Consider the following 45,522-nt stretch of genomic DNA (forward strand, 5'->3'; position numbering starts at 1 on the left):
GTCGGGACTTGCTTCGCAAGGCTAAATGAATGTGGGATGCCCTGTTCGCAGGCCCGATTTGCGAACAAAATGCCGGCTGTCAAAAAACCTTCTCCTGTTTGGCGTTATGATGGTTTGGTGCGCTTGACACCCGGTAGCGAACCCCTTATCCAGCGCCCCAACGACGAACACGGCTGACACGTGCTCGTCAATGCGCGGGTGTAGCTCAGTTGGTTAGAGTGCCGGCCTGTCACGCCGGAGGTCGCGGGTTCGAGCCCCGTCACTCGCGCCATTTCCCTCAAGGATCATGATCCTTGGCTCCAGGGAAATGCCGACATGAATTGTCAAAGTTCTCTTCAGAAATAGTGTGCCGAAGCAGCCCTGCAGACCGCGAACGAGTTGGTCGTTGCGAATCTGCTTGCGCAATCGCCCACAAAGCGCTCGATTCATGCCGCAGGCAGCCAGATTGCAGTATGCTGCCGGAATGGCATGGAGGACGTAATGTCAATTGCACCGAACATTTCCACGCGCACGATATTCACGCTGATTTGCCTGGGCGGCGCGACGACGGCCGCCTCTATCCTTTTTCCCGCCGCCGCGTCGGCGGACCGGCTGCAGCGATGCGCGCGCGAGGGCGAGATCTGCCGCCTGCCCTATCCAGCCGAGGTCGTCTACGGCGCCAAGGGCCGCACGACCTCGCGTTACATCGAGCGCAACGCGATACCCTGTTCGAACCGCGTTTTCGGCGATCCTGCGCCAGGCAAGGAAAAGTTCTGCTTCATCGTGAAGCGCGACCGCGAGGAGTCGAACGACGATTACGATGAGCCTCGGCGCGAGAAGTGGGCGGTCTGCGCCGAGGAAGGCGAATTCTGTGATTTCTATGGCCGCAAGGTGGTCAGGTATGGCGCCCACGGCCGGTTCACGCAGGACGTGTTCCGCAATGGCGTCCAATGCGACAACGATGCATTCGGCGATCCCGCTCCGGGTCAGGGAAAGCGCTGCTACGTCAGGCAGTAGCTTCGCAACGCTCATCGAACATGAGACTCCGGAAGCCGGAACGGTCTGGCCTCCGGGGTACCCTGCGAGTTCCGGGCAATTGCTCAGCCCTTGGCCAGCAGCGCCTCGACCTCCTGCAATGTCGGCATCGACGGTGCTGTGCCTGGACGGGTCACGGAAATGCCGGCAACGGCACAGGCGAAGCGCACCGCCTCCAGCGGCTCCACGCCGCGCGAAAGTGCTGCGGCCAAGCCGCCATTAAAGGCGTCCCCCGCGCCGGTGGTCTCGACGACAGGGCCGGCACTGATGGCTGGAACATGCTCGGACCGATCCTTCGCGTGCAGCAGCGCCCCCTTGTCGCCGAGCGTGACGATGACCGTGCCGACACCCTTTTCAAGCAGCTTGTCCGCGGCGGCGCGCGCTTCATTGACCGAGGAGACTTGCAGTCCGGTCAATTCCTCCGTCTCTGTTTCGTTCGGCGTGAGATAGTCGCAGAGTGTGTAGATGCGGTCGGGAAGCTTTGCCGCCGGTGCCGGATTGAGAATGGTCGTCACCCCGGCCCCGCGCGCGATCTCAAGCGCCCGTATCGCGGCATCGATCGGCTGTTCGAGCTGCGTCACGAAAACACCGGCACCACGGATCAGGTCGACATTGGCTTCGATATCCTCAGGCGTGATCAGCATGGCAGCGCCGGGACTGACGATGATGGCGTTGTTGCCGCTTCCCTCCTCGACGAAGATGTAGGCGGCACCGGTATAGCTGTCCGGCGTATCTATGGCGGCGCTCTTCACGCCGGCATCGTTCCAGGTCCGCCTGGCCATGTCGGCGAAGGCATCGACACCGAGCCTGGTCAGGAATGTGACGTCCGCCCCGAGCTTGCCGGCGGCCACCGCCTGGTTCGACCCCTTGCCGCCTGGCCCCAGCTTGAAGGAATTGCCGAGGATCGTTTCGCCCATGCGTGGCTGGCGCTGCGCCCTGTAAGCCGTATCGGCAACAAAGACACCGAGGATAACAACCGGCTTGCCCGAGGCCATGCCGCTACTCCGCATCCGGCGGCACGACGCCCTTGCGGAAGGCAAAGCAGCCGTAGAAGCGGCGTTCGCCGGTCTGGATGACGCAATAAGCCTGCTTGGCGCGCTCATAGAAGGCGTAACGCTCGACCGGCACCATCGGCCAGGACTTGCCCTCGGCGGCGTCGATCTCCTTCTGCACTTCCTTCTGCACGGCTGGGATCTCGTCCGGCTTACCGACGATCTCCATGCGGGCGGCCGAATCATCGACGAAGGTGTCCAGCGGGTATAGCGACAGCACGGCCTTCACCACCCGCGCCGCAGAGGCATCGATGCGCAGCACTCGACCGAGCGCCGTCCGACGCGCTACCGAATCGGAGGGAAAGTTGGTGTCGGCGATGATCAGGTCATCGCCATGTCCCATCGCCCGCAATGCTTGGAGCACGTCGGCATTGAGCAATGGATCGATCCCTTTGAGCATGATGGTCCTCGTGAAGTGCGTTTGAGATCAGAGACGCTTGCCGGTCTCGGCGTCGAACAGATGGAGATGGTCGAGCCTTGGCCGAAGCTTCAGCGTGTCGCCCGGCTTGAAGTCATGGCGCTCGCGAAACAGCGCCACCATCTCGCCGTCGCCGAAACGCAGGAAGACCAGGGTTTCCGAGCCGGTCGGCTCGACCACCGAAATCTTGGCCGGCACGCCATCGGGGTGGATCTCAAGATGTTCGGGGCGCACGCCATAGACGACGGAGCGCCCCTCCTCGACGGCGTTGTTCGGAGCAACCGGGAACAGCGTTCCGGCAATGTCGACGCCGCCCTTGCGCCCGGTGCCCTTGAGCAGGTTCATCGAAGGCGAGCCGATGAAACCGGCGACGAAAAGGTTCGCCGGCCGGTCGAAAAGCTCCAGCGGCGCGCCGACCTGTTCGATGCGGCCGTCGCGCATGACGACGATCTTGTCGGCCATCGTCATGGCTTCGATCTGGTCGTGGGTGACATAGATGGTGGTGGTCTTCAGCCGCTGGTGCAATTCCTTGATCTCGGTGCGCATCTGCACGCGCAGCTTGGCGTCGAGGTTCGAAAGCGGCTCGTCGAACAGGAATACCTGCGGATTGCGCACAATGGCGCGCCCCATGGCGACGCGCTGACGCTGGCCGCCGGAAAGCTGGCGCGGATAGCGCTTCAGATAGGGGCTGAGGTCGAGGATGTCTGCGGCGCGCTTGACCCGCTCGGCAACCACGGCCGGATCGGTCTTGCGCAGCTTGAGGGCAAAAGCCATGTTCTGCTCGACCGTCTTGTGCGGGTAAAGCGCATAGTTCTGGAACACCATGGCGATGTCGCGCTTTGCGGGCGGCAGGTGATTGACGACGCGGTCGCCGATGGCGATCGTGCCGCCGGAGACAGTCTCCAGCCCCGCCACCATCCTGAGCAGCGTGGACTTGCCGCAACCGGACGGGCCGACAAGCACGACGAACTGACCATCGGCAATGTCGACGCTGACTTCGTGCAGAACCTTGACGGTTCCAAACGCCTTGGCCACATTGCTGATCGCGACTTGAGCCATCGTTCCCCCATCGGCTCCACTGGCCGTAGGCGCAGAAGCTAACCAACGCGACCGGTCAGGGCAAGTCGGTCTCTTATAAACAAAAACCGTTCTCGTTGACACGGCGTTTGGTTGCGAGAATAGTGACGAGCGCCGATCCGAAACGCTGGTACTCTACCCGAAAAACGGAACGCGAAGCGACGCAGGTTGGGGTCCTACGTTTCGCTTCTGAACAAAGCCAGCGCCCGGCGCGATCGGCACTTCGATTCACGACTAATGTTCTGGGAGGAATAGTCCATGCGAGTAGGTCTTTACGACAAACTGGTCCGTGCCGGCGCTACAAGGCGCGAGATATTGAAGGGCGCGGCCTCGATGGCCGCGATCGCGGCCGCATCCGGCGCCGGACTTGGCGCGCTGACGCGCCCGGCTGCCGCCGCAAGCGAACTGCGCTCGAAAATCCTGCAGATCCCCGGGGTTGGCAAAGGTCAGCCGACCGACGCCGACTTCCAGAAGGTTGGCGAGCTTTGCCTCGAGGCGACCAAGGCCAATGTCAAGGAAGGCGAGTTCGCCGGTGTCGAGCTCACCTTCATGGGTCTCAACAACCAGAACCTGCACAATGTGCTGTTTCGTGGTTTCCTGAAGCCATGGGAGACCTATACCGGCGCCAAGATCAGCTGGATCGACCTGGCGCAGGCCGACTACAACGCCCGCCTGCAGCAGTCGATCGCCACCGGCACCGTCGATTTCGACATCATCGAGATGGGCGCCCCGTTCGAGGGCGACGTCTGCGGCAAGGGCCTGACTTCGGAGATGCCCGACTGGGTCAAGAAGCAGATCGACTTCGACGATCTCGTCAACTACCTCAAGCCGCCCGTTGGCACCTGGGATGGCAAGCAGTACCGGGTCACCATCGACGGCGACGCGCACAACTTCAACTACCGCACCGACGTGTTTGCAGACGCCGATCTCGCCAAGCAGTGGAAGGATGGCGGGGCGACTAGCGAATGGGGCGTACCGAAGACCTGGCAAGAGGTTCAGGCCGTGACCAAGTTCCTGAAGGGCAAGAAGTTCAAGGGCCAGGATGTCTACGGCTATCTCGACGCGCCCAAGCCCTGGGGCGGTTTCGGCTTCTATTTCCTGGGCAGCCGTGCCAGCGCCTACGCCAAGCATCCCGATGACAAGGCCTGGCTGTTCGACGCCGACACGATGAAGCCACGCGTCAATAATCCGGCTTGGGTACGGGCAATCCAGGATGTCATCGACGCCCTGCCGTCGGAGCCCGCCGACCAGATCAATGCCGACCCGAACACCACCGCCTTCCAGCAGTTCTTGGCCGGCACCGGCTCGATGATCCCCTGGTGGGGCGATGTCGGCTCGAACGTCAAGACCAATGATAGCTCGGTCATCGGCGATGTCACCGGCTTCTCGATCCTGCCGGGCTCCGACGATGTCTATAACTCCAAGACCGGCAAGTGGGAGAAGCTCGCCAGCGGCCCGAACTATGCGCCGAACTGCGCCTATCTCGGCTGGGGCGTCTATGTCATGGCCCGTGTCGATGCGGACGAGAAAAAGAAGAAGGCTGCATGGTCGGCGGCCGCCCATCTCGGCGGCAAGGACCTGTCGATCTGGACGGCGATGTATCCGTCGGGCTTCCAGCCCTATCGCAACTCCCATTTCGACATTCCCGAATGGGTGGCGGCCGGCTACGACGAGGCTTTCATCACCTCCTATCTCAAGTCGGAAGGCGACAGCTACAACCACCCCAACGCGGCGATCGAGCCGCGCATCCCCGGCATCTTCCAGTACTACAGCGCCGCCGAGGATATCCTGGCCAACACTTTCGCCGGCAAGATGAAGGCGCAGGAAGGCGCCGATGCCATCGCGGCCGCCTGGGAGAAGCTGACCGACCAGATCGGCCGCGACAAGCAGGTCAAGCTCTACAAGGCCTCGCTCGGCATGTAAGCTGCCTTTGAACCGTGGTCCGGCGGCAACGCCGGACCACAGCCTTCCCTTCCAAACGGGCGAGATTTGTGGCTGACCAGACTTCGACCGCGACCGGGTGGCCGGCAGACGCCGCCTCCTATGATCTGATCCCGCCAGGGCGCAGGCGTTTGGGCTGGGCGCTGATGGCGCTTGCCACGCTCGGCCTGCTGGCAACGATCGTGCTGCAGATCCTCTACAAGACCGAGGTCGATACGATCGGCTTCGAGACATGGCGGCCCGTGGTCTACGCCTATGTGCTGTGGGGTGTGGCGATCGGCATCGGCCAGGTTCTGACACGCGGCGAGGACGGCCAGCGCGCGCTCTTCCTGCTGCCGGCCCTTTTGTTCACCATTGCGATGGTGATCTTCCCGACCCTGTTCGGCTTCTACATCGCACTCACCGACTGGAATCTCAGTTCGTTCAGCGGCCGCAGGTTCAACGGGCTCGACAATTTCTGGCAGATGCTCGCCGACCCGTACTACCGCAACGCCCTGGTCAACATGGTGCTCTATGTGCTGGCGGTGCTGGTCGAATATGTGATCGCGTTCGGCCTGGCGCTGCTGCTCAACGCGCAGATCCGCGCCCGAAAATTCTTCCGGGTGGTGTTCCTGATGCCGCTGATGCTGTCACCGGTCGCCGTGTCCTGGATGATCGGCAAGTCGCTGATGGAATACCGCTTTGGACCAGCAGCCACGCTGGCGCGCCATCTCGGCTGGGAAGACCCGGCTTTCTTCTCGAACCCGATCACCGCCCGCATCTCGATCATGCTGCTGGACGCCTGGACCTTCATTCCGTTCATGATGATCATGCTGCTGGCGGGATTGCAGGCGATGTCGCGCGAGGTGCTGGAGGCGGCACGTGTCGATGGCGCCACGGCCTGGCAGACCTTCTGGCAGGTCACTTTCCCGCTGATGCTGCCGGTGTCGGTGACGGCGGTGATTCTGCGCATCATCTTCAAGCTGAAGCTTGCCGACATCATCATCACGGTCACCTCGGGCGGTCCGGGCGGCGCCACCGACTCGGTGTCGAGCTTCATCTACCGCGAATACCGCGACCGCTCGAATGTCGGCTACGGGACCATGCTGGCGATGGCCTATCTGGTCATCATCGTGGTGTTCGTGACCTGGCTGTTGAAGTTCGCCAGCCGTTTCGTGCGCAATGTGAATTAGGGCAAGATGAGCGTCCAGACCACAGACTACGTCGCCTCCGAAATCCGCTCGCCGGCGAGCTTCGTCGCCAGCCGCGTCTTCATCTATGGCGCGCTCGCCTGCTGGGGCTTTATCTGCCTGTTTCCGATCTACTGGACCATCACCACCTCGTTCAAAACGGCGGTGGACGTCACCCAGGGCCACCTGATCCCGTTTGTCGACTTCCAGCCGGATTGGAAAGGGTGGCGATCGCTTGGCCTGTCGCCGGACTCGATCTTCCAGACTTCGACCGTGCGCGACGAATTCCTCAAGCGTTTCATGAATTCGGTCATCACCTCGGTCGGCGCGTCGAGCCTGGCGATCATCATCGGCAGCCTCGCTGCCTATGGCCTGACCCGCTATCGCTACCATTTCGCCTGGTTCAAGAACGAGGATATCTCGTTCTTCTTCCTGTCGCAGTTGATCCTGCCGCCGGTGGTGCTGGCCCTACCCTTCCTGGTGCTCTACCGCGAAGTCGGGCTGCTCGATACGCGCATCGGGTTGATCCTGCTCTACACGCTGATGGTGCTGCCGATCGTCATCTGGATCATGCGTGACCAGTTCAATTCCATCCCCGTCGAGCTGGAGGAAGCAGCCCTCGTCGACGGCCTGTCGATCTGGGGCGCCTTTTTCCGCATCGTCATGCCGATCGCGCTGCCGGGCATGGTCGCAGCCTTCATCCTGGCAATGGTGCTGTGCTGGAACGAGTATTTCTTCGCCGCCCTTTTGACATCGACGGACGCCAAGACGATCCCGGTCATGGTCGCCAGTCAAACGGGGTCGCAAGGTATCAACTGGTGGTCGATGGCTGCTCTGGCCACCGCGGCGATCGCGCCGCTTGCGGTCATCGGCATCGCGCTGGAACGTTACCTGATCATGGGCATGACGGCTGGTGCGGTGAAGTAACCGGGCGCCTCTTCCTTCTCTCCGCTGGGGAGAAGGAAAGGTCGGGCTAGGCCTTCAGGATCGTGCGCAGATGATCCATGATCATGGCGACGCCCTGCTGTCCGAGTTCTGCCGAAGCATCCGCCGCGCTCGCCGTATACCAGCTTTTGTTGTCCGCGAAGTGCGCGGCATCCACCGCTTCCGGGCATAGCGCCAGCATCAGCGATGTCTCACCGATGCCGGCATGGTCGAACGGGTATTTGCCGTTCATTGCGACCGGCATCAGGGGATGCACCTGTACCCAGTTGAAGAAATTTTCGCCCGCGGCATGTCCGGCATAGTAGTCGGCCATCGTCTCGGAACCCCACCAGCCTTCGCCGCGCTGCTTCTCGAGGAAGCGGAAGATCGCCTGTCTGCCGGCGGTCTTGAAAGCGAGATCGGTCGGCATGCCGGCGGAGAAATTCTCGGTCTGGTGATGAATGATGGCGTGGATGTTGCGAAAGCCGATGCGCAGCAGGCTGTAGAACAGCTCTTCGCCGAACGGCGCCAGTTGATTGCCGCCGACCTGAACGGAGCCGCTGCCTTCAGGCGGTGCGACAGCATAGCTCGCCGCCCCGTAATAGAAGGGCGGCAGGATGACGATGTCGCTCTCTTTTTCGAACAGTTCCAGCGTCTTGATGACGGCCAGCGTGTCCATGCCGACGGCCATGTGCTCGCCATGGTATTCCAGCACGCCGAGCGGCAGCGCGACCGGCCAATTCTGCGCGATCGCCTTGCGGATCTGGTGCGGCAGCATCAGTTCATAGCGCATGGTCTATTCCATGTTGGTATGACGGGCGCGCATGGCTTCCGGCAACGCCGCGGTCAATTCCCTCAGTTTCAGCACCATGATCTCGAACAGCAGGAACAACGCGCCCTCGAATACGGAGCCCATCGGCAGCACCGACGTCTTTTGCGGCCCCTGGTCGTCGGCCATGGTCTGCGCCGGGATCAGCAGCGTCAAATCGGCTAGCGCTACAGCGCTGCCGCCCGCCTGGGCGGTCAGGAGCAGGACGGTTGCGCCGGCCTCGCGCGCAATGCGCATCAGGGTGAGTACAGTCGAAGTTTCGCCAGGCCCGGAACTGACAAGCAAAACATCGCCCTGCCCTACAGGCGGCGTGGTCATGTCGCCGACGACCGAAACCGGCAGGCCCAGATGATAGAGCCGCATGGCGAAGCCCTTCACCTGCAAGGCCTCGCGGCCGCAGCCATAGACGACGATCTGTCTGGCATCCGCCAGCATCCCGCAAGCGGCGTCGATCCGATCGCGGTCGACGCGCGCCAGCACCGCGCCAAGCTCGTCGAGCGCGGTCCTGAACATCTGCGAGCCGGAGTTGCTCATGGCCGCGCCACCAGCGTGCCAGTAGTCGAAGATGATTGGCAATTTCCGATCATGCTCTTCCCCGGAACAGCTTGATTTCGTTCATGCTAGCAACCGCGAAAATGCGTGTCCAACGCTCAGCGGTGCTTTTGCCGAGCCACGAGCATGATAGTGTCATGTTAGACAAATCAATCCGGGAAAATTTCAAGACATGAAGACACGGCATTTCGACCGCATCGGCAATGGCGGCATCGCCTTTACGGAGCTGGGCTTCGGCACGGCTCCGCTCGGCAATCTTTACCGCGCCGTCTCCGACGAGGACGCCAATGCGACGCTGGAGGCCGCCTGGGCGACTGGCTGCCGCTACTATGACACAGCACCTCTCTATGGGCTCGGCCTGTCGGAAACGCGCCTCAACCCGTTCCTGCGCTCCAGGAAGCGCGACGACTATGTGCTGTCGAGCAAGGTCGGCCGCATCATGCGCGCCTGCCCGCCGGAGGAGCGCACGGGCATCGGCAAGTTCTTCGACACGCCGTCGCGCAAGGAGGTCTACGACTACAGCTATGACGGCGTCATGCGCTCGTTCGAGGCCTCGCTGGAGCGGCTTGGCGTCGACCGCATCGACATCCTGTTCGTGCACGATGTCGACATCTTCACCCATGGCAGCAAAGAGGCGTCCGACCAGCGCATCGATGAGTTCATGCGCTCGGGCTATTATGGCCTGCTTGCCTTGCGCGACCAAGGCGTCATCAAGGCGTTCGGCGGCGGCATCAACGAGTGGCAGGTGGCCCAGACGCTGGCCGAGCGCGGCGATTTCGACCTGTTCCTGCTTGCCGGTCGCTACACGCTGCTGGAACAGGAGGCGCTGACATCGTTCCTGCCGCTTTGCCAGAAACGCGGCATCGGCATCGTTCTCGGCGGCCCCTACAATTCCGGCATCCTGGCGACCGGACCGAAGCCCGGCGCCTACTACAACTATTCCGAAGCGCCGCAGGATGTGCTCGACCGCGTGACGCGCATCGAGGCCGTCTGCAAACGCCATGATATCAGGCTGATCGAGGCCGCCCTGCAGTTCCCGCTGTTGCACCCGTCGGTGGTTTCGGTCATCCCCGGCGGCCAGAGGCCTGAAGAAGTCGAGAGCAACCGGTCGCTGCTGGACGCGAAACTCCCTGCAGCGCTCTGGGCCGATCTCAAGAAGGAAGGCCTGATGCGCGCCGACGCCCCGACCGTTTGAGGAGCTTCCGATCCGATCGATACGAGTCCAAAAATGAAAAGCCGAGCAAGCCCGGCTTTTCTGGTTTTTCGAAAATTAAATGCGCTTAGTTGACGGCGTCCTTGAGGCCCTTGCCGGCCGAGAACTTCGGCACGGTGCGCGCCGGGATCTGCACTTCGGCACCGGTCTGGGGGTTGCGGCCGGTGGATGCAGCGCGCTTTGACACGGTGAAATTGCCAAAGCCGACAAGCCGGACATCGCCGCCCTTCTTCAGTTCGCCGGAGATGACAGAAAACACTGCATCGACCGCCGACTGCGCGTCACCCTTCGAAATGCTCGCGGCGTCGGCGACAGCGGACACCAGTTCGTTCTTGTTCATAAAAATTCCCTTCCATGAGAACACCGGAACTTACGACTCATCCGGCAGGAAACGGACTTTAGAAAGAAGCGTTGCCGCAACCAAGTCGAAAAGGCAGGAAAAAAGCGGAAAAAGCCCGGAATTCCGGGGTTTTTCACATGAAAAAGCCGGGCGCGAGGCCCGGCTTTCTGTTTGTGCGCTGCAACTTTAGAAAAAACTAATGCGCAAGCGACTTTCCGGCATCGTCGGCACTGTCGGTCGTGGCCGGAGGATTGACCGGCTCGACCCATTCGATCGGCTCCGGCATCCGAACCAGCGCGTGGCGCAACACCTCACCGACGCGTGAGACTGGAATGATTTCCATGCCGTTCTTCACGTTGTCCGGAATCTCCGCCAGATCCTTGGCATTGTCTTCCGGGATCAGCACCTTCTTGATGCCGCCGCGCAGCGCGGCGAGCAACTTCTCCTTGAGGCCGCCGATCGGCAAGATGCGGCCGCGAAGCGTTATCTCGCCAGTCATCGCCACATCGGCCCGAACCGGAATACCCGTCAGCACCGACACAATGGCCGTAGCCATGGCCGCGCCCGCGGACGGGCCGTCCTTCGGCGTTGCGCCTTCCGGCAAGTGCACGTGGATGTCGCGCTTGTCGAACAGCGGCGGCTCGATGCCGAAATCGATGGCGCGCGAGCGGACATAGGAGGCCGCCGCCGAAATCGATTCCTTCATCACGTCGCGCAGATTGCCGGTCACCGTCATGCGGCCCTTGCCGGGCATCATGACACCTTCGACCGTCAGCAACTCGCCGCCGACCTCTGTCCAGGCAAGACCGGTGACGACACCGACCTGATCGTCGGCCTCGACCTGGCCGAAGCGGTAGCGCTGAACACCGAGATAGTCGGCGAGGTTCGCCGCCGTGATGCTCACCGTCTTCTTCTTCGTCTTCAGGATCTCGGTCACCGCCTTGCGCCCGAGCTTCATCAGCTCGCGCTCCAGGCTTCTGACGCCCGCTTCACGGGTGTAGGTCTGGATGATGGCGCGGATCGCGTCCTCACCGACGGAGAACTCCTTCGGCTGCAGCGCGTGATCGCGGATCACCTTCGGCATCAGGTGCCGCTTGGCAATCTCGATCTTCTCGTCCTCGGTGTAGCCGGCGATACGGATGATCTCCATGCGGTCCATCAGGGGCGCAGGGATGTTCAGCGTGTTGGCCGTCGTCACGAACATCACGCTCGACAGGTCGTATTCGACCTCGAGGTAATGATCCATGAACGTCGAGTTCTGTTCGGGATCGAGCACCTCGAGCAGGGCCGACGACGGATCGCCACGGAAGTCCTGGCCCATCTTGTCGATCTCGTCGAGCAGGAAGAGCGGGTTGGACTTCTTTGCCTTCTTCATCGACTGGATGACCTTGCCGGGCATCGAGCCGATATAGGTGCGCCGGTGACCACGGATCTCGGCTTCGTCACGCACGCCGCCGAGCGCCATGCGGATGAACTCGCGACCGGTTGCCTTGGCGATCGACTTGCCGAGCGAGGTCTTGCCGACACCGGGAGGGCCGACGAGGCACAGGATCGGCCCCTTCAGCTTCTTCTGGCGGCTTTGCACGGCAAGGTACTCGACGATGCGGTCCTTGACCTTGTCGAGGCCGAAGTGATCGGTGTCGAGGACGTTCTGCGCGTAGGCCAGGTCCTGCTTGACCTTGGAGTTCTTGCCCCACGGGATCGACAGCAGCCAATCGAGATAGTTGCGCACGACCGTCGATTCAGCCGACATCGGCGACATCGTCCTGAGCTTCTTCAATTCGGCTTCCGCCTTTTCGCGAGCCTCCTTGGAGAGCTTGGTTTTCTTGATGCGCGCCTCGATCTCGGCGGCCTCATCGCGGCCGTCCTCGCCTTCGCCGAGCTCCTTCTGAATCGCCTTCATCTGCTCGTTGAGGTAGTATTCGCGCTGCGTCTTCTCCATCTGGCGCTTGACGCGCGAGCGGATGCGCTTCTCCACCTGCAGGACGGAGATTTCGGCTTCCATGAAGCCCATCGCCTTTTCCAGCCGCTCCTTGACGGAAAGCGTGGCCAGCATTTCCTGCTTTTCAGGGATCTTGATGGCGAGATGCGAGGCAACCGTGTCGGCGAGCTTGGAATAGTCGTCGATCTGGCTGGCGGCACCCACCACTTCGGGCGAGATCTTCTTGTTCAGCTTGACGTAGTTCTCGAAGTCGGTGACGACCGAGCGGGCCAGGGCCTCGACTTCGACCTCTTCCTCTTCCGGCTCGACCAGCGCCGCGGCCTTGGCCTCGTGGAAGTCGGGACGGTCGGTGAAGGAGACGATTTTCGCACGCGAAGCGCCCTCGACCAGAACCTTGACGGTGCCGTCGGGCAGCTTCAGCAATTGCAGCACATTGGCGAGCGTGCCGATGTCGAAGATCGCATCGGGCTCGGGATCGTCATCGGCGGCATTCATCTGGGTGGCAAGCAGGATCTGCTTTTCCTGACCCATCACCTCTTCCAGCGCCTTGATCGACTTTTCACGCCCGACGAAGAGCGGAACGATCATGTGCGGGAACACCACGATGTCGCGCAGCGGGAGGACTGCGAAGACGCCGTCGCTGGGAGCCTTGGATATTTTGGCCATTGTCCAACCTTTCATGTCGCGGCCACCATCAGGCCAACCGCGAATCTCATATTAACGACCGGGGATCGTTCCGCCTACCACCGTTTATGACGGGAGTTTTACAGCACAGAAATCGGGCACCTCGGCCTTCTCGTGTTAGGTGGAGGCAGGCGGGCCAAAGATCAAGAGTTAACATGGTCCGCAATCCATTCCATCGCGAAGGTGTGCCGGTTCCTCACAGCAAAACGGCGCCGCATGGGCGCCGTTCCACAAAAATATAGGGCCAAGTGCCATATCAGGCGCTGACATTGCCCTTCTTTTCCTTCTGTTCGGAATAGATGTAGAGCGGCCGGGCGCTGCCGGTCACCACCTCTTCCGAAATCACCACCTCGCGCACGCCTTCGAGCGCGGGCAGTTCGAACATCGTGTCGAGCAGGATCGCTTCCATGATCGAACGCAGGCCGCGCGCGCCGGTCTTGCGCTCAATGGCGCGCTTGGCGATCGCCGAAAGCGCGTTCTCGTGGAAGGTCAGGTCGACATTTTCCATCTCGAACAGGCGCTGATACTGCTTGACCAGCGCGTTCTTCGGCTCGGTCAGGATCTGGATCAATGCCGGCTCGTCGAGATCTTCGAGCGTCGCCAGGACCGGCAGACGACCGACGAATTCCGGAATGAGGCCGAATTTCAACAGATCCTCGGGCTCGACCAGGCGGAAAACGTCACCAGTGCGGCGATCCTCCGGCGACGCGACGATGGCGCCGAAACCGATCGAGGTTTTCCTGCCACGGTCCGAGATGATCTTGTCCAGCCCGGCGAAGGCGCCGCCGCAGATGAACAGGATGTTGGCGGTGTCGACTTGCAGGAATTCCTGCTGCGGGTGCTTGCGGCCGCCCTGCGGCGGCACGGAGGCGACCGTGCCTTCCATGATCTTGAGCAGCGCCTGCTGCACGCCCTCGCCCGACACGTCGCGGGTGATCGACGGATTGTCGGACTTGCGCGAAATCTTGTCGATTTCGTCGATGTAGACGATGCCGCGCTGGGCGCGCTCGACATTGTAGTCGGCCGACTGCAACAGCTTCAGGATGATGTTCTCGACGTCCTCGCCGACGTAACCGGCCTCGGTCAGCGTCGTGGCGTCCGCCATGGTGAAGGGCACGTCGATGATGCGGGCCAGCGTCTGTGCGAGCAGCGTCTTGCCGCAGCCGGTCGGGCCGATGAGCAGGATGTTGGACTTGGCCAGCTCGACGTCGTTGTTCTTGCCGGCATGCGCCAGGCGCTTGTAGTGGTTGTGGACCGCCACCGACAGCACGCGCTTGGCGTAGGGCTGGCCGATGACGTAGTCGTCGAGAACCTTGAGGATCTCCTGCGGGGTCGGCACGCCCTCGCGCGACTTCACCATCGAGGTCTTGTTCTCCTCGCGGATGATGTCCATGCACAGCTCGACGCACTCGTCGCAGATGAACACCGTTGGGCCGGCGATCAGCTTGCGCACCTCGTGCTGGCTTTTGCCGCAAAACGAGCAATAGAGCGTGTTCTTGGAATCACCGCTGTTGTTGCCGACCTTGCTCATTTTCATGTCCTTTCATGGCCGCCCGCCGATGGTCTGGCTGAAAGGGCGCATACTCTATTTATCGCGGGAATCCGCCGCCGCCAGTCTTCCGGCTCCCGCAACGTATTCCGTGTGGCAATGATTCGCAGCTTCCCCACGCAAAGCTAAGCCGTCGAAAATCAACATAGCCTTAACGTAGGCAATCCCGACCTCCGAGGGAACAGCCAATTGTGGCCGAAATGACGCAAGACGGGCCAAAAGCGCGTGATGGTGCCATCCAACTGCCAACTAGCCTTTATGCCAACGCCCCCTCGGCAGCCTCGCGCGACGAAATGACCTTGTCGATCAGGCCGAAATCCTTGGCCTCGTCGGCGGTCATGAAATGGTCGCGGTCGAGCGTCTTCTCGATCTCGTCATAGCTCTTGCCGGTGTGCTTGACATAGACCTCGTTGAGACGACGCTTCAGTTTGATGATGTCCTGGGCGTGACGCTCGATATCGGATGCCTGGCCCTGGAAGCCGCCGGACGGCTGGTGAACCATGATGCGGGCGTTCGGCGTCGCGAAACGCATGTCCTTGTGACCTGCGGTCAGCAGCAGCGAGCCCATCGAGGCCGCCTGGCCGATGCACAGCGTCGACACGGCCGGCTTGATGAACTGCATGGTGTCGTAGATCGCCATGCCCGAGGTGACGACGCCACCCGGCGAATTGATGTAGAGGTTGATTTCCTTCTTCGGGTTCTCAGCTTCCAGGAACAGGAGCTGCGCGCAGACCAGCGTCGCCATGCCGTCCTCGACCGGACCGGTGATGAAAATGATGCGCTCCTTGAGGAGGCGCGAGAAAATGTCGTAGGCCCGCTCGCCGCGATTGGTCTGTTCGACCACCATCGGAACGAGGTTCATGTAGGTTTCGACGGGATTCTTCATCAGTTATCTCTTGTCTCGCGGTGGGATTCCGGCGCCGGACAGGCTGGCAGCTCGGGCAGAATCGGTTCTGGATCGTCAAGATGTAAATAGGATGCCGGCTCATCCTTGTGCAAGGCCGACCCGTCCTAGCCATCTGGGTAAGTCGAATCAAGCTTCCGGGCAAGGATTAGCAGCAGCTGATGCCACACCGACCCGAAATACCGAGCCGGCCCCCGCCAGGTAGCAGTTTCTTAACCTCGTCACTTAACGAAATGCGCCGAAACCGCTTTTCTCCGCAACGGCCTCCCCTACAATTCAACGTTGAACTTGCGGCTTTGTTTTTATGCATGTCGTTGCCCCAAAACCGAGGTTCACTTTTGGGCGCCATGCACCATGCAATAGAGTTCAAACGGGGGAGTGTCATGTCAGGGAAAACCGCATGCTTCGCCATTGCCGGGCTGACCCTGCTCGGCTCGATTTCGCAAACGGCGGCAGGCGGCCGCGCCGTCGAATGCTACGAGCCCGTCCGCACACCGGCCGTTTACGACACCGTCTACGAAGACATCATGGTCAGCCCTCCCGGCCAGCAGATCGTCGACTATGATCCGCCGATCTATGGCACCCGCGAGCGTGTGGTGATGACTGTTCCGGCACAAGTTCAATATGAAGTGGTCCCGGCAATCACCCGGACCATCTACCGCACCGTCAGGGTCGATGGCGGCGGCTACTCCTGGGAATGGCGCGTCATCCATGGCCGCCGGGTGCTGTGCAAGGTCTGGCACAAGGCACGCTACGAACGCGTCGCCGAGACGGTGGTGATCCAGCCCGAGCGAACGCGGCGCGTCGTCGTTCCGGCGCAATATGACAGCATCGCCGAGGAGGTGCTGGTGCGGCCCGAGCAAAGGCGCGTCATCGATATTCCCGGCGCCTACCAGACCGTCCCGCGGCGCGTGCTGGTGCGTGAAGGGTCATCGGGGTGGCGCCGCGTGCATATACCGAGGCATTGCCGGGACTGAGCCTAGGCCACCTCGGCCCGCAGCCAAGCTTTCAGGCTGGTGACATCGCCGTCGCCGACAGCTTTCCCAACACGGCGCCCGACGGCGGCGCCAAATTTGTAGCCGTGGCCCGAGCACGCGGAGACGACCAGGCACTTGCCTGTCTCATGCGCCAAGAATTTCTCGTCTGACGTGAAGGTGTAGGCGCAGGTAACCACTTCGGTCACCTTGTACTCCTCGATCCGGGCGATCGGCGGCGAAAACAGGTTGCGGATCGCCTCGCCCTCGCCCGGCACCGGCTCGCGATTCCAGTCGGCGTCGCTGGTCGGCACCTTGTGCAGGCCTGAGCCGAATTTCATGCCGGCGCCGCGGGTGGGCGGGATCATGTAGCCGTCGGTCTTGCCGCCGACATCGAGAATGACGGGCGCCGCCTCCCAGGCCGCCTTGAGGTCGGCGGGGGGTTCGACATAGGCGAGCGCGGTGCGAAAGGTCTTCAATTCGCCGCCGAGTTCGGGGAATAGCTTCAGCACCCAGGCGCCGGCGGCAACGACGATGCGGTCTGCCTGCATCGTCTCGCCGCTTTCCAGCACGATATGGCCGGCCTCGGCATCGATCTCCGTCACCTTGCTGTGCTCGTAGACGTTGGCTCCGTTGGCGCGCAGCCAGTTGGCGAGCCCCGCCGCTATTCCGCGGCAATGCAGCGCGCCGCCTTCCCTGGAGAAATAGGCATAGCGGAACGAGCCGGCCTCAAGGAACGGCCAGCGCTTCACGGCAGCGTCCGGCTCCAGCAGTTCGAAAGGGAAATTCCCCTCTTCCAGGCCCTCGCGGTATTCCTCGGCCTCATCGCCGGGTTCGCGCGAAACGCAGACGAATCCGCGCGCGTCGAGGTGGTTCTCGCCGAGATCGGCCCACATCTCGTCCCAGGCCTCATAGGCTTCGGTGATCAGCCGCCCATAGCCGGTTCCAGCGCGGTAGGCGCGGCGGATGATACGGTGATGGTCGCCCGATGCCGCCAGCGGATTGGGAATCGTCCCCTGCTCGACGATCGACACGGCGTGGCCCGCCTTGACCAGCGACCACGCCGTGGAGAGACCGGCGATACCCGCGCCGACAACGATCACATTCATCCGTTCAGACTTTCCGCAACCCTATGGCTGGCTCAATGCATCGGGCTGTCGGACGCAACATACGGTCTGGAACCGGGCTGGCAAGCCGCGCTATGGGTCTGGCATGACCAAATCGACGCTCCCGTATCTGGCCTTTGATCCAGCCGCTCGCCGGCTCAGGCTCGACCCGCGCGAACCGGCTTTCTTCCTGAACCCGTACGAGGCCTATGGCTTCCTGCACGACGCGTCGAATGCATTTTTCTGGGAAGAGTTCGGCTTCTGGTGTTTTGGCGGCTTTGGCGATGTCAACAGACTGCTGCGCGACCGCCGTTTCGGCCGCCAGAACCCGGCCGGCATCCCAGACAGCCGTGGTGTCGGCCAAGACAGGACCCATCTCAAGGCATTTGACGGCATCGAAGCCAACTCGATGCTGGAACTGGAGCCGCCGGTGCACACGCGGCTGCGGACATTGGTCAACCGTGCCTTCGTCTCGCGTCAGGTCGAACGGTTGCGGCCGCGTGTCGAGGCACTCGCCAACGAATTGATCGATCGTTTCGAACCTGGCAAGGCCGTTGACCTCCTGCCGGCCTTCGCCTCCCCGCTGCCGATCACCATCATCGCCGAAATGCTCGGCGTGCCGGTGGAGATAGGCCCGCAACTGCTCGACTGGTCGCATCGGATGGTCGCCATGTATATCCATGGCCGCACGCGCGAGACCGAGGACACGGCCAACCGTGCCGCGGGCGAATTCTCCGACTTCCTGCGTGGCTACGTGACCGAGCGGCGCAAGAAGCCGGGCGATGACTTGCTGTCGCTGCTGATCTCGGCCCAGGAAGACGGCCAGAAACTGTCCGAGGACGAACTGGTCTCCTCGGCCATCCTGTTGCTCAACGCCGGCCATGAAGCGACCGTGCACCAAACCGGCAATGCCGTCCATTCCATCCTGGCGCAAGGCGGCGACCCGCGCCGCTTCTTCACCTCACCGGAAGCGACAGCAGCGACGGTCGAGGAATGCCTGCGCTTCGACGCGCCGCTGCACATGTTCATGCGCTATGCCTATGAGGAGATCGAAATCGCGCCCGGCATCGTCGTGCGGCCGGGCCAGACGATCGGACTTTTGCTTGGCATGGCCAATCATGACCCGCACGCCTTTGCCGAACCGCAGGCCTTCCGGCAGGAGCGCACCGACCAGAAGAATGTGTCTTTCGGCGCCGGTATCCATTTCTGCATCGGCGCGCCGCTCGCCCGCCTCGAACTGCAGGTTTCGCTGAAGACTTTGTTCGAGCGGCACCCGCAAGTGCATCTTGCCGAACAGCCCCGCTTCCGCGACACGTACCACTTCCATGGGCTGGAGGCGCTCTCCGTGCGCTTCTGACCGTGGTGGGCTGGGGCTTTTCGAGAGGCGCGATCGCGCTCGCCGTGACGATTCTGCTCGGCTGCATGGCTGACGCCGTGGCCCAGCAGCCGGAGAATATCCGGCGGCAAGATGATCAAAGCTTGATCACATACTCCTTGCGAGTCGTCTCAAGCACTTCCCAGCTTCCCCTGAAGCCCGGCCGCAGCACGAAGCTGTCGCCGGCCTTGACGATGCGCGCTTCCCCACCCTCTTCCGCTATCACCGAGACGCCTGAGAGAATGTGGCAGAATTCCCATTCGTCATAGACGATGCGCCATTTGCCAGGGGTCGATTCCCAGATGCCGGCGTAGAGGCCGCCGTCGCGCTCCTCGATGTTCCAGGTGCGGAATTTCGGATCGCCCGAGATCAGGCGATCCGGCGCGGGCGCGCCGGATTCGGGCTCGACGCTTTTGGTGTCGACGGAAAGAAGCGCGGTCATATCAGGTCAGACCTTGGCGAGTGCCTGTTCGAGGTCGGCGACGATGTCGGTGACATCCTCGATGCCGATGGACAGCCGCACAGTGTCCGGGCCAGCGCCCGCCTTGACCTTCTGCTCGTCGGAAAGCTGGCGGTGCGTGGTCGATGCCGGGTGGATGACCAGCGACTTGGTGTCGCCGACATTGGCCAGATGCGAGAAGAGCTCGAGTGCTTCGACGAACTTGATGCCGGCCTCGTAGCCGCCCTTGAGGCCGAAGGTGAAGACGGCGCCGGCGCCTTCAGGCGAGTATTTCTTCTGCAATGCATTGTTCTTGTCGCTGGGCAGGCCGGGATAGTTCACCCAGGCGACCTTGGGGTGGTTGGACAGCCAGCCGGCGACCGTGATCGCGTTGTCGCAGTGCCGCTGCATGCGCAGCGGCAAGGTTTCGAGGCCGGTGAGGATAAGGAAGGCATTGAACGGCGAGATCGCCGGGCCGAGATCGCGCAGGCCGAGCACGCGGGCGGCGATGGCGAAAGCGAAATTGCCAAAGGTTTCGTGCAGCACGAGGCCGCCATATTCGGGGCGCGGTTCCGACAGCATCGGGTACTTGCCCGACTTCGACCAGTCGAAGGTGCCGCCGTCGACAATGACGCCGCCGATCGAGTTGCCGTGGCCGCCCATGAACTTGGTCAGCGAATGGACGACGATATCGGCGCCGTGCTCGATCGGACGGATGAGGTAGGGCGAGGCCAGCGTGTTGTCGACGATCAGCGGCAGGCCATGCTTGCGGGCGATGTCGCCGATCTTCTCGATATCGACGAAGGTGCCGCCCGGATTGGCCAGGCTCTCGATGAAGATCGCCCTGGTCCTGTCGTCGATCTGGTTCTCGAAGGTCGAGAGATCATTGGTGTCGGCCCAGCGTACCTCCCAGCCATAATTCTTGAAGGCATGGCCGAACTGGTTGATCGAACCACCGTAAAGCTTGTTGGCGGCGACGAAATTGTCGCCGGGCTGCATCAGATTGTGGAACACGATGACCTGCGCGGCATGGCCGGATGCAACCGCAAGCGCAGCCGTGCCGCCCTCGAGAGCCGCGACGCGCTCTTCGAGCACTGCCTGGGTGGGATTCATGATACGGGTGTAGATGTTGCCGAACGCCTTCAGCCCGAACAGCGAAGCTGCGTGGTCGGCGTCATCGAAGACGAAGGAGGTCGTCTGGTAGATCGGCGTGGCGCGCGCGCCGGTGGCCGGATCGGGCTTGGCGCCGGCGTGGACCGCGAGCGTGTTGAAACCGGGCGAACGGGTCACTGAAACCTCCCTTTGAAACTTTTAATTGGCGGGGCATTCTTGGCGAAGCGCGGCCTGGAATGCAAAGAAGAAAATACCTTTCGGCGTGCGATCTGCGATGAACGCACGGGAAACTTAATGGCTTCCCGAAAAAATTTTGCGCACCGGCAGTTGACTGGAATCTTTTGCGAAAAAGCGATCCCGGATCACGTCACTTCTGACGGACGCCAAAACTCTGGAATCCTTGTCGCATCAGCGGCTTTTTCGACGACAGCACGCCGGAATTGACACCGGTCCAGCCGATCTCGCCGGAGAGCTTGCCATATTCGATCTTGGGGCAGCGGTTCATCACCACCTTGATGCCGGCGGCTTCGGCGCGGGCGGCTGCCTCGTCATGGCGCACCCCAAGCTGCATCCAGATGACTTTCGGCAGGGGATCGAGCGCCAGCACTTCGTCGACGATACCGGGAACCGCGGCTGCATTGCGGAAAATGTCGACCATGTCGATCGGCTCCGGGATGTCGGCCAGCCTGGCATAGGTCATCCGGCCGAGGATTTCCTTGCCGGCCTGGCCGGGATTGATCGGGAACACCGAAAACCCCTTGGCCAGCAGATATTTCAGCACGAAATAGCTCGGCCTGACATCATTGGCCGACGCGCCGACCATGGCGACGGTCTTCACCGCATTGAGGATGCCGCCGATATAGGTGTTGTCGTAGCTATCGTGGTTCATGCCTCGTCCTCATACAACGCCTCAGCGAGAAAACCATCCGGGTCATTGCTGAAATCGCGCAGCATGCGGAAGTGGTCCGTATCACGAAAATCAGAGGGCTCGAGCCCGAAGCGGCTGATGCGGAACAGTTGCGCGCCGGGACAGGCCATCAGCAGCGGCGAATGGGTCGCCATGATCACTTGCGCTGTGCCCGACTGGTCCATGCGCCGAAGCATCTTCAGCAATTCAATCTGGCGCGTCGGTGAAAGCGCGCTTTCGGGCTCGTCGAGAATATAGATGCCTTGCCTGCGGCAGCGCTCCTCGAAGAAGCGGATGAAGCCTTCGCCATGCGACCAGGACAGGAAATCCGGCGGTGGTGGCTTGAACGGGTCCTCCAGCGCGGCCTGGTCGAGGTAGCGGGCCACGGAATAGAAGGATTCGGCGCGAAAGAACCAGCCGGCGGTGACTTTTGGCAACCAGTGGCCACGGAATGTGTTCGCCAGTGCCGCTCCACTCTTGTCGATGGCACTGGAGTGGTCGACCGGACGGTAGCCCTTGCCGCCGCCGGCCTCGTCATAGCCGGCCAGCGCGCCGATCGCCTCGAGCAGCGTGGATTTGCCGGTGCCGTTCTCGCCGACGATGATGGTGATGGGTGTGGCGAATTCGAGTTCGAACCCGTGGCCGCGAAACAGCGGCAGGTTCCAAGGGTATTTCTCCCAGTCCGTCACGCGCTCCGGGTCGAGCAGAATGCGCTTGAGATACGGTGCCTTGAGCCGTGTCAGCTGCTTGCGATAAGCCATCAATCAGGCAGCGAAATCGTGCCGTCTTCCGCGATCGGGAAGGCCGGATTGTGCGCCACTTCCCAAACATGCCCGTCTGCATCGGCGAAGTACCCATACCAGCCGCCCCAGAAGGCACGGCCGGCCGGCTTGACGATACGCCCGCCGGCCTTCTCGGCCATGGCGAGCACCTCGTCGACTTCGGCGTCCGAGCGGGTGTTGTAGGCGAGATAGACGGCCGAGGGCGCCTGGGCGAAGGTGATGCCCGAATCCTCCTCGGCGCTGGCGCGCGGGAATAGACCGAGGATGGCGCCGCCCATCTGGAAAAAGGCGACACCGTCGGTGATGCCCGTGTGGCGCTTAAGACCCATCGCCTCGTAGAAACGCACGGCAAGATCCAAATTGTCGGTGGCGATGGTGATGATGGAGATGCGCGGTTCCATGATCCTCGTCCTATTCGTCCGTCCATTTCGGCTTGCGCTTGCCGATGAAAGCACCAATGCCCTCTTCCGCGTCCCGCGCCAGCATGTTCTCGACCATGACGCGGCCGGTATAGGCGTAGGCATCCGCCAAGCCCATCTCGGCCTGAGCGTAAAAAGCTTCCTTGCCGGTCTTCACCACCAAGGAGGATTTGGAAGCAATGGTTTGGGCGTATTTGGTTACAATCTGATTCAGGTACTCGCGCGGCACGACGCGGTTGACGAGGCCGAATTCCTTCGCCGTTGCGGCGTCGATCGTCTCGCCGGTCAAGAGCATCTCCATCGCCTGCTTGCGCGAGACGTTGCGCGACAGCGCCACCATCGGCGTCGAACAGAACAGGCCGATATTGACGCCCGGCGTGCAGAAGGTCGCCTCATGCGAGGCGATCGCAAGGTCGCAACTGGCGACCAGTTGCAGGCCGGCGGCTGTCGCCAGGCCGTCGACCTCGGCGATGACAGGCAGGGGATGGCTCACGATGGTCTGCATCAGCGTCGCGCAAGCGGCAAACGTCTCTTCGAAGAAGGCCTTGCCGTGATCGGCCTCGGCGCGCCGCGCGGTCATTTCCTTGAGGTCGTGGCCGGCGCAAAACACCTTGCCGGCCGCCGACAGCACGATGACGCGAACGGCTTTGTCGGCCTTGGCGCGGTCGAGTTCCGCCGTCAGCGCCGCCATCACAGCCAGCGACAGGGCGTTGGCGGGCGGATTGGCGAGCGTCAGGCGCAGCACGCCGTTATCCAGCCTCGTCGTGACCGGGCCCTCGTCGGCGGCAGCAGGCTTGATGGCAAGGATTTCGGCCATGGCTAAGGTCTCCGCGATTCCGGTCGTGCTGGCACAGTATCTAATATCGGATCGGCTTTCGTCCAACACCCATTGCTTGCGCCAGGATCGCTTGCGCCGGGATGAAGGTGTTGCCAGAAATGCCGCGCTGCGTTCATACAAGCCTGGCACAAAACGAGAGGCCGACATGCCCGCCCAGAACAATCTCAAGCCCGTGCTGACCGCAGCGCAAGTCAATGTGCTGATGGAGACCGTCTATCCCCAACTCAACGAACAGTTCAAATATTACGAGGCGATCGACGTGTTCCCAGGCGGCTGCATTGTGCGGCTCAACGCCGGCGAGCGGCACCTGCGTCCTGGCGGAACTGTATCCGGTCCGTCGCTGTTCACGCTGGCCGACATTGGCGGATATGTCTGTGTGCTTTCCCACGCCGGGCCGGACGCGCTTTCTGTTACCGTCAACCTCGACATCAACTTCGTCCGCAAGGCCGAGGCCGGGCCGATCGATGGTCATTGCCGCATCCTGAAGCTCGGAAAGAGCCTGATGGTGTTCGACATCGACATCGTCGCCGGCCCGGATGGACACACGATCGCGCATGCCACGGGCACCTATTCGATCCCGCCGCAGCGCGCCATAGATGTGGTAAAATAATACCTCTCCACCAACATATTGTTTCTACAGCATTTTCTGCGCGGCAGGGCTTTCCCACTGCCTTGACGCAACCACTGCCCTCGCCTATAAGCCCTCACGAAGCAGCGGCCCGCGAAGGCCGCCGTTTTGTTTATTGGCTGGGGGACAAACGTCTTTCGCCAATCCAAGCAACAAGAAACGCCTTCCCCGTGAAGGTCAAACCGAGAGCAGAAAACATGACAACCTTTTCGCAGAAGCCTGCGGATGTGGTGAAGAAGTGGATCCTGATCGACGCCGAGGGTCTCGTCGTCGGCCGTCTTGCCACTGTCATCGCCAATCATCTTCGCGGCAAGCACAAGCCGACCTTCACCCCGCATGTCGACGACGGCGACAATGTCATCGTCATCAATGCCGACAAGGTGGTGTTGACCGGCAAGAAGTTCACCGACAAGGTCTATTACTGGCACACCGGCCACCCCGGCGGCATCAAGGAGCGCACCGCGCGCCAGCTGCTCGAGGGCCGTTTCCCCGAGCGTGTCGTCGAGAAGGCCGTTGAGCGCATGGTTCCGCGTGGTCCGCTCGGCCGTCGCCAGATGAAGAACCTGCGCGTTTATGCAGGCGCGGAGCATCCGCATGTCGCCCAGCAGCCAGAAGTCCTCGACGTGGCCAAGCTGAATTCCAAGAACAAGAAGGTCGCATAAGATGGCTGAGCTTTCCTCGCTCGCAGAACTGGGCGCCGCCACCGGCAACACGAACACGCAGGCCGCGGCTCCCGTCCACGTCCAGAAGCTCGACAAGTCGGGCCGCGCCTATGCCACCGGCAAGCGCAAGAACGCCATCGCGCGCGTCTGGGTGAAGCCGGGTTCCGGCAAGATCGTCGTCAATGACAAGGAATTCGCGACCTATTTCGCGCGTCCGGTCCTGCAGATGATCCTCAACCAGCCGATCATCGCCTCCAACCGTTCGGGCCAGTACGACATCGTCGCCACCGTCGTCGGCGGCGGCTTGTCCGGCCAGGCCGGTGCCGTGCGTCACGGCATCTCCAAGGCGCTGACCTACTATGAGCCGGCGCTGCGCGCCGTGCTCAAGAAGGGCGGCTTCCTGACCCGCGACAGCCGCGTCGTCGAGCGCAAGAAGTACGGTAAGGCCAAGGCCCGTCGCTCCTTCCAGTTCTCGAAGCGCTAGGCGTTTCGAACTCCGATATCGAAAAAGGCCGCCTCCGGGCGGCCTTTTTTGCTTTTGGGCTACAGATTTGATTGATCGACAGGTGTGGGACAGCGCCCCTCCGACCTGCCGGGCAACTCAGGAGAGAGGGAGAGCGGCAGCTTCAGCCGCCACTCCTAATTGATGCTGGCTGTATGCGCCGGTTCTGTCGGCAGCTTGTCCTCGGCATAAGACACGCGATAACCATTCGCCGCCAGCCAGCCGACCGCGGCCTTCGGCTCGTCAGTCTGGATGATGGTGGCGCCGCGATCGACCCAGAAGCCCCAGGCTTCGCGCGGCAGGCTGGCCTGGACCGCCAGTTCATCACCACGGCCGCCAGCGAGGAAGCCGCCCGGTTTGTTGACGATGGCGTAGGTGTCGGCCCAGATATGCCAGTCGCCCCTCACCGCCTCGGCGCGCATGCGGGTGCTGAACAGCGCCCCGCCGGTTTCGGTCAACGTGTCGGCGCCCGCCCTCCAGTTGATCAGCTCGATCGCGCGCGGCGCGAAAGCATGGTCGACCGTCGAGGCGAAGCCGGCATCATGCACCGCGTCATCGGCGATGATCGGCATGAACTGGAAGCCATCGCCTGCCGCGGCCATGGCGGTCCTCACCGTGGTGATCCTGTTCTGGTTCCACAGGTTTTCCTTGACGATGACTTGTTCGGCCATGCCGAGATCCCGAGCCACCGCGATCATGCCCGGGAGGTCGCCGACTTCGAGCTTGTTGTCGAGATTGATGAGGATCCTGTCCCTTGTCGCCATCAGCATCTCGCGCAACGTCGAGACGGTCTCGTTGGTGACGGCATGGGTGCCCTCGATCACCAGCCGGCATCTCTTCAGTTCGGCCAGCGTGTAGTTGAGGACCTCGCCCTTGCAGGTGGTCGTGCGGTCCAGCCAGCTGTCATGCATGACGATGAACTCGCCGTCCTTCGAGCGCCGGATATCGACCTCGACAATTTCGGCGCCGATCGCGATCGAGCCTTCCACGGCCGCAAGCGAGTTTTCCGCATAGAGCGTCTTGCCGGCCTGCATGCTGCCGGCGCGATGGGCAGCCACCATGACATGGTCGCGCCACTGGTTGGCATGTTCGAAGCGGTCGAGGATCTGCCTGGCGCGAGTTTCGCCGGCGAAGGCCTGACCGGAGGCGGCCGCCAGCGCGGTGGAAAGCAGAAGGCTCAGCGAGATCGTCCGCATCGAGAATCGCTCCTTGCGAGCCGGGGATAGGCGACACCGGTGACATCCAGGTGAACGAAGCCGGCTAAAGCGCGTCGCGTCGAAACGGATTTGGATCCTTGTTTTTACACATGTCGTCTTCCCCAAAACCGAAAGTCACTTTTGGGGGACATGCTGTAGCGGTTGGCCGGCGATGTGGGTCAGATGCGCTTCGACAGCCGGCGGAACCAAGCCATTGCAGGCATTTCGACCAGGCGCCATGTGACCCATGACACGGCGATGGTGGCGGCGAGCATGACGACGATCGCCACAGTCCCTGTCCATCCGGCGCCAAAGCCGGTCGCGGGCTCGCCACGCAGTACTATGTCGCCAATCAAGCCGAGGCCGAGTTTGCGCTCGACGATCCCGGCGGCATTGATCAGGCGCGCCTGGATGAAGATGTGGACCATGTAGATCGAATAGGACAACGCGCCGAGGGTCAGCATGAACGGCGTCCTGAGCAACGCGCTGATCCAGCCGCCTTCATGGGCGAAGAGAAACAGCGCCAGGGCGAACACCAGGGGCGCGGCAATGCCGGCGTCGTTGTCGCCCGCCAGCGAGATAAAGAGAACGATGACGGCCACCATGACGATTTCGGCAAGGGTCCAGCTCATCCGCGGGCCGTTTGCGAGCAAAACCTGTCGCGCCCCTGCAATGGAATCATGCTGAAACCAGGCCAACAGGGCGCCGAGCGAGAAGCCGTAGAGGCAGCGGATGAAGCCGAAATCATAGGACACATCCATATGATGCGTGGAGAAGCCGAGCAGGAACAGCGGCGCGATGACGGCGGCGGCGACGAACCATATCCAGGCGCGCGCGCCGGCGACGAAGACCACGCCGGCAAACAGGAGACAGGCAAAAAACCCGGCCGAAATGCTCCAGCTTGGCGCGTTCCACGTCAACCGATCCTCGAAGCCGACACCTTGCAGCAAAAGGAGATTGGCAGCCAAGCTCTTGAGGTCGAAGCCGCAGGTGAAGGGAGCTGCCCCCGTGCCATGCAATTGCGGCAGCACCAGCCGCAACAGCTCGAAGGCGGCAAAGGCGGCAAGCATGACCAGATGCAGCGGGTAGATGCGGCCGAAACGGACCAGCGCAAAGCGGGTAACCTCTCCCGGCCGGCCCAGCCGATTGGCATAGCTCGAGGCGATGACAAAGCCGGAAAGGACAAAGAAGAAATCGACGAAAAGATAGGACGAACCGATAAAGCTGCTCTGCGAGATCGTCGAGGCGGTCGGGAAATGAAACAGCGCCACCAGCAACGCGCAGATGCCGCGCCACGAATCGAGAACCTGGAAGCGATCGCCGGCGATCGTGCCGGCGTGGGTCGACACCACGGCATCCGACGGATTAAGAAACGCGGTCTGCGTCATGATGATACAAATCCTGTCTTGCCGTGGCACCCGGGCGGCACGGTTTCGTCTCCCCAAGCTGTGACTGGCATCTTCCATGCCGGTTTTGTAGTTGTTGCACCCCGATGAAAACGAGGACCAGTAATGGCGACCAAGAACATCGACCATGCCTTCACCACCCGCTCCAAAACGGGTGGCGCCCTTGAGCCGACCTATTCCGGCGCGCTGTCTTTCATGCGGCGCAAATACACCAAGGACGTGAGGGGCGCGGATGCGGTGGTGTGGGGCATTCCCTTCGACGCCGCCGTCACCAACCGGCCGGGCGCCCGGTTCGGGCCGCAGGCGATCCGCCGCGCCTCGGCGATCCTCGACAACGACCCGCAATACCCGTTTTCACGCGATCTGTTCGAGCACCTCGCCGTGGTCGATTATGGCGACTGCCTGCTCGATTCGGGGAACCATCAGAAGACGCCCGGCACGATCGAGCGCGAGGCGGCCAAGATCCTGAAATCCGGCGCCTTCCTGCTGACGCTCGGCGGCGACCATTTCGTCACCTGGCCGCTGCTCAAGGCGCACGCCGCCATCCACGGGCCGCTCGCCTTGGTGCAGTTCGACGCCCACCAGGACACATGGCCCGATGACGGCAAGCGCATCGATCATGGGTCCTTCGTCGGCCGCGCGGTCAAGGAAGGCATCATCGATCCCGACCGCTCGATCCAGATCGGCATCCGCACCCATGCGCCCGACACGTTCGGCATCAAGATCCTGCATGGTCATGAAATCGAGGAAATGCGCGCCTCCGACATCGCCTACGCCATCGTTGATCGCACCGGGGGCAGGAAGACCTATCTGACCTTCGACATCGACTGCCTCGATCCGGCCTATGCGCCGGGAACCGGCACACCGGTTTCTGGGGGACCGTCGTCAGCGAAGATCCTTTCGACTCTGCGTCAGCTCAACCAGGTCGATATTGTCGGTGCCGATGTCGTGGAGGTTGCGCCGGCCTATGATCACGCCGATATAACGGCGATCGCCGGTTCGATGGTGGCCATGCAGTATCTCGGCCTGCTGGCGGAGCGAAAGGCCCGGCTCGATGAGCTGAACAGCGGCGACCACAATGGCGCCGCGGTCAATCATGGCAACGGCATATAGTCCTCAGGGAATTTGATCAGCAATGAAACCGAAAATCTTCATCGACGGCGAGCACGGCACCACCGGCCTCCAGATCCGGGCGCTGCTTGCCGAGCGCGGCGATCTGGAGATCATTTCCATTCCGGTCGAGCGCCGTAAGGAAACGGCCGCGCGCGCCGAATTCCTCAACGCCGCCGATGTCGCGATCCTGTGCTTGCCCGACGATGCGGCCAGGGAAAGCGTCTCGCTGATCGCCAACGACACCACCAAGGTCATCGATGCGTCGACGGCGCATCGCGTGGCCGAAGGCTGGGAATATGGCTTCGCCGAATTGGACAAGGAGCAGGCGAAGAAGATCGCCACGGCCAAGCGCGTCGCCAATCCCGGCTGCTGGCCGCAGGGGCCGATCGCGACGCTCAGGCCACTGGTCGCCGCAGGCCTGCTGCCGGCCAATTTCCCGATCTCGGTCAACGGCATTACGGGTTATTCGGGCGGCGGGCGCCCGATGATCGAGGACTACGTCGCCAAGGGCGAGGACGCCTCGGAGTTCCTGCCCTATGGCCTGACCCTGCAGCACAAGCACGTGCCGGAATTGAAGGCCTATGCGAAGCTGTCGCACGATCCGATCATGCAGCCGGCAGTGGGCAATTTCGCGCAAGGCATGATCACGGTTGTGCCGTTGCAACTCGGTGGCCTCGACCGCGTACCGACGGGTGCCGAACTTCACGCCGCCATTGCGGACCATTTCGCCGCAATCAAGGGCGGTGTGGTCGAGGTGGCTCCCTATGCGCATCTGGAGCGCGTGCCTGACATCGATCCGGAGGTCTACAACGGCACCAACCGCATGAAAGTCTATGTCTTTGCCAACGACAGCAGAGCCCAGGCGCTGCTGCTGGCGGTCTACGACAATCTCGGCAAGGGTGCTTCCGGTGCAGCCGTCCAGAACATGGACCTGATGCTCGGTCTGTGACGAACGCGCCGGCCTTTCCACCGCGCTGGAAAGTCAGCGAACCCGAACTCATTGGCGAGACCTTTTCGAGCTGCATCTGGAAGGTGCGGCTCGAGGACGGCTCACCAGCCATCGTGAAGGCACTGAAGCCGTTCGACGACGTTGCCGACGAGTTGCGCGGCGAGCATTTCCTTGCCTGGCGGCGCGGCGAAGGCGCGGTGCGGCTTCTGGGCCGTGACGGGCATTCCATGCTGCTCGAATATGGCGGGGAGACACTTCTGTCGCAGGTTCTCGTCGAACAAGGCGACAATGCAGCGACCGCCATCGCGGCGGATGTGATGGCGAAATTGTTTTCGCCATCTGATCACCCCTACCCGTCCGAGCTTCAGCCGCTCAGGGAGCGGTTCGCCAGCCTCTTCAAGAAAGCCGCAACCGATCGTGGCATCGGTGGTGACAGCCCCTATGTCGAGGCCGGCGCCATCGCGGATCGACTGCTGGCCAATCCGCATGACATCAGGCCGCTGCATGGCGACCTGCATCACGAAAACATCCTGCGGGGACCGCGCGGCTGGCTGGTGATCGATCCGAAGGGCGTGCTCGGTGATCCCGGTTTTGATGCCGCCAACATGTTCTACAACCCGCTCGACCGCGACGCACTTTGCCTCGCCCCGGAGCGGATCGCGCATATGGCCGAGGTCTTTTCCCGGACGCTGCGGCAATCGCCGCCAGCGATACTGGACCATGCCATCGCCTATGGTTGTCTGTCCGCGGCCTGGCACCATGAGGACGACAATGCGGTCGAGGAGAACCGCGAACTGTCGATCGCCGCGGCGATCCGTGCAGTGCGAGCGCGTTTCTGATCCCGGGGAAGAGCCGAAGCGAGCGCTTGTTGACCATGATCGGTTACGGACCTGCCTTGGCTCCCTCACCAGGGATTTGTCATGCTCAGGGCGACGCAGTCGAATGAATTCTGGATGTGGCTGGCCGCACTCAGCGTCCGACAGCAACCTCGTTGGGCAAGGGATAAGCGCCCTTGGTCCCGCGCCAATGCGCGGCGGCAAAGCCCAGCACGACGAGCGCAAAGGCCTGATGGGTCAGGGCCATATGCAGGGGCACTTGCATCAACAGCGTACCGATACCGATCGAAGCCTGGACCAGCACCAGAACAAACAACAGTGTCGCGCGTCGCCCATGCGTTGAGCCGGGCAGCCGCCGACGCGTGGCGATCATGTGCCAGAGCGCGACGGCAAAGACCGTATAGGCACCCAGCCGGTGAAAGAACTGCACCGTTTTCGGGTTCTCGAAGAAGTTGCGCCACGCCGGCTTGAGGACGAGCAGATCGCCTGGAATGATCCTGCCGTCCATCAGCGGCCAGGTGTTGTAGCTCATGCCGGCGTCGAGACCGGCGACCAGGCCGCCGAGATAAATCTGGATCAGCGCCAGAAGCACGATGAAGCCGGCCAGACGCTGCGTCGAGCGATCGGCCGCGGGCTCGGAATGCGGCGCCAGGCCGCGCGCGACGACCATGGTCGCGGTAAAGATCAGTGCCGCCAGCGTGAGATGCGTCGCCAGCCTGTACTGGCTCACCGACACCCGGTCGACTAGGCCGGAGGCCACCATCCACCAGCCGATGGCTCCCTGCAGCCCGCCGAGAAACAGAATGCCGACCAGTTTCGGCCCAAGGCCGCGCTCGATACGGCGCGCCGCCCAGAAGACCAGCAGCGGCAAGGCGAAGACCAGGCCGACGCTGCGCGCCAGCAGGCGATGTGCCCATTCCCACCAGAAGATCGACTTGAACGCTTCGACGCTCATGCCCTTGTTGAGCTCGGTGTATTGCGGGATCTGCTGATAGCGCTGGAATTCCTCCTGCCACTCGGCGTCGTTGAGCGGCGGGATGACGCCATGGATCGGCTGCCATTCGGTGATCGACAGGCCGGATTCAGTCAACCGCGTGGCGCCGCCAACCAGCACCAGCGCGAACAGCACCAGGAGCACGACATACAGCCAGCCGCGTACGAGTGCCCGGTTATAGAGGTCGCGGTCGCGGGCCTGATAGGGCGCGGCGGCAGTGATGGCGGCCATGGATATATCCCGGCAGTTTGAATGTCGCGGATTGGTGAACCATCGCACTCCCGCTGGCAAGACCGCGCAGCGCGGCACGCCGTCGCGCCCGGTGTCGCGGGTTGCGCGTGCCTCGCGTTCGGCCTAAGCGAGAGCCATCAACGAGGCCAAGCCATGCCCATTCGACTGAAAAAACTGATCGGAATGTTCCTGCTGTTGGCGCTGGTCATCATCTACGCACTGGTCGCCTCGATCTTCGCGGTCGCCCGCCTGTCGGAATCGGGCGCGCTGGTGCAATTCCTGTTCTTCCTACTCAGCGGCCTGCTCTGGGTGCTGCCGGCGATGGGCATCATCAAGTGGCTGATGCTGGAGCCACGGGCCAAGCGCTGAGCCCTGCCCGGTCAGGCGGTACATCAGACAGTGACGAGCATCTTGCCGGCATTGGCGAGCGGGGTCGTCACGCCCGACAGCATGGTGCGGATGCGGGCCAGGCTCTGGTAGCGGCCATTGACCGAAATGTAGCAAGGCCTGCAGGAAGCCGGTATGTTCGGCGCGCAGCACGCCATGGCGGTGGTCACGGCGGAGGCATAGCCGTTGTGGGCAAAGCACACTTCGCGGCAGCCGGACAGGCGGCCCCTTTCCAGTGGCTGCAGCCGCCGCATCGCGCGCTGGCAGCGATCACGCCAGGGGGCGCGGCCGGCTATGCGGTAGCGCGATCCTGCCGCAACGGCTTCAAGATCGGCCCGCTCTTCGCCGACGATACGCGGATCGCACTGGAACTGCTCGAAGGCCTGGCGGGCGCCTGCGAAGGAGGCGACCTGAACATCGACGTACCGGCCAGCAAGGTGGACTTCATCGCGGCGCTCGTGGCGGCAGGCTTCTCACCGACCTTCACCACCACGCGCATGTACAAAGGCGCGCCGCCAAGGCTCGACACCAATAGGATATTCGGCGTGACGACGCTGGAACTGGGATAGGCCAGGTGCCTTTGAGTGGCAGCTCTTTCAGGCCGCTGAACGCCGTCCCGGCACCGGATTGCCTGGCGGCTCGTGCCCGAGCGGCGTCACCAGCGTCAGGTCGGGATAGCCGCTCTCGATCAGCTTGACCGCGGCTTGCGTCACCTCGTCGTCGGCCTCCAGCATGGACAGGAACACCTCGGTGGCGTCGCTGCCCAGACGGCCGATGCCTTGCGCATCGGCCGGCCCGCATTCGACCACCACCAGGTCATAGGCTGTCGTCAGCGACTGCATGATGATCGGCAGCCGGTCGGCGGCGCGCATGGCACGGACCGGATCGGCGGTGCCGACGGGAATGACATGGCAGTCTGAATAGAGGTCGGCATGGATCACGTCGCTGAACTGCGCCTGCGACGCCAGCAGATTGGTGATGCCGGGGAAAAGCCCGCTGTCCAGCATCGGCCGCGAGGCAGCCCCCGAGGCCGTGAGGTCGAGCAGCAGGACACGCAGGCCGGCGTCGGAAACCTCGCGCGCCACCAGGACCGCCGACGCCGCCGCCTCGTCGCCCTCGGGGGAAACGAATATGGCGCGCGCGGCGCCGCTGGCGATGAGCTTCTCGGCGGCCTTTTCGACGTCGATCTCGCCGAGCACGGAGCGCGGCCGCCGGACCTCCACGGTCTCGACCTCGGCGGCGGGCCGCGGCTGCGCCGGTGTTTCCGTGACCGTTTCGGGCCACGATGCCTCGACCGCGCGATTGGCGAACTCGTTGGCGACTGGCGGCTCCGAGCGGGTGGATGGGTCCTGACAAGCGGCTGGCGGCATCGCCACCTCGTCGATCGGTTCAAGCCGGGCACCCCTTGCCGGGCGCATGGCCCGGCCGAAGAAGAGTTCCCGCAGCAGAGTGAACACCGCCGCCAGCAGAAGGGAAGCCGCGGCGGCTGCGCCAACGATCGACCAGACCTTGGGGAAGTAGGGCTCGGAGGGGACCAAAGCCGGCGAGGTGATGCGAGCGTCGACCGGAACATAGTTGCGATCCCGACGCGACGCCGCCTCGCGATAATTGGTCAGGTAAAGTTCGAGCTGCTGGCGCTTGGCGGCGGCGTCGCGCTGTAGCGCGTCGAGACCGACCTGCTGCTCGCCGGCCTGTGCCGAAGCAGCCTTGAGCGTGTCGACGTCGGCGACGAGCTGGTTTTCGCGCGCCTTGGCGGCATCGGCCTGCATCGCCAGGCCCTTCATGATCTTCTGCGCTTCGCTGCGGATCTGGGCGTCGAGATCGGCCAGTTGTGATTTGGCCGCGCGAATACGCGGATGATTGTCGAGCAGCGTCGTCGACAGATCGGCGATGTTGGCGCGCAATTCGACCTGCCGCCCGCGCAAACGCTGGATCAGGTCGGAAGACAGCACTTCCGGCAGTGAATCCAGCGATCCGCCGCTCTGCAGTGCCTTGCGCACGCTCTCGGCTGTGCCTTCGGCCGAGGCGCGGCTGGCCCGCACTCGCGACAACTCGGTCGACAGCTCGGCCAATTGCTGGGTGGCCAGCGTGGAATTGTCGCCGCCCATCAGGAGGTCCGACTGGGCGCGGTAAGCCGCGACCTTGGCTTCGGCATCCCTGACCTGCTTGGACAGGTCGGCGATCTCGGGTGCCAGGAAGTCCGCGGCGGCGGTGTTCGATTCGCTCTTGGCCGCGCCCTGTCCCGCAATATAAGCGGCGGCAATGGCATCGGGGATGGCGGCGGCAAGCTTCGGATCCTCCGAAGAGAACTCGATGGCAATTATGCTGGTCTTTTCAACGCCGTAGACGTTGAACTTCTCGCGCATTTTCTTCAGAACACGTTCATCGGCCGGAACATCCATCGGGTCATTCTTCAACCCGACCAGGACCAGCAGCCGGTTCAATGCCGACATGTCGACCGTCTCGTCGAATTCGTGCAATCGCGACAGGCCGAGTTTCTGGGCGACCTGTTTGAGGATTTCGTTGGACGAAATTATCTGGACCTGGGTGGCAATGCCTTGCTCGTCGAGGATCGGCTTGTCGTTGTCCGGGTTGCTGCCGGCGGGCCGCGTGTAGTCCGACCCGCGCGGGGCGATCTCCACCTGCGTCTGGGCCTTGTAATGCCGGGTCGCGAACGACACGGCCGCGAAGGCAAGTCCCGTTACCACGAGAACGAAGACCAGAATCCGCAGCCAGTTCCGGCCCAGGCTGGCGAAGAACTGCGTGAGATCAACATCGACGTCTGCGGCCGCGGATTGAACGGACATGCATCCCTACTCCGAAACTGGTCGGATGCACCGTAAATAACTATGGTAACTCAGCCGTTAAGATCACGGTAAGCTTCATTAGGGTTTACCGGCGGGCGACGGCAAAAAATCGACAAAATCGCAAAACCTTGTCTGCTTGATCGCCATTGGCGCGCTCCTTTACCGGCCATTAACCCTAACAGGATGATAACGGACCCGATCCCAGATGTTTGCTGCGACGCCGCAGCGGCCAGTCGAAGGTACCTGTCCGGCCATGCAAAGCACTGCTTCCCTTTTTCGCGCACTGCTTGCCGTATCGTTGCTCGCGGGCTGCTCCAGCTACCGGCCGACGCCGGCCGCCTTTCACGAGGTCCTCGACCAGCCCTATCGCCTCGGCGCCGGCGACCGCGTCCGCGTCACCGTGTTCGAGCAGGAGGGCCTGACCAATAGCTACAGCGTCGACCAGTCAGGCTACATCTCCTTCCCGCTCGTCGGCGCCATACCGGCACGTGGCCACACCGCGCAGCAGATGGAAAAGGAGATCGCCGATAAACTGCGGCAGGGCTACCTGCGCGACCCTGACGTCTCGGTGGAGATCGATCGTTACCGGCCGATCTTCGTCATGGGTGAGGTGGGCGCCGCCGGCCAGTATTCCTATGTGCCCGGCCTGACTGTGCAGAAGGCCATCGCCATCGCCGGGGGCTTCACGCCACGCGCCAACCAGGAGAGCGTCGATATCACCCGCGACATCAACGGCAAGGTGATAACGGGCCGCGTGGTCACCTCCGATCCACTGCTGCCGGGAGACACCGTCTACGTCCGCGAACGCCTGTTCTGAACAGCGTGGCGGGCAACTCAGGATCGTCCACCGCTTTTCGCTCACCCGTCGGAGGAATTTTCCGGCACGTGCGCGGCCTGACGGAAGCGCGGGTCGTCGCCGTGCTGGAGACACTTGCCGCGGCGAGGCCAATGACTTCGCCGCGCTCGAAAGGTAGTTCAGGCTCTTCCAAAGCCACAGGTTGTTTCAAGGGTTTCTTAGCTCTCTTTTGCTAATCACTCTTGGGAAGCTTGCGGATTGTTCCATGAACGAGATCGACCCCGCGCATCGCTTTTCATCAGAAGCGGTGCGTCAATTCGACGGCCCTGCCGATGGCGACAAGCCCGGCGGCATGAACGACGTTGCCCGGCAGGTCGCGTCGCAATACCGGCGCGACACGATGTCGCCGATCATGGTCAGCGGCGTGTTGCGCATGGTCGAATTCGCGGTGCTGCTGGTCTCGGGGCTCTGCGTCTATTTCTACTATGTCGGTTTTTTCAATTACCTTGCCTGGCAATATCCGCTGACGATCGCCGCCGCGTCGTTCCTCGCCGTGGTGCTGCTCGATGTCACCGATTGCTACCAGGTGGTGTCCCTGATGCGGCCGATCACCAATTTTGGGCGCATCCTGCTGGTCTGGGCCGGCACCTTCGCCCTGATGGCGTTGACGGCGTTCACCATGAAGATGTCACAAGACTATTCGCGCCTGCTGTTCGGCACGTGGTTCGTCGTTGCCTTCGTCTGCCTTTTCGGTCTCAGGCTGATGATGTCGAAGCTGATCCGGCGCTGGGCGCGCGATGGCAGCATGGAACGGCGCGCCGTCATCGTCGGTGGCGGCAAGGCGGCGGAAGTGCTCATCCGCTCGGTGGAAAAGCAGCCCTACAACGACATCCGCATCTGCGGCATCTTCGATGATCGCAACGACAAGCGTTCGCCAGCCCTCGTCGCCGGCTATCCCAAGCTCGGCACCATTTCGGAACTGATCGAATTCGCCCGCATCGCCCGGATCGACATGCTGATCGTGTCGTTGCCGCTGACCGCCGAATCGCGCGTCCTGCAATTGCTGAAGAAACTTTGGGTGCTGCCGGTCGACATCCGACTGTCGGCGCATTCCAATGCGCTGCAGTTCCGTCCGCGCGCCTATTCCTACATCGGCTCGGTGCCGATGCTCGACATCTTCGACAAGCCGATCAACGACTGGGACTCAGTCGCCAAGCGCGCCTTCGACATCATCTTCAGCGTCATCGGCATCGTCGCGTTCTCGCCTGTGATGCTGGCCACGGCGATCGCCATCAAGCTCGACAGCAAGGGACCGGTGCTGTTCAAGCAGAAGCGGCATGGCTTCAACAACGAGATCATCGAGGTCTACAAGTTCCGCTCCATGTATACCGACCGGTCGGATCCGACCGCCAGGCAGACGGTGACCAAGAACGATCCGCGCGTCACCCGTGTCGGCCGCTTCATCCGCAAGACCTCGATCGACGAGCTGCCGCAGTTCTTCAACTCGCTGCTCGGCTCGCTGTCGCTCATCGGTCCGCGCCCGCACGCCATTGCCGCGCAGTCGCACAACCTGCTCTACAACGAGGTGGTCGATGGCTATTTCGCGCGCCACAAGGTCAAGCCAGGGGTCACCGGCTGGGCGCAGATCAATGGCTGGCGCGGCGAGATGGACACCAATGAGAAGATCCGCATGCGGACCGAATACGACCTCTATTACATCGAGAACTGGTCGCTGCTGTTCGATCTGCGGATCCTGTTCCTGACACCGATCCGCCTGCTCAATACGGAAAACGCCTATTGAGCGCGATCAGCCATGATCCGCCGCGTGCGCTGACCCTCCTCTTCTGTCGGGCTTCGTCATCGGCGAGCCGGCGCGTTACGAAATCTACATGGCCGGCTGATCGCCATCTGGGCTCTGTTCGGCCCGAGGATTTCGCTTACGGCGGCCGGGTTCCGCATCCTGCTGCGCGACCGGCCGTGGCAGCCTACCTGCCATGCGCCTACGTCGCCTTCATCGGCAATATCGGGCCCGGCACCTTCATCGATATCGACCACTGGCGCCATATGTATCTGCCGCTCGGCCTGGTCTGGGGCGCCATCGCCCCGGAATACCGCCATCAGCGGCTGTCACGCCCGGTATCGCAGGTCTCATTCAAGCCCGCGCTCGCGGCAAGATAATTATCGCGGAAATCGGTTGACCCGAACCGGCTTATCAAGATACATCGCGACCGGTCCGGAGTGTAGCGCAGCCCGGTAGCGCACTTGACTGGGGGTCAAGGGGTCGTCGGTTCGAATCCGGCCACTCCGACCATTTTAAAATCAAGGACTTACCCCCAAAGTCCCACCCTCGACAAAATCGCCGAAAAACCCGTCTGGGTAACGTTCTGGGTAACAAGAATCCGGGTTGCAGAGTCACCCGGGCGCCCCTGGTGTCAGCTTTTCCTCTCAATCCTCTGCAGATCAATCGTGCCGTAGTCAGGGATGCAGGTGAAAAACACCGGCCGCTGGTCCCTCCCCGCCTGCTTGCACCGATCGCACCGGAATACCTTCACCAGGTCATTGTGCATGGCGCCGTGGTCGAGCCCCAGGCGGGCGCCTAGCGCCTCCAAGTCGATCTGGAGGGAATGATTGCACATGGGATGGCCGCAAGCGACGTAGAACGTCTCCCGGCTGCGAATTGCGTCGGCAATGGTTTTGGACATCGCGCGGCCTCAGAGAGTGAAATCGCCACGCGCGGAATATGTTCCTATTGGGTGAGATTTGGCAAACATCAAATAAGGCGGAGGCCGGCGCCCCACAGGCTCGCATATCCGTCAATCCTTTCCTGCAAGTATCCCACCTTGGCCGATCGACGGAGTGGAGAAATTGAGCGTCCGCACGCGGCTTGGCGAGGCCATGGGTGGTACAAAATAAGCCGAACAAACACCATTACATTCCAAAGTTCTATCTCAAGCGATGGTCGGGGTTCGACGGTCGACTTTGCGAATTCAGCAGACCGTACGATCATGTGAAGCCGAGACGGACCGCACCTGATGGAACGGGGTACGTTCGGGGCTTGTATACTCTACGTGGTTTCGAACCAGACCTGGCTCAACAGATTGAAGAGCGCTTCTTTGGGACTACTGATTGCGAAGCGTCCGACGTCCTCGGAATTCTTGAAACGAAGGGGCCGGACGGTGCCTCTGAGGGCCCTTTGAGGTCTGCCTGGTCCAGGTTCCTGCTCTCCTTGTTGCTACGCACCCCCGAGAACATTGAAGGCTTGAGGGCTCAATGGGAGCACACATTTGCTAAAACCGACACGGAAACTGAAGCCGAGTATGCCAACGTTCGACAGCCTGGAAGACCGGCTACCTTCGCCGAGTATTTACGAAGCATGCCTGTCGAGCAGATCGATCGCTATCTATTTGGCGTTTTCATACCGTTGGTCGACAATGTCAGGGTCGGCACAATCCTAAACAAGATGGTATGGTCAGTCTTCACGGCGGCGAAAACGCGGTTCGAATTTTTGACGTCCGATCGGCCGATAGTTCGAACCCCTCTCAATATCCCGGACGGATATCTTGCCTTGCCCATCGGCCCTAGAAAGCTCTTTCTTGCAACGAATAGCCTAGATGTCATTCGCCGATTTCAAAACGCCAACCAAGATCGACTAGTAGCTGACATGAATGCACGGGTAGTTGGGGGTGCCATCAAGTACGTCTACGGCAGTTCAGATACTCAGCGCCAATTCGTATCCAACCGCATGGGCACTGAGATCAAGTCGTTTGCCATCATCGATCCTCGCTTCCCATCACCCGAGCACGTTCAACCCACGATCCGCATCTGAGTTGCCGATTGTGAAATGCCATCGCCCCACAGCTTCCGTCATGCGAGTCCTTGGAACCGACATTCATCAACAACGTTCTCTCGCATGCTCAAGAAAATCGCCTTCGCCGCCGTGCTGCTCCAAGTCGCCGCCTTCTCGGCCCTCCTGACGCAAACATTCCTTTTGGGATCGACGGCCACGCAAGCGGCGAGTGTACAAGGCGAGCCCGTTGTGGCCGTTGCAGACACGGAATGCGCCGATACCCCCGTTCGGTGCCTGGAGAGGGTGCAAGCCAGATAGTGCCGCAAACCCACCGGCCGCTGTGAGTTGCCAATCTGGCGACTTACGTCGGCATCATCATTGCTAAAGCTTCCGCGTCGGCAATGCCGCATTCTGCCGAGTCTGATTCCCGGTCGTGGTCTTCCTCTCGCTCATGGATCCCGCGCGAGCCGTCGGCCCACCGTTCCCGAGACTTGCCCGGTTCGTGGCGCTGCGGAAAAAAATCGCCGCTTGCCGATCTGCACACCGGCGAGGCCGGAACAACGACAACAATGAGATCCAGCGCGGGTCAACCGATGCTAAAATACTACAGGCTGCTGCTTTCGTGCGCTCAGCGCCCCCGACAAGGACCAAATCGGTTTGACTTTGATGCCGACCACCTGAACTGCTGTGGCCGGGATATTTCACGGTACCGGGGGAATAATGGTCAAACTAGCTTTTCTTGCAGCCGGTATTCTCGGCGCACTGCTCTCGCAGGCCACTGCCGCCGACATGGTCGAATTGCCCGTTGCTTCCGCCTACAATTGGACCGGCTTCTACATTGGTGCTCAAGCGGGCGGAGCCTGGAACAATAGCCGGTGGTCTGGGGCGACCTTCCCATCCTTCAACACCAACGGGTCCGGTGGCGTGTTCGGAGGGCAGATAGGCTACAATTACCAGATCAATCAATTCGTGATTGGCGTAGAAGGCGACCTCGCAGGCTCAACCGTCAAGGGAGACAATCTGTGCGCGAACTCACCGGGCACAGTATGCGAGACCAAACAAGATTACCTTGGCTCCATACGCGGGCGAGTTGGATATGCTATCGATCGTATTCTAGTCTACGGAGATGGTGGCGTTGCGTTTACCAACTATAAATTTGCGGAAACGCAGCTCTTTTTACAAGATTTCGGTGGCGGATCTCGTGTCGGCTGGACAGCTGGATTGGGCGTTGAATATGCCTTCAGAGATCATTGGACCGCAGGCATCGAATGGAACTACTACGATTTCGGTTCAAAATCCGGCGCAAGCAACGTGCTACCAAACTTCTCCGTTGATAATCGCGACACTGAAAATACGGTGGTGGGCAAAATCAATTATAAGTTCTGATTGCTGGCCAGCATTTAGAGCTGTTCATCGTCTTCCCTGAAATCTTGTGGCGAAGCGTGCCGCAAATCCTCTTCGCCGCGCAATGTTTCACGCACCCGATCACCCATTGCGTCGCCGGCCGCTTCATGCCCTTCGGCGCCGGCCCTGCATGCTCCGGAACGCGCTTCCATACGGTGAAGCTGCCATGTCACTCCGGCAGGCCGGGATCCAAGTGCACAATCGCATCGAGGATAGTCCGATCCACCTCCTCGTCGATCTCTACCCGCTTGATGCCGACCGCCTTGGCGTCGGCAATGAGCTTGTGGGTGAGTTCGTCTACGGAGATCACATCCGCCTTGGTGGTCTTGGGCACGTTGTTCGCGATCCACTGGTCCAGAAAGTTGATGCCGAGAGTGCTCATCGAGATTTAAGCTTCGTCGCTGGCTTAAGTTCCTGCGAGGGCAATTCCTTCGCTTTAAGCCGTTGTTCCCGCAACCTGGCCGTTTTTTCGTCCCGCGCCTTTCGCTCAGCATCGAGAACTAGCCTGCTCTCCCGGTCGGCTCGTTCTATCTTTTCGCGATCGACCTTGCGTTGCGCCATGACAGCCTTCTTTGGTCTGTTGCGCCAAAGAAGAGCTGACCTTCTTAAAAGTTCCCTGCGGAATTTTTGAGGTGAAACCTCAAATGTTATTGTGGTGGGGGTCGGTCCACGGCGTGAAGCGCCATAGGCGTTTGGCAAGCGTGAAAAAGTTTCGGCTAAGGGAGGATTTCGTGACGGGGGTTCCTATTCCTCGCGAAAATCCTGCAGCGAAGCGTGCCGCAAATCCTCCTCGCCGCGCAAGTGCTTCACGCGCCCGATGATCCCGGGCTTTACCCATTGCGTCGCCGGTCGCTTCATGCCCTTGGGCGTCGGCCCTGCATGCTCCTGGACACGATCCCACAGGCGCTCTCGGATCGCGCGGCTGGAATTGATGAAGGCCGAACCGACGTAGCGCCCCGTCTTTCGATCTGCCATCAGCGCAAACGCCGGCTTTCCGGGCTCTCGTTCCACACCAAGGAGCTCGTATTCCTCGACCGTATAGCATTTCGCCTTCAGCCAGTTCGTTGATGGGCCGCTCCGGTATTTGCTGTCGCGCCGCTTCGAGACCATGCCTTCCATGCCGGCCTGGTCGATCAGGTGGAAGATGGCGCTCGCCTCGCCCGGTAACGCCTGGCTGAACTGGATGCGCTGTCCCTCGGGGATCATCTCGGAAAGGATCTCGCGCCGGTCCTCCAGCGGCATGTCGCGCAAGTCGTGGTCGTTGACGTGCAGGAGATCGAAGGCAACGAAATAGAGGTCATGCTGCCGGCTGGTGATCGCTTTGCGCAGCGCGCCGAAGTCGGATAGCCCGGCATCATTCAAAACGATGATCTCGCCGTCTATGATGGCGCTTTCAACATCGAGGCCAGCGGCGGCTTTGGCGAGGTCTCGGTATTTGGCCGTCCAGTCGAGCCCGCGTCGGGTGAAGATCCGCACGCCGCCCTTATCCTTGATGATCTGCGATCTGTAGCCGTCGAACTTCACCTCATGGATCCAGTGGTCGCCCTCGGGAGGCTTCTCCACCAAGGTCGGCATCAGCGGCTGTATGAACTTCAGACACATGCACAGCACTCAAACCGCGACTCAAGCCACGGTCCGGCATATTAGTTCCGGAACATTTTAGCTAAATTGAATGTTAAAGTGATTACAATGATTAAGCTATCGGATCTTGGCTCATTTGAACCTCACCTCAACGGCAAGATCGCCGACCAGGAAAGCGAGTATTTCTACCGCTGCCCCCGGTGCGGCCAGATGGTGGATGAACGGGACGCGCGGCAAGTGGTCTGGCATCCCTTCTCGGAGCACAACCGGCTGATAGTTGATGGTGATGCACCTCACTTGCCCTAGCCGGTGCGGGCTGGCGCGCGGAAGAGTGGACAAGCCGACATGATGGGGGGCGCTCAGGCACGGCGTCGGCTCCCTTCACATTCTTTGATATTGCCGCCGGCTCGCTTGTCTTAGCCGGTGGGCTTCACTAGTTCTCCGAATGGCTGAAGACGACAGTCCCGTCCTTGCGCACCTCAACGCATATGACCCCATCGTCACCTCTTCGAGTTTGGAACATGGCGATTGCATGATCCTTGGCCACCTTCTCAGCGTCAAAGGTCACCTTGTCGATGATGCCTTTTCGTCCATACCAGATGACGTTGAATGCCATTGAAGGTCCCATGCTTCCCGCGAAGCATATAGGAGTTCAGGCCGGCTCGCGACAACGGCTTCGGCCGCTCCAAATTTCAACTGAGACAGGAAACGTATGCACAGGACTCGCGAACCGCCCTTCAATCAGCCTTAGCTAAAATAGATCTGGAACTTTTACCATGGCGGGATGTTGCTGGCCGCATGACGAAGCTTTCAGACCTAGGACCGCCCATCAAGGGCAATCCGCACGAGCCCTCCGACGACGGCGACCATTTCTATAAGTGCAAAATCTGCGGACAGCCGGTTGACATGCGTGATCTGCGTCAGGTGATGTGGCACGAGCAGCCGAGGCATGAGCGGCTGAAGCCCGAAGTCGTCAAACGCTCCTGAAACGCAAAAAGCCCGCCGGCCGGAGCAAGCGGGCTTTGAAACATTCCCGCAAGTATCGGTAGTGGGTCAGTTTGAAATCTCAAGGCGATAGTCGAACTCCCAGCGCCCCAGCCTCGTTAGTTGCGCGCCTATCGCGTCCCATGTATCGCCCTCGGAAGCTCTGCAACGATCTGTGAGAAACTTTTCCAGCTCAACGTAATCAAATCTGATCATGAAGATTACGCTTTCCCCAGAAAACACGTTGCGGCTTCGTGAGCGAAGAAAACAGTTCGCTGGGGTCATGCGCAGCGAAGCATGTAGGTGGACGAAATTGCTACCCGGATCACCCCAAAAACAGTCACATTGTGCAGTCGTCTTGTACCGGTTTCTATTGCGGATGCCGACATGGTCGGGCTATCGGAAGGCCTGGGTGGCCTGGGATCGGTGGATAACGGAATGGATATCGGAATAGCAACGCGCCCGAGCGGCGACATCGGCGACATCGGCGACATCGGCGACATCGGCGACATCGTTGAAGACAGCGTCGAATTTGTGCTGCTTGTCGAGGCGGGCATTCTCGAAGCACAAGCCCTTTTGCTATGCGAAAGCCTACGGTGTTTCGCCGGCGCCTATTCGCGGTGCCCGATAACGGTCGTGTCGCCAAGAAGCAGCCGTCGCCCATCCTTGTCTACACTCCACCAACTCAAACGACTGAATGTCGAATATCTACCGATCGAGATAGAAAGCTGCTGTCCGCACTACGGCCCGTCCTATCGTGTTCATGCGCTCGCCCACGTCGAACGTCGGCCTGGACCGCCAATCATTATCCAGATCGATAGCGATACAATATTCATCGCTGAGCCGGACTTTTCGTTGGGCACAAATTCGGCCGCCGCACGCCCGGTGGACGTTAAAGGGATGTGCACGACGGGTTCTGGTGACCCATTCGACGATTACTGGAGGAAGGCATGCGCACTTGTCAGCGTCGACTATGAGCATCTCCCGGTCGTGCAAACAACTGTCCATGATCAGGCAGTGCGAGCGAGCTACAATGGAGGGCTTTTTGTAGCAAAACGATCACACGGGTTATTTCAGCGTGCCGAAGACATTTTGGAACGATTGGTGGCTGCCGATATGAAGTCGTGGCCCGACGGCCCAATCATCAACACCGGGACCGGGGCTCTGGACGGAGAGGCCACCGCTTTTTGGGGCACGAGCCAAGCCGCCCTTTCGCTGGCTGCAGTCGCCGGAAACCACCCCGTGCGAACGTTGCCAGCCACGCATAATTTCCCTCTCAACCACTTGGCTGCGCTTGCGGCCCCTGACACGGCGCGGTTGGTCCACATCCACTATCACGGACTGTTCAGCGCCGGGTCGGCGGGTGCAAATCCGGTGTTGGACGGAACGCTGGAGCTTCCGGCAGGAATTTCGGAATGGCTTGCGGCCCGGCTGCCGCTGTCGGAACACCCGCAACAGGCGGCCCCGACGCGTGACCTCCCAAAACCGCCCCGGAGAAAGGCAATCCTCATCCTGGGCATGCACCGCAGCGGCACCTCGGCGCTTGGTGGCGTGATCGCCGCACTGGGAGCGACCGGTCCGAAGAATCTGCTGCCCGCCAATTCCCACAATCCCACGGGATACTGGGAGAGCGCCCGCCTCAATCTGGCCAATGACGACTTACTCGCATCGGCAAACTCCTCTTGGCATGACTGGCGA

General features: G+C 61.6%; 47 protein-coding genes, 2 tRNA genes and 2 pseudogenes. 24 read left to right on the forward strand and 27 right to left on the reverse strand.

Going from position 1 to position 45,522, the window contains the following annotated elements; all coding sequences use genetic code 11:
* Positions 1 to 194 precede the first annotated feature (194 nt).
* Together O7A60_RS15820 and O7A60_RS15825 are read left to right on the forward strand one after the other, a co-directional pair.
* A tRNA-Asp gene (locus O7A60_RS15820) sits at positions 195 to 271 on the forward strand.
* Positions 272 to 480: 209 nt separating this feature from the next.
* A complete protein-coding gene (locus O7A60_RS15825) occupies positions 481 to 996 on the forward strand; it encodes a hypothetical protein (RefSeq protein WP_027143638.1) in 516 nt (171 codons plus the stop codon).
* Between the two features lie 83 nt (positions 997 to 1,079).
* Here the strand turns inward: O7A60_RS15825 and rbsK are convergent, their stop codons facing one another.
* The 3 genes from rbsK to O7A60_RS15840 are packed head-to-tail and all read right to left on the reverse strand — an operon-like array spanning position 1,080 to position 3,543.
* The gene (gene rbsK / locus O7A60_RS15830) at positions 1,080 to 2,009 is read right to left on the reverse strand and encodes a ribokinase (RefSeq protein WP_027143637.1); all 930 of its coding nucleotides are present in this window, start codon (positions 2,007 to 2,009) and stop codon (positions 1,080 to 1,082) included.
* Positions 2,010 to 2,013: 4 nt separating this feature from the next.
* A complete protein-coding gene (locus tag O7A60_RS15835; RefSeq protein ID WP_027143636.1) occupies positions 2,014 to 2,466 on the reverse strand; it encodes an RbsD/FucU family protein in 453 nt (150 codons plus the stop codon).
* 27 nt (positions 2,467 to 2,493) lie between these two features.
* Positions 2,494 to 3,543, reverse strand: coding sequence for an ABC transporter ATP-binding protein (locus O7A60_RS15840; protein WP_140506441.1), 1,050 nt, complete (start codon positions 3,541 to 3,543; stop codon positions 2,494 to 2,496).
* A 276-nt stretch (positions 3,544 to 3,819) separates the two neighbouring features.
* Here O7A60_RS15840 and O7A60_RS15845 point away from each other — a divergent pair, with 276 nt between their 5' ends.
* The 3 genes from O7A60_RS15845 (at position 3,820) to O7A60_RS15855 (ending at position 7,598) form a co-directional block, all read left to right on the forward strand.
* Positions 3,820 to 5,484, forward strand: a complete 1,665-nt coding sequence (locus O7A60_RS15845; protein WP_337107096.1) for an ABC transporter substrate-binding protein — start codon at positions 3,820 to 3,822, stop codon at positions 5,482 to 5,484.
* 68 nt (positions 5,485 to 5,552) lie between these two features.
* On the forward strand, positions 5,553 to 6,674 hold the full coding sequence (locus O7A60_RS15850; protein ID WP_337107097.1) for a carbohydrate ABC transporter permease: 1,122 nt from the start codon (positions 5,553 to 5,555) through the stop codon (positions 6,672 to 6,674).
* Between the two features lie 6 nt (positions 6,675 to 6,680).
* Positions 6,681 to 7,598, forward strand: a complete 918-nt coding sequence (locus O7A60_RS15855) for a carbohydrate ABC transporter permease (RefSeq protein ID WP_027143632.1) — start codon at positions 6,681 to 6,683, stop codon at positions 7,596 to 7,598.
* Between the two features lie 46 nt (positions 7,599 to 7,644).
* On the opposite strand, the gene O7A60_RS15860 is transcribed toward O7A60_RS15855, so the two are convergent.
* Both O7A60_RS15860 and O7A60_RS15865 read right to left on the reverse strand, forming a co-directional pair.
* Positions 7,645 to 8,388 carry a creatininase family protein gene (locus O7A60_RS15860; RefSeq protein WP_337107098.1) on the reverse strand — a complete coding sequence of 248 codons (744 nt, stop codon included), beginning with the start codon at positions 8,386 to 8,388 and terminating at the stop codon, positions 7,645 to 7,647.
* Positions 8,389 to 8,391: 3 nt separating this feature from the next.
* Positions 8,392 to 8,958, reverse strand: coding sequence for an SIS domain-containing protein (locus O7A60_RS15865; protein ID WP_337107130.1), 567 nt, complete (start codon positions 8,956 to 8,958; stop codon positions 8,392 to 8,394).
* A gap of 190 nt (positions 8,959 to 9,148) precedes the next feature.
* Here O7A60_RS15865 and O7A60_RS15870 point away from each other — a divergent pair, with 190 nt between their 5' ends.
* A complete protein-coding gene (locus O7A60_RS15870) occupies positions 9,149 to 10,171 on the forward strand; it encodes an aldo/keto reductase (RefSeq protein WP_337107099.1) in 1,023 nt (340 codons plus the stop codon).
* 85 nt (positions 10,172 to 10,256) lie between these two features.
* On the opposite strand, the gene O7A60_RS15875 is transcribed toward O7A60_RS15870, so the two are convergent.
* The 4 genes from O7A60_RS15875 to clpP form a co-directional block, all read right to left on the reverse strand.
* Positions 10,257 to 10,529, reverse strand: a complete 273-nt coding sequence (locus tag O7A60_RS15875; RefSeq protein ID WP_027143628.1) for an HU family DNA-binding protein — start codon at positions 10,527 to 10,529, stop codon at positions 10,257 to 10,259.
* Positions 10,530 to 10,725: 196 nt separating this feature from the next.
* The gene (lon, locus tag O7A60_RS15880) at positions 10,726 to 13,137 is read right to left on the reverse strand and encodes an endopeptidase La (RefSeq protein WP_140506451.1); all 2,412 of its coding nucleotides are present in this window, start codon (positions 13,135 to 13,137) and stop codon (positions 10,726 to 10,728) included.
* A 274-nt stretch (positions 13,138 to 13,411) separates the two neighbouring features.
* Positions 13,412 to 14,686, reverse strand: coding sequence for an ATP-dependent Clp protease ATP-binding subunit ClpX (gene clpX, locus O7A60_RS15885; RefSeq protein WP_023759839.1), 1,275 nt, complete (start codon positions 14,684 to 14,686; stop codon positions 13,412 to 13,414).
* Between the two features lie 274 nt (positions 14,687 to 14,960).
* A complete protein-coding gene (clpP, locus tag O7A60_RS15890; RefSeq protein WP_027028064.1) occupies positions 14,961 to 15,590 on the reverse strand; it encodes an ATP-dependent Clp endopeptidase proteolytic subunit ClpP in 630 nt (209 codons plus the stop codon).
* Between the two features lie 401 nt (positions 15,591 to 15,991).
* Here clpP and O7A60_RS15895 point away from each other — a divergent pair, with 401 nt between their 5' ends.
* Positions 15,992 to 16,585 (forward strand): hypothetical protein, encoded by a 594-nt coding sequence (locus O7A60_RS15895; protein ID WP_337107100.1) that lies wholly within the window; start codon positions 15,992 to 15,994, stop codon positions 16,583 to 16,585.
* Positions 16,586 to 16,587: 2 nt separating this feature from the next.
* Here O7A60_RS15895 and O7A60_RS15900 read toward each other — a convergent pair whose 3' ends face one another.
* Positions 16,588 to 17,691 carry an NAD(P)/FAD-dependent oxidoreductase gene (locus tag O7A60_RS15900; RefSeq protein ID WP_337107101.1) on the reverse strand — a complete coding sequence of 368 codons (1,104 nt, stop codon included), beginning with the start codon at positions 17,689 to 17,691 and terminating at the stop codon, positions 16,588 to 16,590.
* A 103-nt stretch (positions 17,692 to 17,794) separates the two neighbouring features.
* Here O7A60_RS15900 and O7A60_RS15905 point away from each other — a divergent pair, with 103 nt between their 5' ends.
* Positions 17,795 to 19,045: a cytochrome P450 gene (locus tag O7A60_RS15905; RefSeq protein ID WP_337107102.1), complete on the forward strand. Its 1,251-nt coding sequence runs from the start codon at positions 17,795 to 17,797 to the stop codon at positions 19,043 to 19,045.
* Between the two features lie 115 nt (positions 19,046 to 19,160).
* Here O7A60_RS15905 and O7A60_RS15910 read toward each other — a convergent pair whose 3' ends face one another.
* From O7A60_RS15910 to O7A60_RS15935, 6 genes are all read right to left on the reverse strand, one after another.
* Positions 19,161 to 19,505 carry a cupin domain-containing protein gene (locus O7A60_RS15910; protein WP_337107103.1) on the reverse strand — a complete coding sequence of 115 codons (345 nt, stop codon included), beginning with the start codon at positions 19,503 to 19,505 and terminating at the stop codon, positions 19,161 to 19,163.
* A 6-nt stretch (positions 19,506 to 19,511) separates the two neighbouring features.
* Entirely contained in the window at positions 19,512 to 20,792 is a 1,281-nt protein-coding gene (locus O7A60_RS15915; RefSeq protein ID WP_337107104.1) for an O-acetylhomoserine aminocarboxypropyltransferase, read from the reverse strand.
* Between the two features lie 190 nt (positions 20,793 to 20,982).
* Positions 20,983 to 21,504: a CoA-binding protein gene (locus tag O7A60_RS15920; RefSeq protein ID WP_337107105.1), complete on the reverse strand. Its 522-nt coding sequence runs from the start codon at positions 21,502 to 21,504 to the stop codon at positions 20,983 to 20,985.
* Positions 21,501 to 22,283: an AAA family ATPase gene (locus O7A60_RS15925; protein WP_337107106.1), complete on the reverse strand. Its 783-nt coding sequence runs from the start codon at positions 22,281 to 22,283 to the stop codon at positions 21,501 to 21,503. Before O7A60_RS15925 ends, O7A60_RS15920 begins: the two co-directional genes overlap by 4 nt.
* On the reverse strand, positions 22,283 to 22,705 hold the full coding sequence (locus tag O7A60_RS15930) for a VOC family protein (protein ID WP_337107107.1): 423 nt from the start codon (positions 22,703 to 22,705) through the stop codon (positions 22,283 to 22,285). Before O7A60_RS15930 ends, O7A60_RS15925 begins: the two co-directional genes overlap by 1 nt.
* Before the next feature lie 10 nt (positions 22,706 to 22,715).
* Entirely contained in the window at positions 22,716 to 23,540 is an 825-nt protein-coding gene (locus O7A60_RS15935) for an enoyl-CoA hydratase (protein ID WP_337107108.1), read from the reverse strand.
* A 166-nt stretch (positions 23,541 to 23,706) separates the two neighbouring features.
* On the opposite strand from O7A60_RS15935, the gene O7A60_RS15940 reads away from it, so the two are divergent.
* The 3 genes from O7A60_RS15940 (at position 23,707) to rpsI (ending at position 25,335) form a co-directional block, all read left to right on the forward strand.
* Entirely contained in the window at positions 23,707 to 24,171 is a 465-nt protein-coding gene (locus tag O7A60_RS15940; protein WP_337107131.1) for a PaaI family thioesterase, read from the forward strand.
* 215 nt (positions 24,172 to 24,386) lie between these two features.
* Complete coding sequence (gene rplM / locus O7A60_RS15945) at positions 24,387 to 24,851, forward strand: 50S ribosomal protein L13 (RefSeq protein ID WP_337107109.1); 465 nt, start codon at positions 24,387 to 24,389, stop codon at positions 24,849 to 24,851.
* A gap of 1 nt (position 24,852) precedes the next feature.
* Positions 24,853 to 25,335 (forward strand): 30S ribosomal protein S9, encoded by a 483-nt coding sequence (gene rpsI, locus O7A60_RS15950; protein WP_010915637.1) that lies wholly within the window; start codon positions 24,853 to 24,855, stop codon positions 25,333 to 25,335.
* 155 nt (positions 25,336 to 25,490) lie between these two features.
* Here the strand turns inward: rpsI and O7A60_RS15955 are convergent, their stop codons facing one another.
* Both O7A60_RS15955 and O7A60_RS15960 read right to left on the reverse strand, forming a co-directional pair.
* Positions 25,491 to 26,549: a glycerophosphodiester phosphodiesterase family protein gene (locus O7A60_RS15955; protein ID WP_337107110.1), complete on the reverse strand. Its 1,059-nt coding sequence runs from the start codon at positions 26,547 to 26,549 to the stop codon at positions 25,491 to 25,493.
* 179 nt (positions 26,550 to 26,728) lie between these two features.
* Positions 26,729 to 27,937, reverse strand: a complete 1,209-nt coding sequence (locus O7A60_RS15960; protein ID WP_337107111.1) for an acyltransferase family protein — start codon at positions 27,935 to 27,937, stop codon at positions 26,729 to 26,731.
* A 123-nt stretch (positions 27,938 to 28,060) separates the two neighbouring features.
* Here O7A60_RS15960 and speB point away from each other — a divergent pair, with 123 nt between their 5' ends.
* The 3 genes from speB to O7A60_RS15975 are packed head-to-tail and all read left to right on the forward strand — an operon-like array spanning position 28,061 to position 30,856.
* On the forward strand, positions 28,061 to 29,068 hold the full coding sequence (gene speB, locus O7A60_RS15965) for an agmatinase (RefSeq protein WP_027143614.1): 1,008 nt from the start codon (positions 28,061 to 28,063) through the stop codon (positions 29,066 to 29,068).
* A 22-nt stretch (positions 29,069 to 29,090) separates the two neighbouring features.
* Positions 29,091 to 30,017: an N-acetyl-gamma-glutamyl-phosphate reductase gene (argC, locus tag O7A60_RS15970; protein ID WP_337107112.1), complete on the forward strand. Its 927-nt coding sequence runs from the start codon at positions 29,091 to 29,093 to the stop codon at positions 30,015 to 30,017.
* Entirely contained in the window at positions 30,014 to 30,856 is an 843-nt protein-coding gene (locus O7A60_RS15975; RefSeq protein WP_337107113.1) for an aminoglycoside phosphotransferase family protein, read from the forward strand. Before argC ends, O7A60_RS15975 begins: the two co-directional genes overlap by 4 nt.
* Before the next feature lie 130 nt (positions 30,857 to 30,986).
* Here O7A60_RS15975 and O7A60_RS15980 read toward each other — a convergent pair whose 3' ends face one another.
* Entirely contained in the window at positions 30,987 to 32,078 is a 1,092-nt protein-coding gene (locus O7A60_RS15980) for a COX15/CtaA family protein (RefSeq protein WP_337107114.1), read from the reverse strand.
* Positions 32,079 to 32,231: 153 nt separating this feature from the next.
* Here O7A60_RS15980 and O7A60_RS15985 point away from each other — a divergent pair, with 153 nt between their 5' ends.
* Complete coding sequence (locus tag O7A60_RS15985; protein WP_027143610.1) at positions 32,232 to 32,447, forward strand: DUF2842 domain-containing protein; 216 nt, start codon at positions 32,232 to 32,234, stop codon at positions 32,445 to 32,447.
* Between the two features lie 23 nt (positions 32,448 to 32,470).
* Here the strand turns inward: O7A60_RS15985 and O7A60_RS15990 are convergent, their stop codons facing one another.
* Positions 32,471 to 32,668 (reverse strand): hypothetical protein, encoded by a 198-nt coding sequence (locus O7A60_RS15990; RefSeq protein WP_337107115.1) that lies wholly within the window; start codon positions 32,666 to 32,668, stop codon positions 32,471 to 32,473.
* Between O7A60_RS15990 and O7A60_RS15995 the strand changes: the two genes are divergently transcribed.
* On the forward strand, positions 32,654 to 33,034 hold the full coding sequence (locus O7A60_RS15995; RefSeq protein WP_337107116.1) for a GNAT family N-acetyltransferase: 381 nt from the start codon (positions 32,654 to 32,656) through the stop codon (positions 33,032 to 33,034). The two genes, O7A60_RS15990 and O7A60_RS15995, sit on opposite strands and share 15 nt — an antisense overlap.
* Before the next feature lie 27 nt (positions 33,035 to 33,061).
* On the opposite strand, the gene O7A60_RS16000 is transcribed toward O7A60_RS15995, so the two are convergent.
* Positions 33,062 to 35,272 carry a GumC family protein gene (locus O7A60_RS16000; RefSeq protein ID WP_337107117.1) on the reverse strand — a complete coding sequence of 737 codons (2,211 nt, stop codon included), beginning with the start codon at positions 35,270 to 35,272 and terminating at the stop codon, positions 33,062 to 33,064.
* A 253-nt stretch (positions 35,273 to 35,525) separates the two neighbouring features.
* Between O7A60_RS16000 and O7A60_RS16005 the strand changes: the two genes are divergently transcribed.
* The 4 genes and pseudogenes from O7A60_RS16005 to O7A60_RS16020 all read left to right on the forward strand — a co-directional run bounded on the left by O7A60_RS16005 (position 35,526) and on the right by O7A60_RS16020 (position 38,379).
* A complete protein-coding gene (locus O7A60_RS16005) occupies positions 35,526 to 36,089 on the forward strand; it encodes a polysaccharide biosynthesis/export family protein (protein WP_027143601.1) in 564 nt (187 codons plus the stop codon).
* A gap of 244 nt (positions 36,090 to 36,333) precedes the next feature.
* A complete protein-coding gene (locus O7A60_RS16010; protein ID WP_337107118.1) occupies positions 36,334 to 37,869 on the forward strand; it encodes an undecaprenyl-phosphate glucose phosphotransferase in 1,536 nt (511 codons plus the stop codon).
* Positions 37,870 to 38,010: 141 nt separating this feature from the next.
* A pseudogene (locus O7A60_RS16015) lies at positions 38,011 to 38,246 on the forward strand (hypothetical protein); the annotation flags it as partial.
* Between the two features lie 56 nt (positions 38,247 to 38,302).
* Positions 38,303 to 38,379, forward strand: a tRNA-Pro gene (locus O7A60_RS16020).
* 121 nt (positions 38,380 to 38,500) lie between these two features.
* Here the strand turns inward: O7A60_RS16020 and O7A60_RS16025 are convergent.
* Positions 38,501 to 38,770: a hypothetical protein gene (locus O7A60_RS16025; RefSeq protein WP_337107119.1), complete on the reverse strand. Its 270-nt coding sequence runs from the start codon at positions 38,768 to 38,770 to the stop codon at positions 38,501 to 38,503.
* A 197-nt stretch (positions 38,771 to 38,967) separates the two neighbouring features.
* On the opposite strand from O7A60_RS16025, the gene O7A60_RS16030 reads away from it, so the two are divergent.
* A complete protein-coding gene (locus O7A60_RS16030; protein WP_337107120.1) occupies positions 38,968 to 39,894 on the forward strand; it encodes a DUF4238 domain-containing protein in 927 nt (308 codons plus the stop codon).
* Between the two features lie 681 nt (positions 39,895 to 40,575).
* Entirely contained in the window at positions 40,576 to 41,241 is a 666-nt protein-coding gene (locus O7A60_RS16035) for an outer membrane protein (protein WP_337107121.1), read from the forward strand.
* Between the two features lie 187 nt (positions 41,242 to 41,428).
* On the opposite strand, the gene O7A60_RS16040 is transcribed toward O7A60_RS16035, so the two are convergent.
* The 4 genes from O7A60_RS16040 to O7A60_RS16055 form a co-directional block, all read right to left on the reverse strand.
* Positions 41,429 to 41,641 (reverse strand): DUF768 domain-containing protein, encoded by a 213-nt coding sequence (locus O7A60_RS16040; RefSeq protein WP_337107122.1) that lies wholly within the window; start codon positions 41,639 to 41,641, stop codon positions 41,429 to 41,431.
* Positions 41,638 to 41,820, reverse strand: a complete 183-nt coding sequence (locus O7A60_RS16045; protein ID WP_337107123.1) for a hypothetical protein — start codon at positions 41,818 to 41,820, stop codon at positions 41,638 to 41,640. Before O7A60_RS16045 ends, O7A60_RS16040 begins: the two co-directional genes overlap by 4 nt.
* Before the next feature lie 183 nt (positions 41,821 to 42,003).
* Entirely contained in the window at positions 42,004 to 42,861 is an 858-nt protein-coding gene (locus tag O7A60_RS16050) for an ATP-dependent DNA ligase (RefSeq protein WP_337107124.1), read from the reverse strand.
* A 412-nt stretch (positions 42,862 to 43,273) separates the two neighbouring features.
* Positions 43,274 to 43,456 (reverse strand): hypothetical protein, encoded by a 183-nt coding sequence (locus O7A60_RS16055; protein WP_337107125.1) that lies wholly within the window; start codon positions 43,454 to 43,456, stop codon positions 43,274 to 43,276.
* Positions 43,457 to 43,638: 182 nt separating this feature from the next.
* On the opposite strand from O7A60_RS16055, the gene O7A60_RS16060 reads away from it, so the two are divergent.
* Positions 43,639 to 43,827 carry a hypothetical protein gene (locus tag O7A60_RS16060; protein WP_337107126.1) on the forward strand — a complete coding sequence of 63 codons (189 nt, stop codon included), beginning with the start codon at positions 43,639 to 43,641 and terminating at the stop codon, positions 43,825 to 43,827.
* Between the two features lie 66 nt (positions 43,828 to 43,893).
* Here the strand turns inward: O7A60_RS16060 and O7A60_RS31960 are convergent, their stop codons facing one another.
* Positions 43,894 to 44,109, reverse strand: a complete 216-nt coding sequence (locus O7A60_RS31960) for an Imm8 family immunity protein (RefSeq protein WP_415926825.1) — start codon at positions 44,107 to 44,109, stop codon at positions 43,894 to 43,896.
* Positions 44,110 to 44,127: 18 nt separating this feature from the next.
* On the opposite strand from O7A60_RS31960, the pseudogene O7A60_RS16065 reads away from it, so the two are divergent.
* Positions 44,128 to 45,522 (forward strand): annotated as a pseudogene (locus O7A60_RS16065) (hypothetical protein); the annotation flags it as partial.

Origin of the sequence: Mesorhizobium salmacidum (SeqCode), assembly GCF_037179605.1 — a bacterium.
GTDB lineage: Bacteria > Pseudomonadota > Alphaproteobacteria > Rhizobiales > Rhizobiaceae > Mesorhizobium > Mesorhizobium salmacidum.

What these genes read in the sequence shown, in the direction of transcription:
- O7A60_RS15930 (WP_337107107.1), bottom strand. Translation starts at nt 22,705, where the DNA reads ATGGAACCGCGCATCTCCATCATCACCATCGCCACCGACAATTTGGAT.
- O7A60_RS16055 (WP_337107125.1), bottom strand. Translation starts at nt 43,456, where the DNA reads ATGGCATTCAACGTCATCTGGTATGGACGAAAAGGCATCATCGACAAG.
- O7A60_RS15835 (WP_027143636.1), bottom strand. Translation starts at nt 2,466, where the DNA reads ATGCTCAAAGGGATCGATCCATTGCTCAATGCCGACGTGCTCCAAGCA.
- clpP (WP_027028064.1), bottom strand. Translation starts at nt 15,590, where the DNA reads ATGAAGAATCCCGTCGAAACCTACATGAACCTCGTTCCGATGGTGGTC.
- O7A60_RS16035 (WP_337107121.1), top strand. Translation starts at nt 40,576, where the DNA reads ATGGTCAAACTAGCTTTTCTTGCAGCCGGTATTCTCGGCGCACTGCTC.
- O7A60_RS15875 (WP_027143628.1), bottom strand. Translation starts at nt 10,529, where the DNA reads ATGAACAAGAACGAACTGGTGTCCGCTGTCGCCGACGCCGCGAGCATT.
- O7A60_RS15925 (WP_337107106.1), bottom strand. Translation starts at nt 22,283, where the DNA reads ATGGCTTATCGCAAGCAGCTGACACGGCTCAAGGCACCGTATCTCAAG.
- O7A60_RS16045 (WP_337107123.1), bottom strand. Translation starts at nt 41,820, where the DNA reads ATGGCGCAACGCAAGGTCGATCGCGAAAAGATAGAACGAGCCGACCGG.
- O7A60_RS15955 (WP_337107110.1), bottom strand. Translation starts at nt 26,549, where the DNA reads ATGCGGACGATCTCGCTGAGCCTTCTGCTTTCCACCGCGCTGGCGGCC.
- O7A60_RS16000 (WP_337107117.1), bottom strand. Translation starts at nt 35,272, where the DNA reads ATGTCCGTTCAATCCGCGGCCGCAGACGTCGATGTTGATCTCACGCAG.
- O7A60_RS16025 (WP_337107119.1), bottom strand. Translation starts at nt 38,770, where the DNA reads ATGTCCAAAACCATTGCCGACGCAATTCGCAGCCGGGAGACGTTCTAC.
- rpsI (WP_010915637.1), top strand. Translation starts at nt 24,853, where the DNA reads ATGGCTGAGCTTTCCTCGCTCGCAGAACTGGGCGCCGCCACCGGCAAC.
- speB (WP_027143614.1), top strand. Translation starts at nt 28,061, where the DNA reads ATGGCGACCAAGAACATCGACCATGCCTTCACCACCCGCTCCAAAACG.
- O7A60_RS15935 (WP_337107108.1), bottom strand. Translation starts at nt 23,540, where the DNA reads ATGGCCGAAATCCTTGCCATCAAGCCTGCTGCCGCCGACGAGGGCCCG.
- O7A60_RS15960 (WP_337107111.1), bottom strand. Translation starts at nt 27,937, where the DNA reads ATGACGCAGACCGCGTTTCTTAATCCGTCGGATGCCGTGGTGTCGACC.
- O7A60_RS16005 (WP_027143601.1), top strand. Translation starts at nt 35,526, where the DNA reads ATGCAAAGCACTGCTTCCCTTTTTCGCGCACTGCTTGCCGTATCGTTG.
- O7A60_RS15900 (WP_337107101.1), bottom strand. Translation starts at nt 17,691, where the DNA reads ATGAATGTGATCGTTGTCGGCGCGGGTATCGCCGGTCTCTCCACGGCG.
- O7A60_RS15870 (WP_337107099.1), top strand. Translation starts at nt 9,149, where the DNA reads ATGAAGACACGGCATTTCGACCGCATCGGCAATGGCGGCATCGCCTTT.
- O7A60_RS15940 (WP_337107131.1), top strand. Translation starts at nt 23,707, where the DNA reads ATGCCCGCCCAGAACAATCTCAAGCCCGTGCTGACCGCAGCGCAAGTC.
- rplM (WP_337107109.1), top strand. Translation starts at nt 24,387, where the DNA reads ATGACAACCTTTTCGCAGAAGCCTGCGGATGTGGTGAAGAAGTGGATC.
- O7A60_RS16040 (WP_337107122.1), bottom strand. Translation starts at nt 41,641, where the DNA reads ATGAGCACTCTCGGCATCAACTTTCTGGACCAGTGGATCGCGAACAAC.
- clpX (WP_023759839.1), bottom strand. Translation starts at nt 14,686, where the DNA reads ATGAGCAAGGTCGGCAACAACAGCGGTGATTCCAAGAACACGCTCTAT.
- O7A60_RS16010 (WP_337107118.1), top strand. Translation starts at nt 36,334, where the DNA reads ATGAACGAGATCGACCCCGCGCATCGCTTTTCATCAGAAGCGGTGCGT.
- O7A60_RS15920 (WP_337107105.1), bottom strand. Translation starts at nt 21,504, where the DNA reads ATGAACCACGATAGCTACGACAACACCTATATCGGCGGCATCCTCAAT.
- O7A60_RS15845 (WP_337107096.1), top strand. Translation starts at nt 3,820, where the DNA reads ATGCGAGTAGGTCTTTACGACAAACTGGTCCGTGCCGGCGCTACAAGG.
- O7A60_RS15860 (WP_337107098.1), bottom strand. Translation starts at nt 8,388, where the DNA reads ATGCGCTATGAACTGATGCTGCCGCACCAGATCCGCAAGGCGATCGCG.
- O7A60_RS15865 (WP_337107130.1), bottom strand. Translation starts at nt 8,958, where the DNA reads ATGAGCAACTCCGGCTCGCAGATGTTCAGGACCGCGCTCGACGAGCTT.
- argC (WP_337107112.1), top strand. Translation starts at nt 29,091, where the DNA reads ATGAAACCGAAAATCTTCATCGACGGCGAGCACGGCACCACCGGCCTC.
- O7A60_RS15895 (WP_337107100.1), top strand. Translation starts at nt 15,992, where the DNA reads ATGTCAGGGAAAACCGCATGCTTCGCCATTGCCGGGCTGACCCTGCTC.
- O7A60_RS15840 (WP_140506441.1), bottom strand. Translation starts at nt 3,543, where the DNA reads ATGGCTCAAGTCGCGATCAGCAATGTGGCCAAGGCGTTTGGAACCGTC.
- O7A60_RS16060 (WP_337107126.1), top strand. Translation starts at nt 43,639, where the DNA reads ATGACGAAGCTTTCAGACCTAGGACCGCCCATCAAGGGCAATCCGCAC.
- O7A60_RS15905 (WP_337107102.1), top strand. Translation starts at nt 17,795, where the DNA reads ATGACCAAATCGACGCTCCCGTATCTGGCCTTTGATCCAGCCGCTCGC.
- O7A60_RS15825 (WP_027143638.1), top strand. Translation starts at nt 481, where the DNA reads ATGTCAATTGCACCGAACATTTCCACGCGCACGATATTCACGCTGATT.
- O7A60_RS31960 (WP_415926825.1), bottom strand. Translation starts at nt 44,109, where the DNA reads ATGACCCCAGCGAACTGTTTTCTTCGCTCACGAAGCCGCAACGTGTTT.
- O7A60_RS15910 (WP_337107103.1), bottom strand. Translation starts at nt 19,505, where the DNA reads ATGACCGCGCTTCTTTCCGTCGACACCAAAAGCGTCGAGCCCGAATCC.
- rbsK (WP_027143637.1), bottom strand. Translation starts at nt 2,009, where the DNA reads ATGGCCTCGGGCAAGCCGGTTGTTATCCTCGGTGTCTTTGTTGCCGAT.
- O7A60_RS15980 (WP_337107114.1), bottom strand. Translation starts at nt 32,078, where the DNA reads ATGGCCGCCATCACTGCCGCCGCGCCCTATCAGGCCCGCGACCGCGAC.
- O7A60_RS15985 (WP_027143610.1), top strand. Translation starts at nt 32,232, where the DNA reads ATGCCCATTCGACTGAAAAAACTGATCGGAATGTTCCTGCTGTTGGCG.
- lon (WP_140506451.1), bottom strand. Translation starts at nt 13,137, where the DNA reads ATGGCCAAAATATCCAAGGCTCCCAGCGACGGCGTCTTCGCAGTCCTC.
- O7A60_RS15855 (WP_027143632.1), top strand. Translation starts at nt 6,681, where the DNA reads ATGAGCGTCCAGACCACAGACTACGTCGCCTCCGAAATCCGCTCGCCG.
- O7A60_RS16050 (WP_337107124.1), bottom strand. Translation starts at nt 42,861, where the DNA reads ATGTGTCTGAAGTTCATACAGCCGCTGATGCCGACCTTGGTGGAGAAG.